At 68.8% G+C, this 55161-nt stretch carries 60 protein-coding genes and 1 other RNA gene (1 of these 61 only partly in view); 26 read left to right on the top strand and 35 right to left on the bottom strand.

The features are described 5' to 3' along the window. The 3 genes from ACGFI6_RS13745 to ACGFI6_RS13735 all read right to left on the bottom strand — a co-directional run. Positions 1-14: the 5' end (the start) of a glycoside hydrolase family 127 protein gene (locus ACGFI6_RS13745; RefSeq protein ID WP_393118243.1), read on the bottom strand. Its footprint begins 1867 nt before the window's first position; the window shows 14 of its 1881 coding nt (coding positions 1-14); it begins with the start codon at positions 12-14; the stop codon falls past the left edge of the window. 169 nt (positions 15-183) lie between these two features. Further along, the gene (locus ACGFI6_RS13740) at positions 184-2700 is read right to left on the bottom strand and encodes a polynucleotide kinase-phosphatase (RefSeq protein WP_393118242.1); all 2517 of its coding nucleotides are present in this window, start codon (positions 2698-2700) and stop codon (positions 184-186) included. Then, positions 2700-4100 (bottom strand): 3' terminal RNA ribose 2'-O-methyltransferase Hen1, encoded by a 1401-nt coding sequence (locus ACGFI6_RS13735; protein ID WP_393118240.1) that lies wholly within the window; start codon positions 4098-4100, stop codon positions 2700-2702. The genes ACGFI6_RS13740 and ACGFI6_RS13735 overlap by 1 nt, the downstream gene beginning before the upstream one ends. Before the next feature lie 221 nt (positions 4101-4321). Here ACGFI6_RS13735 and ACGFI6_RS13730 point away from each other — a divergent pair, with 221 nt between their 5' ends. After that, positions 4322-4657 carry a hypothetical protein gene (locus ACGFI6_RS13730; protein ID WP_393118238.1) on the top strand — a complete coding sequence of 112 codons (336 nt, stop codon included), beginning with the start codon at positions 4322-4324 and terminating at the stop codon, positions 4655-4657. 40 nt (positions 4658-4697) lie between these two features. On the opposite strand, the gene folE is transcribed toward ACGFI6_RS13730, so the two are convergent. Continuing rightward, positions 4698-5309, bottom strand: coding sequence for a GTP cyclohydrolase I FolE (folE, locus tag ACGFI6_RS13725; RefSeq protein ID WP_393118236.1), 612 nt, complete (start codon positions 5307-5309; stop codon positions 4698-4700). 75 nt (positions 5310-5384) lie between these two features. Between folE and ACGFI6_RS13720 the strand changes: the two genes are divergently transcribed. Both ACGFI6_RS13720 and ybaK read left to right on the top strand, forming a co-directional pair. Beyond that, a complete protein-coding gene (locus tag ACGFI6_RS13720; RefSeq protein WP_393118234.1) occupies positions 5385-6071 on the top strand; it encodes a helix-turn-helix transcriptional regulator in 687 nt (228 codons plus the stop codon). Further along, positions 6064-6552 (top strand): Cys-tRNA(Pro) deacylase, encoded by a 489-nt coding sequence (gene ybaK / locus ACGFI6_RS13715; protein WP_393118232.1) that lies wholly within the window; start codon positions 6064-6066, stop codon positions 6550-6552. Before ACGFI6_RS13720 ends, ybaK begins: the two co-directional genes overlap by 8 nt. Here ybaK and ACGFI6_RS13710 read toward each other — a convergent pair. Genes ACGFI6_RS13710 through ACGFI6_RS13695 form a run of 4 tightly spaced genes read right to left on the bottom strand, consistent with a single transcriptional unit; the run spans position 6539 to position 11264 of the window. Next, complete coding sequence (locus tag ACGFI6_RS13710) at positions 6539-8395, bottom strand: glycoside hydrolase family 32 protein (RefSeq protein WP_393118230.1); 1857 nt, start codon at positions 8393-8395, stop codon at positions 6539-6541. The two genes, ybaK and ACGFI6_RS13710, sit on opposite strands and share 14 nt — an antisense overlap. Before the next feature lie 47 nt (positions 8396-8442). Next, entirely contained in the window at positions 8443-9267 is an 825-nt protein-coding gene (locus ACGFI6_RS13705) for an ATP-binding cassette domain-containing protein (RefSeq protein WP_393118229.1), read from the bottom strand. Continuing rightward, complete coding sequence (locus ACGFI6_RS13700; protein WP_393118227.1) at positions 9264-10250, bottom strand: ABC transporter permease; 987 nt, start codon at positions 10248-10250, stop codon at positions 9264-9266. Before ACGFI6_RS13700 ends, ACGFI6_RS13705 begins: the two co-directional genes overlap by 4 nt. 3 nt (positions 10251-10253) lie before the next feature. Beyond that, a complete protein-coding gene (locus ACGFI6_RS13695; RefSeq protein WP_393118225.1) occupies positions 10254-11264 on the bottom strand; it encodes a substrate-binding domain-containing protein in 1011 nt (336 codons plus the stop codon). Positions 11265-11413: 149 nt separating this feature from the next. Here ACGFI6_RS13695 and ACGFI6_RS13690 point away from each other — a divergent pair, with 149 nt between their 5' ends. Further along, positions 11414-12424 (top strand): LacI family DNA-binding transcriptional regulator, encoded by a 1011-nt coding sequence (locus ACGFI6_RS13690; RefSeq protein WP_393118223.1) that lies wholly within the window; start codon positions 11414-11416, stop codon positions 12422-12424. A 70-nt stretch (positions 12425-12494) separates the two neighbouring features. Here ACGFI6_RS13690 and ACGFI6_RS13685 read toward each other — a convergent pair whose 3' ends face one another. Further along, positions 12495-13574 (bottom strand): 3-deoxy-7-phosphoheptulonate synthase, encoded by a 1080-nt coding sequence (locus ACGFI6_RS13685; protein WP_393118221.1) that lies wholly within the window; start codon positions 13572-13574, stop codon positions 12495-12497. A 210-nt stretch (positions 13575-13784) separates the two neighbouring features. Between ACGFI6_RS13685 and ACGFI6_RS13680 the strand changes: the two genes are divergently transcribed. From ACGFI6_RS13680 to ACGFI6_RS13665, 4 genes are all read left to right on the top strand, one after another. Beyond that, on the top strand, positions 13785-14300 hold the full coding sequence (locus ACGFI6_RS13680) for a GNAT family N-acetyltransferase (protein WP_393118220.1): 516 nt from the start codon (positions 13785-13787) through the stop codon (positions 14298-14300). 62 nt (positions 14301-14362) lie between these two features. Next, positions 14363-14701, top strand: coding sequence for a hypothetical protein (locus ACGFI6_RS13675; RefSeq protein ID WP_393118218.1), 339 nt, complete (start codon positions 14363-14365; stop codon positions 14699-14701). Between the two features lie 10 nt (positions 14702-14711). Then, entirely contained in the window at positions 14712-15248 is a 537-nt protein-coding gene (locus tag ACGFI6_RS13670) for a histidine phosphatase family protein (RefSeq protein WP_393118216.1), read from the top strand. A 273-nt stretch (positions 15249-15521) separates the two neighbouring features. Continuing rightward, complete coding sequence (locus ACGFI6_RS13665) at positions 15522-15812, top strand: WhiB family transcriptional regulator (RefSeq protein ID WP_393118214.1); 291 nt, start codon at positions 15522-15524, stop codon at positions 15810-15812. A gap of 48 nt (positions 15813-15860) precedes the next feature. On the opposite strand, the gene ACGFI6_RS13660 is transcribed toward ACGFI6_RS13665, so the two are convergent. The 6 genes from ACGFI6_RS13660 to ACGFI6_RS13635 are packed head-to-tail and all read right to left on the bottom strand — an operon-like array spanning position 15861 to position 20072. Then, a complete protein-coding gene (locus tag ACGFI6_RS13660; protein WP_393118213.1) occupies positions 15861-16238 on the bottom strand; it encodes a PLD nuclease N-terminal domain-containing protein in 378 nt (125 codons plus the stop codon). 36 nt (positions 16239-16274) lie between these two features. Continuing rightward, positions 16275-17159, bottom strand: coding sequence for an ABC transporter permease (locus ACGFI6_RS13655; RefSeq protein WP_393118211.1), 885 nt, complete (start codon positions 17157-17159; stop codon positions 16275-16277). Next, positions 17146-17928, bottom strand: a complete 783-nt coding sequence (locus ACGFI6_RS13650) for an ABC transporter ATP-binding protein (protein WP_393118209.1) — start codon at positions 17926-17928, stop codon at positions 17146-17148. The genes ACGFI6_RS13655 and ACGFI6_RS13650 overlap by 14 nt, the downstream gene beginning before the upstream one ends. A gap of 15 nt (positions 17929-17943) precedes the next feature. After that, positions 17944-19008 (bottom strand): ABC transporter substrate-binding protein, encoded by a 1065-nt coding sequence (locus ACGFI6_RS13645; protein ID WP_393118207.1) that lies wholly within the window; start codon positions 19006-19008, stop codon positions 17944-17946. 27 nt (positions 19009-19035) lie between these two features. Continuing rightward, the gene (locus ACGFI6_RS13640) at positions 19036-19929 is read right to left on the bottom strand and encodes a sulfite exporter TauE/SafE family protein (RefSeq protein WP_393118205.1); all 894 of its coding nucleotides are present in this window, start codon (positions 19927-19929) and stop codon (positions 19036-19038) included. Between the two features lie 44 nt (positions 19930-19973). Next, on the bottom strand, positions 19974-20072 hold the full coding sequence (locus ACGFI6_RS13635; RefSeq protein WP_393118204.1) for a putative leader peptide: 99 nt from the start codon (positions 20070-20072) through the stop codon (positions 19974-19976). A gap of 125 nt (positions 20073-20197) precedes the next feature. Between ACGFI6_RS13635 and ACGFI6_RS13630 the strand changes: the two genes are divergently transcribed. Next, positions 20198-22786, top strand: a complete 2589-nt coding sequence (locus ACGFI6_RS13630; RefSeq protein ID WP_393118202.1) for a family 78 glycoside hydrolase catalytic domain — start codon at positions 20198-20200, stop codon at positions 22784-22786. On the opposite strand, the gene trmB is transcribed toward ACGFI6_RS13630, so the two are convergent. From trmB to ACGFI6_RS13610, 4 genes are all read right to left on the bottom strand, one after another. After that, the gene (gene trmB, locus ACGFI6_RS13625) at positions 22767-23477 is read right to left on the bottom strand and encodes a tRNA (guanosine(46)-N7)-methyltransferase TrmB (protein WP_393118200.1); all 711 of its coding nucleotides are present in this window, start codon (positions 23475-23477) and stop codon (positions 22767-22769) included. The genes ACGFI6_RS13630 and trmB overlap by 20 nt on opposite strands. A 10-nt stretch (positions 23478-23487) precedes the next feature. Further along, a complete protein-coding gene (locus ACGFI6_RS13620) occupies positions 23488-23934 on the bottom strand; it encodes an SRPBCC family protein (RefSeq protein ID WP_393118198.1) in 447 nt (148 codons plus the stop codon). Continuing rightward, complete coding sequence (locus tag ACGFI6_RS13615) at positions 23931-24245, bottom strand: ArsR/SmtB family transcription factor (RefSeq protein WP_393118196.1); 315 nt, start codon at positions 24243-24245, stop codon at positions 23931-23933. Before ACGFI6_RS13615 ends, ACGFI6_RS13620 begins: the two co-directional genes overlap by 4 nt. A 157-nt stretch (positions 24246-24402) precedes the next feature. Beyond that, complete coding sequence (locus ACGFI6_RS13610) at positions 24403-27324, bottom strand: bifunctional [glutamine synthetase] adenylyltransferase/[glutamine synthetase]-adenylyl-L-tyrosine phosphorylase (RefSeq protein ID WP_393119727.1); 2922 nt, start codon at positions 27322-27324, stop codon at positions 24403-24405. 253 nt (positions 27325-27577) lie between these two features. On the opposite strand from ACGFI6_RS13610, the gene ACGFI6_RS13605 reads away from it, so the two are divergent. Together ACGFI6_RS13605 and ACGFI6_RS13600 are read left to right on the top strand one after the other, a co-directional pair. After that, on the top strand, positions 27578-28105 hold the full coding sequence (locus ACGFI6_RS13605) for a hypothetical protein (protein ID WP_393118195.1): 528 nt from the start codon (positions 27578-27580) through the stop codon (positions 28103-28105). A gap of 77 nt (positions 28106-28182) precedes the next feature. Next, the gene (locus tag ACGFI6_RS13600; protein WP_393118193.1) at positions 28183-28470 is read left to right on the top strand and encodes a YiaA/YiaB family inner membrane protein; all 288 of its coding nucleotides are present in this window, start codon (positions 28183-28185) and stop codon (positions 28468-28470) included. Here the strand turns inward: ACGFI6_RS13600 and glnA are convergent, their stop codons facing one another. Next, on the bottom strand, positions 28471-29811 hold the full coding sequence (gene glnA / locus ACGFI6_RS13595) for a type I glutamate--ammonia ligase (protein WP_393118191.1): 1341 nt from the start codon (positions 29809-29811) through the stop codon (positions 28471-28473). Between the two features lie 118 nt (positions 29812-29929). Here glnA and ACGFI6_RS13590 point away from each other — a divergent pair, with 118 nt between their 5' ends. Next, positions 29930-30331, top strand: a complete 402-nt coding sequence (locus tag ACGFI6_RS13590; RefSeq protein WP_393119725.1) for a hypothetical protein — start codon at positions 29930-29932, stop codon at positions 30329-30331. Here the strand turns inward: ACGFI6_RS13590 and ACGFI6_RS13585 are convergent. Both ACGFI6_RS13585 and ACGFI6_RS13580 read right to left on the bottom strand, forming a co-directional pair. After that, entirely contained in the window at positions 30257-31183 is a 927-nt protein-coding gene (locus ACGFI6_RS13585; RefSeq protein ID WP_393118189.1) for a hypothetical protein, read from the bottom strand. The two genes, ACGFI6_RS13590 and ACGFI6_RS13585, sit on opposite strands and share 75 nt — an antisense overlap. After that, on the bottom strand, positions 31180-31653 hold the full coding sequence (locus ACGFI6_RS13580) for a hypothetical protein (protein ID WP_393118187.1): 474 nt from the start codon (positions 31651-31653) through the stop codon (positions 31180-31182). Before ACGFI6_RS13580 ends, ACGFI6_RS13585 begins: the two co-directional genes overlap by 4 nt. Positions 31654-31709: 56 nt before the next feature. On the opposite strand from ACGFI6_RS13580, the gene ACGFI6_RS13575 reads away from it, so the two are divergent. The 6 genes from ACGFI6_RS13575 (at position 31710) to panB (ending at position 39018) form a co-directional block, all read left to right on the top strand. After that, entirely contained in the window at positions 31710-32375 is a 666-nt protein-coding gene (locus tag ACGFI6_RS13575; protein ID WP_393118185.1) for a peptidoglycan recognition family protein, read from the top strand. 82 nt (positions 32376-32457) lie between these two features. Continuing rightward, positions 32458-33105: a dihydrofolate reductase family protein gene (locus tag ACGFI6_RS13570; RefSeq protein WP_393118183.1), complete on the top strand. Its 648-nt coding sequence runs from the start codon at positions 32458-32460 to the stop codon at positions 33103-33105. 41 nt (positions 33106-33146) lie between these two features. Beyond that, positions 33147-33791, top strand: a complete 645-nt coding sequence (locus tag ACGFI6_RS13565) for a GNAT family N-acetyltransferase (protein WP_393118181.1) — start codon at positions 33147-33149, stop codon at positions 33789-33791. After that, on the top strand, positions 33788-34309 hold the full coding sequence (locus ACGFI6_RS13560) for an AAA family ATPase (RefSeq protein WP_393118179.1): 522 nt from the start codon (positions 33788-33790) through the stop codon (positions 34307-34309). Before ACGFI6_RS13565 ends, ACGFI6_RS13560 begins: the two co-directional genes overlap by 4 nt. A 51-nt stretch (positions 34310-34360) precedes the next feature. Then, positions 34361-36133, top strand: coding sequence for an NAD+ synthase (locus ACGFI6_RS13555; protein ID WP_393118177.1), 1773 nt, complete (start codon positions 34361-34363; stop codon positions 36131-36133). A 149-nt stretch (positions 36134-36282) separates the two neighbouring features. Beyond that, positions 36283-39018 carry a 3-methyl-2-oxobutanoate hydroxymethyltransferase gene (gene panB / locus ACGFI6_RS13550; RefSeq protein WP_393118175.1) on the top strand — a complete coding sequence of 912 codons (2736 nt, stop codon included), beginning with the start codon at positions 36283-36285 and terminating at the stop codon, positions 39016-39018. Here the strand turns inward: panB and ACGFI6_RS13545 are convergent. Genes ACGFI6_RS13545 through ACGFI6_RS13515 form a run of 7 tightly spaced genes read right to left on the bottom strand, consistent with a single transcriptional unit; the run spans position 39015 to position 45762 of the window. Continuing rightward, entirely contained in the window at positions 39015-40268 is a 1254-nt protein-coding gene (locus tag ACGFI6_RS13545; protein ID WP_393118173.1) for a hypothetical protein, read from the bottom strand. The two genes, panB and ACGFI6_RS13545, sit on opposite strands and share 4 nt — an antisense overlap. Positions 40269-40287: 19 nt before the next feature. Beyond that, the gene (locus ACGFI6_RS13540; RefSeq protein ID WP_393118171.1) at positions 40288-41121 is read right to left on the bottom strand and encodes a carbohydrate ABC transporter permease; all 834 of its coding nucleotides are present in this window, start codon (positions 41119-41121) and stop codon (positions 40288-40290) included. Then, positions 41118-42014 carry a carbohydrate ABC transporter permease gene (locus ACGFI6_RS13535; RefSeq protein WP_393118169.1) on the bottom strand — a complete coding sequence of 299 codons (897 nt, stop codon included), beginning with the start codon at positions 42012-42014 and terminating at the stop codon, positions 41118-41120. Before ACGFI6_RS13535 ends, ACGFI6_RS13540 begins: the two co-directional genes overlap by 4 nt. Before the next feature lie 4 nt (positions 42015-42018). Next, complete coding sequence (locus ACGFI6_RS13530) at positions 42019-43263, bottom strand: ABC transporter substrate-binding protein (protein WP_393118167.1); 1245 nt, start codon at positions 43261-43263, stop codon at positions 42019-42021. Beyond that, on the bottom strand, positions 43260-44444 hold the full coding sequence (locus ACGFI6_RS13525; protein ID WP_393118165.1) for a trehalase family glycosidase: 1185 nt from the start codon (positions 44442-44444) through the stop codon (positions 43260-43262). Before ACGFI6_RS13525 ends, ACGFI6_RS13530 begins: the two co-directional genes overlap by 4 nt. After that, on the bottom strand, positions 44441-45010 hold the full coding sequence (locus ACGFI6_RS13520) for an SGNH/GDSL hydrolase family protein (protein WP_393118163.1): 570 nt from the start codon (positions 45008-45010) through the stop codon (positions 44441-44443). The genes ACGFI6_RS13525 and ACGFI6_RS13520 overlap by 4 nt, the downstream gene beginning before the upstream one ends. Then, entirely contained in the window at positions 45004-45762 is a 759-nt protein-coding gene (locus tag ACGFI6_RS13515; protein ID WP_393118161.1) for a phytanoyl-CoA dioxygenase family protein, read from the bottom strand. The genes ACGFI6_RS13520 and ACGFI6_RS13515 overlap by 7 nt, the downstream gene beginning before the upstream one ends. A 103-nt stretch (positions 45763-45865) precedes the next feature. Here ACGFI6_RS13515 and ACGFI6_RS13510 point away from each other — a divergent pair, with 103 nt between their 5' ends. Beyond that, positions 45866-46711, top strand: a complete 846-nt coding sequence (locus tag ACGFI6_RS13510) for an AraC family transcriptional regulator (RefSeq protein WP_393118159.1) — start codon at positions 45866-45868, stop codon at positions 46709-46711. A 24-nt stretch (positions 46712-46735) separates the two neighbouring features. On the opposite strand, the gene ACGFI6_RS13505 is transcribed toward ACGFI6_RS13510, so the two are convergent. Beyond that, positions 46736-47635 (bottom strand): aldo/keto reductase, encoded by a 900-nt coding sequence (locus ACGFI6_RS13505; RefSeq protein ID WP_393118157.1) that lies wholly within the window; start codon positions 47633-47635, stop codon positions 46736-46738. Between the two features lie 89 nt (positions 47636-47724). Here ACGFI6_RS13505 and ACGFI6_RS13500 point away from each other — a divergent pair, with 89 nt between their 5' ends. Next, positions 47725-48213, top strand: a complete 489-nt coding sequence (locus ACGFI6_RS13500) for an NUDIX hydrolase (protein WP_393118155.1) — start codon at positions 47725-47727, stop codon at positions 48211-48213. Between the two features lies 1 nt (position 48214). Here ACGFI6_RS13500 and ACGFI6_RS13495 read toward each other — a convergent pair whose 3' ends face one another. After that, on the bottom strand, positions 48215-48391 hold the full coding sequence (locus ACGFI6_RS13495) for a hypothetical protein (RefSeq protein WP_393119763.1): 177 nt from the start codon (positions 48389-48391) through the stop codon (positions 48215-48217). 63 nt (positions 48392-48454) lie between these two features. Next, positions 48455-49213, bottom strand: coding sequence for a helical backbone metal receptor (locus ACGFI6_RS13490; RefSeq protein WP_393118153.1), 759 nt, complete (start codon positions 49211-49213; stop codon positions 48455-48457). 284 nt (positions 49214-49497) lie between these two features. Here ACGFI6_RS13490 and ACGFI6_RS13485 point away from each other — a divergent pair, with 284 nt between their 5' ends. Beyond that, a complete protein-coding gene (locus ACGFI6_RS13485) occupies positions 49498-50169 on the top strand; it encodes a histone H1-like repetitive region-containing protein (protein ID WP_393118152.1) in 672 nt (223 codons plus the stop codon). Positions 50170-50233: 64 nt separating this feature from the next. Here ACGFI6_RS13485 and ACGFI6_RS13480 read toward each other — a convergent pair whose 3' ends face one another. Continuing rightward, positions 50234-50422, bottom strand: coding sequence for a hypothetical protein (locus tag ACGFI6_RS13480; RefSeq protein ID WP_393118150.1), 189 nt, complete (start codon positions 50420-50422; stop codon positions 50234-50236). 53 nt (positions 50423-50475) lie between these two features. On the opposite strand from ACGFI6_RS13480, the gene map reads away from it, so the two are divergent. Both map and ACGFI6_RS13470 read left to right on the top strand, forming a co-directional pair. Then, entirely contained in the window at positions 50476-51324 is an 849-nt protein-coding gene (gene map, locus ACGFI6_RS13475) for a type I methionyl aminopeptidase (RefSeq protein WP_393118148.1), read from the top strand. Next, the gene (locus tag ACGFI6_RS13470) at positions 51321-51704 is read left to right on the top strand and encodes a GNAT family N-acetyltransferase (RefSeq protein WP_393118146.1); all 384 of its coding nucleotides are present in this window, start codon (positions 51321-51323) and stop codon (positions 51702-51704) included. The genes map and ACGFI6_RS13470 overlap by 4 nt, the downstream gene beginning before the upstream one ends. On the opposite strand, the gene ACGFI6_RS13465 is transcribed toward ACGFI6_RS13470, so the two are convergent. Beyond that, on the bottom strand, positions 51692-52147 hold the full coding sequence (locus tag ACGFI6_RS13465) for a GNAT family N-acetyltransferase (RefSeq protein ID WP_393118144.1): 456 nt from the start codon (positions 52145-52147) through the stop codon (positions 51692-51694). The genes ACGFI6_RS13470 and ACGFI6_RS13465 overlap by 13 nt on opposite strands. After that, complete coding sequence (locus tag ACGFI6_RS13460; protein WP_393118142.1) at positions 52144-53646, bottom strand: S10 family peptidase; 1503 nt, start codon at positions 53644-53646, stop codon at positions 52144-52146. Before ACGFI6_RS13460 ends, ACGFI6_RS13465 begins: the two co-directional genes overlap by 4 nt. A 44-nt stretch (positions 53647-53690) precedes the next feature. Between ACGFI6_RS13460 and ACGFI6_RS13455 the strand changes: the two genes are divergently transcribed. The 3 genes from ACGFI6_RS13455 to ACGFI6_RS13445 all read left to right on the top strand — a co-directional run bounded on the left by ACGFI6_RS13455 (position 53691) and on the right by ACGFI6_RS13445 (position 54959). Then, positions 53691-54059: a DUF952 domain-containing protein gene (locus tag ACGFI6_RS13455; protein WP_393118140.1), complete on the top strand. Its 369-nt coding sequence runs from the start codon at positions 53691-53693 to the stop codon at positions 54057-54059. A 10-nt stretch (positions 54060-54069) separates the two neighbouring features. Beyond that, an RNA gene (gene rnpB, locus ACGFI6_RS13450) (RNase P RNA component class A) lies at positions 54070-54482 on the top strand. 144 nt (positions 54483-54626) lie between these two features. Next, positions 54627-54959, top strand: coding sequence for a hypothetical protein (locus tag ACGFI6_RS13445; protein ID WP_393118138.1), 333 nt, complete (start codon positions 54627-54629; stop codon positions 54957-54959). The last annotated feature ends 202 nt before the right edge of the window (positions 54960-55161 follow it).

Raw genomic sequence — 55161 nt, 5'->3', positions numbered from 1 at the left:
GTACCGTGTGACATTGCACAGACCATAAGTGCAATGTCACACCTTGCCAACCCCCAACGAAAGACGTTTACACGCCGGAAACCAACCGCCGGTCGACTCTCCGGAACTTTTTGGTCACCGGCTGCAAGTTTGTTTCCGGAGTACCGGTCGAAGTCGCGGGGCGCGGGGTGCCCACAGCCGCAGTCAGAGGCGTGGGTCGATCGGTTCCGATTCGAGGGCGAGTACGGCGAAAACGCATTCGTGGATGCGCCACAGTGGTTCGCCGCGGGCGGCGCGTTGCAGGGACTCCAGGCCGAGGGCGTACTCGCGGAGGGCGAGCGAACGTTTGTGGCCGAGGTTGCGGTCGCGCAGCCGGGTGAAGTTCGCCGGCTCGGTGTAGTCGGGTCCGTAGATGAGCCGCAGGTACTCCTGCCCGCGCACCTTCAGCCCCGGCTGCGCGAGCCCCTTCGCGGTCCGCGTCAGGTTCGCCGCCGGCTTGACCACCATGCCTTCACCCCCGGCACCGGTCAGCTCCTCCCACCACGCAATCCCCGCGTCCCAGCAGTCAGCGTCTACGAACAGCCGGCGCGTCGGCGTGATCAGGTCGGGGCCCGCGGTAACCATCCGGTCCGCGATCCCGAGGTGCCACACGTGCGGCCGTTCCTCATAGGTCGCGCCTTCCGAAGCGAGTACCTGGAACGGCGCGAGCCGCACACCGTCGAGCCCGTCGGTCGGCCAGCAGTACCGCCGGTACGCCGCCGTGAACCGGTCCGCGTTCGTCGTACGCCGTTCCGCCGACGCCAGCAGATCCGCCACATCCAGCCCGGCCGCTGCGGCCGTACGCAGCGCAGCAGTTGCAGCAGGCAACGACGTACGAGCGGCTGCCCCGACCGCAGCGTACTGGTTGCGAAGCAGGTCCTCGGCCTTCGCGCTCCACGGCAGCAGCTCCGCATCCAGCAGCAGCCAGGACGTACCCAGCTCGTCGAACACACCTGCATTCGAGGCGACATCGCGCAGCCGGAGCAGCAGCTCATCGGTCAGTTCAGCACCGAAGAACGACCGCCCGGTACGGGTGTGGATCGCGCCACGCCCGGCCAGGCCGAAGCGCTTCTCGGCCACGTCGTCGTCCCGCGTCAGCAGCACGACCGCCCGCGAACCCATGTGCTTCTCCTCGCACACGAGCTCGGTCACGCCTTGCCCGCGGTACGTCTCGAACGCCTGCCGCGGGTGCTCCAGCAGCCCCGGCTCCGGCGAGGTCGACACCGGGCTCATCGTCGGCGGCAGGTACAGCAGGAACCGGGGATCGATCGCGAACCGGCTTATCACCTCAAGCGCCGCACCGGCCTGCTCGGCCCGTACGCTCAGCCGGCCGTGCGTCTCGGTCTCGATCACCCGTCGGCCGGTGACGTCGGTCAGTTCGAGTACGTCAGGTTCGCGCGCCGGCGCTGCCGGTACGTGAAGGGGCTTCGCCGGAGCGTAGTACTCCTCGGCCGCCTGCACCGAGACCAGCTCACGCTCCGGGTAGCGCAGCGCGGTCAGCGCACCGCCGAACACACAACCGGTGTCGAGACAGATCGTGTTGTTGATCCACTCCGGCTCCGGCGTCGGCGTGTGGCCGTACACGACCGTCGCGCGACCGCGGTAGTCGTTCGCCCACGGGTAACGCACCGGCAGCCCGAACTCGTCGGTCTCCCCCGTCGTCTCGCCGTACAGGCAGAACGAGCGGACGCGACCCGACGTACGGCCGTGCATCCGCTCGACCAGGCCGGCGTGCGAGACGACCAGCTTGCCGCCGTCGAAGACGTAGTGCGAGATCAGCCCGTCGATGAACGTCATGACCTCGTCGCGGAACTCGTCAGGCTCGAGCGCCAACTGCTCCAGCGTGGTCTCGAGGCCGTGGCTGATCTTCACGTTCTTCCCGCGCAGCGCCCGGAGCAGCTTGTCCTCGTGGTTGCCGGGCACGCAGTACGCGTTGCCTGCCGCAACCATTCCCATCACGAGCCGCAGTACGCCCGGAGAGTCCGGACCGCGGTCGACAAGGTCGCCGACGAAGACCGCGCGCCGATCCGGGTGCACGGCGTCGACCGGGCGGCCCGCCTCGTCACGCGTCAGCGTGTAGCCGAGATCGGTGAGCAGCCGCTCGAGCTCCGGGCGGCAACCGTGGATGTCACCAATGACGTCGAACGGCCCGGTCTGATCCGTGAGGTCGTTGTAGAGCCGAGTGCGTTCGATGCTCACGGCATCGATCTCCTCGACGCTGTTCAGCACGTGCACGGTACGGAAGCCTTCACGCTTCAGACTGCGCAGCCCACGCTTGAGCTGCGAACGCTGGCGCACGACGACCTTGGACCCGAACTGCCGGTCGGCGCGCTGCTCGTTCCGCTCGACGCACACCCGCTCCGGCGGGTCCAGGACGATCGCGACGGGGAGCACGTCGTACTCGCGGGCCAGGTTCACGAGCTCCTTGCGAGCGTCCGGCTGCACGTTGGTCGCGTCGATCACCGTCAGCCGCCCGGCCGCGAGCCGCTTCCCGGCGATGAAGTTGAGCACCTCGAAGGCGTCCTTGGTGGCCGCCTGGTCGTTCTCGTCGTCGGAGACCAGACCGCGGCAGAAGTCGCTCGAGATCACCTCGGTCGGCCGGAAGTGCCGGCGCGCGAACGTCGACTTGCCGGAACCGCTCGCACCGACGAGTACCACGAGACAGAGGTTCGGGATCTCCATCAGGCCGTCGCCTCCCGCCGGAACAGGGCGAGCTGGGTCGGCGGACCCACCTCGGGATCGTCCGGACCGACCGGCCGGAACTCGACCGTGTATCCGTAGCGGCCGGCCACCTGCGTCGCCCAGCCCCGGAACTCGGCGCGGGTCCACTCGAAGCGGTGGTCAGGGTGCCGGAAGTCTCCGGCCGGGAGGGACGGGAAGCGCACGTTGTACTCACTGTTCGGGGTGGTGAAGACAGCCGCGGCAGGGTGCGCGGCGCGGAAGACCGAGTCCGCCAGGGCCGGCAGCCGCGGCGGGTCGACGTGTTCGACGACCTCCATCAGGACGACGGCGTCGAGGCCGGCGAGACGCTCGTCGGCGTACGTCACCGAAGACTGCAGGAACTTGAGCCGGTCGCGCTGGCGGTCCGGCAGGTCGTCGTAGTGCAGCCGCCGTTTCGCACGGAGCAGCGACCGGACCGACACATCAGTGGCGATCAACTCCCCCACGAACGGGTCCTTCAGCAGCTCGCCGACCAGGGCGCCCTCACCGCAGCCGATGTCCGCGATCCGGCGCGCGCCGAGCTCCTGCAGTACGCCGGCCACCGCCGCGCGGCGCTCCACGGCCAGCGAGACCGAGCCCTCTTCGGTCGACTCCTCCGCGAGCTCGGCACCGTCCACCTCGGTCAGCCGCTCCAGGGCGGCATCGGAGAGGTAGCGCCGGTGCGCGAGGTAGCGGCGCGAGATCAGATCCTTCTCCGGGTGCGCGGCCAGCCACCCTTCACCGGCCCGTACGAGCTTGTCGACCTCGTCGGATCCGACCCAGTAGTGCTTCGCGTCGTCGAGGACCGGGAGCATCACGTACAGGTGGTTGAGCGCGTCCGCCAGCCGCAGTTCGCCGGTCAGCCGCAGGTCGACGTACCGCGAGTCGCCCCAAGCGGGGATCTCCGGGTCGAGCGGGACCGGGCGGGCGTCGACAGTCCAGCCGAGCGGCGCGAACACCCGCTCGGCCAGGTCGGCGCCTCCACGGCAGGGCAGCGCCGGGACGTGCACCTCGAGCGGGATCGGGCGCGCGGCGAGGTCCGGGCGGGCGTCGCAGCGGCCGTTCATCGCCGTACGGAAGAGTTTGCCGAGCGCGACGGCGAGCAGGCTGGACGCGGCGTACGGGCGGTCGTTCACGTACTGGCCGAGCGTGAAACCCTCGGTCGCCTTGCCCCGGCCGGCCTTCACCAGCCCGATCGGATCGATCTCCAGCAGTACCGCGGCCGTGCAGCGCTCGGCGCTCGCCTCCGGGTAGAACACATGGGCCGATCCCCCGGTGACGTCGATCGCCTGCGGTCGCGCCGGGTTCTTGTGCAACAGGAACCCGAAATCGCTCGCAGGGGCGTCTACTCCGGCCAGATCGGTACCAAGCGTAAGGAACACCCGACGTATTCGATCATGGGCCAAGGATCGAGACACGCGGATTAGGGTCTGGCGTGTTCGGGGAGATGGTTCTAGCTTGAGAACAGAAGATGAGTCGCTACGGACCGTTCTTCCCCGCTGACGCTCAGTACACGTCCCCGGTTTGTGGCGAGAGCCCACCCACGCCAGCACTACGGGGAAAGGATCATGGCCGCTCTTTCACGCATCCCGGGGTGCCGCCGGTGAAACCCCAGACGTTCGAACTCGTCCGTTACACCGACATCAGTGGAGTTTCCGGGACCGGCGTCGTCGCCGAAGGCTGCGTGTTCACCGACGGCTCGGTCGCACTGCGCTGGCACGGCGCGAACCCGTCGACGGCCGTCTGGCCGGACCTGGACTCGATCCTCGCCGTCCACGGCCACTGCGGCGCGACCGTCGTGCGCTGGCTGGACGTCTCCGAGATGGAGCCCGTCCCGGGGACCGACCTGCTGCCGGGCGAACTCACCCACATCCTCGCCACCGGCAGGCGCACCCACTCCACCACTCACAACGGCACACCGGCCGCCGCCTCGGCCTGACCCACGCCGGCCGCGAACCCTGCAGCCCGAACCCTGCAGCTCAGGGGGTGAGGCCGGTCAGGGCAAAGAACTCCGCGCGGGAACTGGGGCTGTTGCGGAGCGTGCCGTGCAGCGCCGACGTGACCGTACGGGAGCCGACGGCCCGGACGCCGCGCAACGACATGCACTGGTGCTCGGCCTCGATCACGACCCCGACGCCCTTCGGGTCCAGATGATCCTGCAGCCAGTCGGCGACCTGCTTGGTCAGCCGCTCCTGCACCTGGAAGTCCCGGGCGAACAACTCCACCACGCGGGCCAGCTTCGACAGGCCGAGGATCCGGTCGCCGGGCAGGTACCCGACGTGGGCCACGCCCTGGAACGGCAGCAGGTGGTGCTCGCACAGCGACTGCACCGGGATGTCCTTGGCCAGGACGAGCTCGTCGTACCCCTCGTCGTTGGGGAACGTGGTCAGCTCGAACTCCCGCGGGGTGAGCATCTCCGCGTACGCGTTCGCGACCCGCCGCGGGGTGTCCGCGAGGTGGGCGCTCTGTGGATCCCGTCCCAGAGCCTTCAGCAGGTCCGCGACGGCCCGCTCCGCGGCGGGGAGATCGATCTCCTCGCGGCGGGCGACGATATGCAAGGGGACGGACTCGAGGTCGGCCGAGATCGCCATGCGCACACTCCCTGAGGTATCAGCGGACCAACATCATACTGTTCTACCAACCAAAGTTGTCGATAGAATCATCCCGTGGACAGTTCCTGGGACGCTTCCGTACAGGCCGTCGCCGTGCTGGAGGAGCCGACCCGCCGCCGGCTGTACGAGTACGTCGCCGGCCAGGAGGCCCCGGTCAGCCGGGACGACGCCGCGGCCGCGCTCGGGATCCCGCGGACCACGGTTGCGTTCCACCTCGACAAACTCACCGACGAGGGGTTGCTGGACACCTGCTACGAGCGACGGAGCGGGCGGACCGGCCCCGGTGCGGGGCGTCCGGCGAAGCTTTATCACCGGTCGGATCGTGAGATCGAGATCACCCTCCCCGAGCGCCAGTACGCGGTCGCGGGCCAGCTGCTCGCCGCGGCGATCCAGGACTCCGAGACCGAGGACATCAGTCCGCGCGAGGCGGTCAACCGGCGTGCGGCCGAATACGGTGAGGCCCTCGGCCGTACGGCACGCGCCCGCCACGAGGACGCCGACGAACTGCTGGTCGAGGTGCTGGAAGCGCTGGGGTTCGAGCCGCGCGTGCTGGCGGACGGGATCGCGCTGGCCAACTGCCCGTTCCGCCGGCTGGCGAAGGAGCACCCGCAGCTGGTCTGCGGCATGAACCTGCACCTCGTCGCCGGTCTCCTGACGAGCCTGGACACCCCGCTCCGCGCGGAGCTCGCCCCCGCACCCGGCCACTGCTGCGTGCGTCTCGTACAGTCGAGCCGTGGCTAAGGCGAAGCAGGGGCTGGGGACGCCGGCGACGGTGGCGCTGACGAAGGCGAAGGTCGCGTTCACGACGCATGCGTACGAGCACGACCCGGCCGCGAAGTCGTACGGGCTGGAGGCCGCCGAGGCACTCGGACTCGCACCGGAGCAGGTGTTCAAGACGCTGCTCGTCGAGGTGGACGGCAAGCTCGCCGTCGGTGTCGTACCGGTCGGGAAGCAGCTCGATCTGAAGGCGATCGCGGCCGCGGCCGGCGGGAAGAAGGCGGTGCTGGCCGACCCGGCCGCCGCCGAACGCAGCACCGGGTACGTCGTCGGCGGCATCAGCCCGATCGGCCAGAAGCGCGCACTGCCCACGGTCGTCGACAGCACCGCAGCCGACCACCCGACCGTCTACGTGTCGGGCGGCCGGCGCGGTCTCGACATCGGACTGTCCCCCGCCGATCTGATCTCCGTGACAAGGGCCAGTACGGCCGCTATCGCTCGCTGACCCTCACGTTCTGCGCCACCGCCGTTCCGTTGTAGACGTTCATCCCGAACTGCCCCGCCGCGATCGTGTCGTCGGTCGCGTCGATCACCTGCTGTCCGTCGATCGACACCTTGATGCTCGCACCGTCCGCCACCACCTCGAAGTGGTACGCGTGCCCGCGCTCCACCTTGAACGGGTGGGTCGCGATGTCGCGGCCCGGGCGCCACAGCTTCACGACGTTCGCGCCGGCGTCGACGTTGACCGTGTAGTGCTGCGACGCGTCCTTGTTCGCCCGGAAGGTCAGCGCCGCGGCGACGCCGTCGACGAGCTTGACGTCGCCTGCCATGGTGAAGTCCGACCCGGTCGCCTTGCTCAGGTAGAACCCGTCGCCCGCCGACTGCCCTTGCTTGCCGCCGGCAACGTCCGACCAGGTGCCGCGTGCCGGGTACCACTCGCCTGCCACGTTCGTCGAGAGCGTCGGCTCGGCGCCGTGCCTCCAGATCGACGCCAGCTGATGCACCGTCAGCGACTCGACCTGCACCCGGCCGTCGGCGACCAGATCGATCCCGTCACCACCCGGCAGGCTGTCGAAGTTCACGTTGTAGCTCTGGTACACCTCGCCGTCGTTCCCGAACACGTCGAGCTGACCGCGGTCGACGAGCAGGTGCAGCTTGATCTTCCCGTCGACCGGCTTCAGCGGTACGCCGTTCAAGGTCTGTGCCTTCGCGTCGTACACCACCTTGCGGTCGAACCACCCGTCCGGACTGGTGTGCAGCCGGAGGCTGAACCGCGACGCCTTCCGGACGTCGAGCGTTGTCTCGAGCTCGTACGTGTCACCGCCCGGCAGCGGATGGTGCCCGTTGTCGACGACGAGGTTCTTCCAGCTCTGCGTGCCCTGGCGGAGCGTGGCCAGCTCCGGGATCGGCGCGCTGACGACCCGCACACCGTCCGGCGTGTGCCGGAGCTTCAAGTCGACCGGGAACGACGCGTTGCCGGTCCAGATCGAGCCCTGGTTCTCGCCCTGCCAGGCCATCGACACGACCCGGTCGGGGTCCGGCAGGTTCGAGAAGTTCAGCGCCGCGTAGTACCCGGCGCCGGCGTGCGTCGTGGTCTGGTTGATCTTCTGCGGCGCGGTCCAGTCGGTGCGGAACGCCGTACCGTCCCAGTCGCCGACCTCGTACTCGCCGCTGCCGCTGTGCAGGACCCACCGGTACCCGCCGTCGATCGGCATCCGGATCAGGTTCGGGCACTCGAACAGCCAGTCCGCGGCGTATCGCGAGGCGAAGGTCCAGTCGAGCAGGTTGCCCGACGTGTAGAAGTCGACGCCATTGCCACCCTCGTCCGACCACACGACCATCCCCCAGTGCTTCGACACCGGGTCCCAGAACACCTTCGGGTCGCGGCTGGTTCCACCGGGGGTGACGACCTTCTTGCCGTCCGCGTACGTCTTGAACGTGTTGCCGCCGTCCAGGCTGTAGAAGACGGTCACGCCGTTCGTACCCGAGTAGACGACGATCGGGTCGTCGTCGCCGTCCTTCAGGCCGCTCACGTTGCCGGTGTCGACCACGCCGCCGCCGGACCACAGGTCGCCGGGGTGGACGTGCGGGTCGAGCGCGATCGGGCGTTGCGTCCAGTGCACGAGGTCCGTACTGGTCGCGTGCCCCCAGTGCATCGTGTCCCAGACCAGGCTGAACGGATTGTGCTGGTAGTACAGGTGGTACACGCCGCGGTAGTACAGCGGCGCATTCACATCGTTCATCCAGCCGCTGCGGGTGCTGAAGTGGAACTGCCCGCGGTTGTCCTCCTGGTAGTTCGTCGCCTGGTACGGAAAGTCCGGATAGTTCTTCGGTACGTCGGCTTGCACTCCGAGAACCCCTATCAGTGAAAGTGTCGCTACCAAGGCCTTGATCATCATCGGTCCCCCAGGTCCGGTGGCGCATCTGCGTCGCCCGGACGCAGTGCTCCGGTCATCAGCGACACCACTTGGCTCATCGACGCATCGGCCGGGCTGACCACCGCGGCACGGCGACCGAGCCGGTGCACGTGGATCCGGTCGGCGATCTCGAACACCTGCGGCATGTCGTGGCTGATCAGTACGACCGGCAGCCCCCGGTCGCGGATCCGCCGGATCAGGTCGAGCACCTGCCGCGACTCCTTCACGCCGAGCGCCGCGGTCGGCTCGTCCATGATCACGAGCCGGCTGCCGAACATCGCCGCCCGCGCGACCGCCACTGCCTGCCGCTGACCACCGGACAGCGTCTCGATCAGCTGACCGATGTGCTGAACGGTCTCGATGCCGAGCGCGTCCAGTTGCTCCTGGGCCCGCTGCCGCATCGTGGATCGGTCGAGCAGCCGGAACACGCTGCCGAGCGGTCCGGTCCGGCGGATCTCGCGACCGAGGAACAGGTTGGTCGCGATGTCCATCGCCGGCGCGAGCGCGAGCGTCTGGTGGACGGTCTCGATCCCGGCGTGGCGGGCGTCGAGCGGTGAGTGGAAATGGGTCACGCGGCCGTCGAGGAGGATCGTGCCGGCGTCCGGGATCAGGGCGCCGGACAGCGCCTTGATCAGGCTGGACTTGCCGGCTCCGTTGTCGCCGACGACCGCGAGCACCTCACCCGCGTACAGGTCGAAGTCGGCGCCGTCGATCGCGGTCACCCGTCCGTACCGCTTCACGAGACCGCGCGCTTGCAGTGCCGGGCTGTCCAGAGCCGGGCCGTCCAGGGCTGGTTCGGTCATCGTGACCTCCTGCGGACGATCTGGTCGAAGGCGACCGCGGCGATCACCAGTACGCCGGTGGCGACGTCCTGGTACAGGCTGTCGATGCCGGCCTGGGTCAGACCGCTGCGCAGGACGGCGACGATCAGCGCGCCGACGACCGTGCCGAGGACGCCGCCGCGGCCGCCGAACAGGCTGGTGCCGCCGATCACGACCGCGGTGATGCTGTCCAGGTTGCCGGTCTGGAAGGCGTTCGGGTCCGCGTTCGGGATTCGGCCGAGCGCCTGCCAGGCCGCGAACGCGTAGATCACCCCGGCGATCAGGTAGACGCTGAACCGGGTCCGGCCGACGTGGATCCCGGTCAGCCGGGCAGCCTCAGGATCGTTGCCCAGGGCATACACATGCCGGCCCCAGGCGGTCCGGGTGAGCGCATACCAGGTGATCGCGAACATCACCACCGCCAGCGTCATCCCGTGCGTGACCTTCAACTGCCCGAACAGGTAGCCGCCCTCCCCCAGTACGCCGAGCAGGTCGTCGGTGACCGGGAACGAGTTGCCGCCCGAGTACAAGCGGCCGGCGGCGAGTACGACGGTCAGCATGCCGAGCGTCACGATGAACGGTGGCAGGTTCAGCAGCGTCACGAGACCGCCGGAGATCGCTCCCAGCCCGGCACACACCACAAACGCCACCACCAGGGCGACCCCGGCCGGACTGCCTTCACTCACCAACCGGGCCAGCGCCATCGTGCCGAGCACCATCACCGCGGCATTCGCCAGATCGATCCCACCGGTCAGCACGATCAACGTCTGCCCCAAGGCCAACGTTGCCACCACCAACGACTGCTGGATGACCAGCGAGATGTTGTCGACGGTGAGGAACGTACTGGTGGTCACCGAGAACACGAGCACCGCGAGGATCAAGGCACCGAGCGGACCCAGCGCGGGGTTGTGCAGCAGGGCTTCCGCCGAACGGCTCCGTACGGAGGTGGTTTGCGCGAGGCTCATCGCTCACCCCCAGCAGTTCTGGGCGCCCCAGGTGGTGTCCTTGGAGTCCAGGCCCGGGACCGGCTTGTCGGTGATCAACTGCGCGCCGGTGTCGACGAAACCGGTCGGCTTCTTGCCGTTCTTGGCGTAGTCGACGACCGCGTCCACGCCCTGTTCGGCCATCTTCTTCGGGAACTGCATGACCGTCGCCAGGTACTTGCCGGCCTTCACGTCGGCGACGCCCTGGCAGCCACCGTCGATGGAGCCCACGGCAACCTTTCCGGCCAGGCCCTTCGCGGTCAGGGCCGCCACCGCACCGCGGGCGGCCGGCTCGTTCAGCGTGTAGACGGCGTTCACCGACGCGTCGCGCTGCAGCAGGTTCTCCATCGCGGCCTGGGCCTTGTTCTGGTCGCCGTTGGTCGGAGCCGCTCCGATGATCGCGGGATCGCCGTCCTTGAGTCCCATCCCCTGCAGGAATCCGCGGTGCCGCTGCTCGTCGACCGCGCCGCCCGGCGTACCGTCCATCATCAGGACCTTCGGCGGCGTCGATCCGAGCGTGGCCTTGACGTACTTGCCCTGCAGTTCGCCCGCGGTGACGTTGTTCGTGGCGTACGTCGCGTCGACGGCGTCCTTCGGGTCGGTCTCGGTGTCCAGGGCGATCACCAGAACGCCCTTCTCCTTGGCCTGTTTGAGCGCACCGAGGATGCCGGTCGAGTTGCTCGGCGTGATCATGATGCCCTTCACACCCTGCTGCACGAGGTTCTCGATCGCGGCCACCTGGCCCTCGTTGTCACCGTCGAACTTGCCCGCGACCGCGATCAGGTCGGCACCCTTCTCGGTCGCGTGCGCCTTGGCGGAGTCGCGGAGCTTGACGAAGTACGGGTTGGTGTCGGTCTTGGTGACCAGGCCGATCTTGATCGGGCCGCTGTCGCCACCATCACCGCCGGCGCTGTCACCGCCGGACTTGGTCTTCGTACAGGCCGCCGTACCGACGAGCGATGCGGCCAGCAGGATCACGGGAACGGTTCTTCTCACGGGGCTGCCCTCCCGAACGGAAGCGGGTAGGCCCGGGCCACAGACCCGGGCGGGGGTCTGAGGAGCGAAGCTAGACCGCTGCGCCCGGCTGTGACGTGGTTTGCGCAAAGCCTTGCGCAAAGCGACACAGAGCGACGAACATACGACGGATGGTCACGATGACCGAGGTCGCCCACGCCGCCGGCGTATCGGTGAGTACGGTCTCCCACGTCGTGAACGGGACCCGCCTGGTCGCACCGGAGACCCGCGAGCGGGTGCAGCACGCGATGCGGATCCTCGGCTACCAGCACCATCCGACCGCGCGCTCCCTCGCCGCCGGCTCGAACCAGACCATCGGGCTCGCGATCACAGCCGCCTCCAACCCGTACTGGGTCGAGCTCATCCAGGGCATCGACGGTGAAGCCACCCGGGCCGGCCTGAATCTGCTGATTGTCGACACTCGCGACGACGCCCGGCACGAGGCGACCGCGGTCGCGAACCTGATCGCCCATCACATCGAGGGCCTGGTGATCGCCCCCGCGGTCGGCTGGCGCGACGTCACGCTGCCGCTGCTCCGCGACCATCCGATCCCGTACGTCGTGGTGGACCGGATCGACCCGGAACTGCGGGTGGACCAGGTCGGCGTCGAGAACGAGGCGGCGACCGCGGCGGTGATCGACCACCTGATCTCGCTCGGCCACTCCCGGATCGGCATGCTGACCGGAATCGAAGGATTGTCGACAAGCAGCGAGCGACTCCGCGGGTACCACGTGGCGCACCGGCGGGCCGGGCTCGCTGTCGACCCGGCGCTGGTGGTTGATGGATTGTCGACAAGCGACGGCGGCCGGAAGGCCGCGTGGGAGCTGCTCGAACTCCGCAAGCCGCCGACCGCGGTGTTTGCCGCGAACAACAACATGACGATCGGCGCGCTCGCGGCCTTCCGCGCCGCGGGAGTGAAGGTGCCGCGAGACCTGGCAGTGGCAGCGTTCGACGATTTCGCCTGGGCCGATCTGTTCAGCCCCGGGCTGACCACGGTTGCCCAGCCATCGGCGGCAATCGGCGCCCGCGCGGTACAACTGCTTCTCCGCCGGATGAACGACCCCGGCGCACCGCCGCAGACGAGCCGGCTGCCGGCCGAGGTCATGCACCGCGAGTCCTGCGGCTGCACCACCCCCCGCTGACCTCCGATTCCGCAACGGCCGAAGATCTGTGGCCAGGAGGCCTCACATCTTCGGACGTTGCGGAGAACAGCTATCCGCGTCGGGCGAGTGCTGCAGTGCGGAGGTTCTCGAGGACCTCCTCGGTGGTCTCCCAGCCCAGGCAGGCATCGGTGATCGACTGGCCGTAGGTCAGCTCCCGGGTCGGGTCGAGGTCCTGGCGGCCCTCCTGCAGGAACGACTCGAGCATCACGCCGACGATCGCCCGGTTGCCGGCCGCAACCTGCGCGCCGATCTCCTCGGCGACGACCGGCTGCCGACGGTGGTCCTTGCGGCTGTTGCCGTGGCTCGCATCGACGACGACGCGCTCGGGCAGCCCGCCCTTCCGCAGCAGCTCGACCGCGCCGGCGACGGACTCCGCGTCGTAGTTCGGCCCGGCGTCCGAGCCGCGCAGTACGAGGTGGCAGTCCGGATTGCCGCGGGTGTGCAGGATCGCCGGAGCGCCGTCGTGGTCGATACCGGTGAAGACGTGCGGTACGGCAGCCGCCTTGATCGCATCGACAGCGGTGGCGATCGAACCATCCGGCCGGTTCTTCATCCCGATCGGCATCGACAACCCGGACGACAGCTGCCGGTGCACCTGGCTCTCGACCGTACGGGCGCCGATCGCACCCCACCCGACGGTGTCGGCGATGTACTGCGGGGTGATCGGGTCGAGGAACTCGCACCCGACCGGGAGGCCGAGCCCGGTGACCTGGACGAGGAGCTGCCGGGCGATCCGCAGCCCGCGGTTCACGTCACCGGAGCCGTCCAGGCCAGGGTCGTTGATCAGGCCCTTCCAGCCGAGCGTCGAGCGCGGCTTCTCGAAGTACACCCGCATGACCACGAGCAGGCCGTCGGACAGCCGCTCCGCAACCGGGCGGAGGCGTTCGGCGTACTCGAGCGCCGCGTCGGCGTCGTGGACCGAGCAGGGGCCGACCACAACGAGCAGCCGGTCGTCGACGCCGTTCAGGACGTCGGCCACCGCCTGACGACCGTCGGCCACGGTGCGGGCGAGCTCGTCACCGAGCGGGTACTCGTCGTGCAGTGCCTGCGGGGTGACCAACGGGACGGTCTTCTCGATGCGTCGATCGACGACGCGAGTCTGTTCGCCCGGTTTCGGCAGCGTGTTCATGAGGTGGGGACCTTTCCGCCGGTCCGCTCGCGTTGCAGCGCAGGCAGCCGGCTGGGGGTACGAGAAAAGGCAAGGACGATTGTCCTTGCCTTCGGGCCGGCTCTGGTGTCTGCGGGTGGGCGTCAGCGATCGGCTGAGTCGCCCGGCACCAAGGCCGGCCACTCAAAAAATCGCCAATAGCTGCGCTTCACATTGGCGAGAATACCATCCATGAACATTCGTACCGCCCATCGGGACGAGCTCCCGCTGCTGCAGGACCTCGAACTCGCCGCCGGCGTGCTCTTCCGCAACATCGGGATGACGGACGTCGCGGAGCATCCGCCGCCCGCACTGGAGGTCTTCGAACGCTACCGCGCGGACGGCCAGTTGTGGGTGTCGGTCGACGAGGCGGACCGCCCGACCGGGTTCGTGTTCGTCGACCTGGTGGACGGTGGCGTGCACATCGAGCAGATCAGCGTGCACCCGGACCATCAGGGTCACGGCATCGGACGTCAGCTGATCTCGTGCGTCGACGCGTGGGCGGCACGGCAAGGCGTCGGGGTGGTCACGTTGAGCACGTTCCGGAGCGTGCCGTGGAACGGGCCCTACTACATGCGCCTCGGATTCACGGAGTTGCCCCGGGACGCGGCGACGCCCGGCCTGGAGAAACTGCTGGCCGCCGAGACCGCACTCGGGCTGGACCCGGCCGAGCGGATCTTCATGACGCGGAAAGTTGCCGTCCAGTAACCGCGAGCGTCCGGCTTCGTTGACTGCTGCAAGACAACCGAGACTTTCGGGGAGTGCAGCAGGTGGTGAGGCCACGAACCTTCGAGCTGGTTCGGTATCGGGATCCCAGCGGTGTGTCGGGCACCGGCGTGGTGGCGGAAGGGTGTGAGTTCACCGACGGTTCGGTGGCCCTGCGCTGGCGCGGCGACAACCCGGCGACAGCCGTCTGGCCGAACGTCGAGTCGATCCTGGCCGTGCACGGCCATCACGGCGCGACCGAGATCCGCTGGACCGACTCGTCCCCGCGACCACCCGGCAACCTGTTCGACGAACTGCACCAGGTGCGCCCGCCGGCCGCACTCACCGACCCGCCGCCGCCCGGCCACTCGCGTGGATGGGCCGGGGCCCGGCACCTGAGGTAGAACCGTGGCCGTGACACAGATCTATCTCGTCCGGCACGGTGAACCGGACTACGAGCCGATCGATTCCCGGGGCTGGCCGGGAATGGCGGCCGACTCCGCCCCGCTCACCGCCCTCGGCTGCAAACAGGCCGAGGAGCTCGCGGACCTGCTCAGCGGGATCCGCGCGACATACCTGGTCAGCTCCCCGTTCACCCGGGCGCTGCACAGCGCCGCGATCATCGGCCACCGGCTCGCCCTCGGCGTCAAGGTCGACCACGACCTGCGCGACTGGCTGCCGGACCACACCGGGCAGTGGCGCGGTGTCGCCGACGTGCATGCGGCGCAGGCCGAGTTCGAGGCGTACGACGGCGAGTGGCCGGACGGCATCCAGCGCGCCTGGGAGCCGCTGTCCCGGGTCCGGGAGCGGGCCCGCGCCGCGCTCGCCCGGCACACCGCGAGCACCGACGGGCCGGTCCTGGTGATCACCCACGCGACCGTCATCCGGGCCCTGACCGGCGAGCGGAACACCGCGCACGGCGCCCACGAGTACTACCGGCTGACACCCTGAAATCCGCCCCGGAACGGCGCTTCAAATGCCGCCTGGGCATCTGCACGTGCAGACGAACTTGCACCGTTAAAGTGACTCATGTCACACGATCTGGTGACGTGAACACGCTTTCCGCCTGAAAACCGGTGATCACGGGCCGCGACGGCCCTGTGCCGGCTCGCTGCGATAACGATGCGCCCGAACTTCGAGACAACAAGGGTTGAACTACGTAAGAGATGAGCATAGTTTTCACCGAGCGCCCGTCCGCGCTTACGGTGAGTCAAGGAGGTTGCCATGTCGAGAGGGATGCCTCGCCTGCCCCGCCCGCTCATGGATCTGTGGGACTGGCAGTCGCAAGCGGCCTGCCGGGACGTCAATCCCGAGCTCTTCTTCTCGCCCGAATCGGAGCGTGGCGTTCGCAAACGCGCCCGCGAGATGGTGGCCAAGTCGCTCTGCGGCACCTGCCCCGTCCAGCCCGAGTGCCGGCAGCACGCGCTGTCGGTCGGTGAGCCGTACGGCGTCTGGGGCGGCACCACGGAGTCCGAGCGCGACACACCGCTTCCCGAGCACCGCAAGTCGGCGTAGGAGCTGCTGCGCCGCTGCCACCGAGGACGTGCAGGGCCTGAGCGAAACTCAGGCCTTACCGTCGTCCGTGCCGTCGTCGCTGTCCCTGGGCTTGTCCTGGGGGTCTTCAGGCTCCGGCGGCTTCATGGTGGTGCGCGGGTCCCGGTAGCGGTCCAAAGACTTGAGGAAGTCCGGATCGTCGTCGGGTGCTGTCGGGCGCGCGACCGGCGGCCCAGCGGGCCGGCGGACGACGGGCTCCTGACGGCTGCCCTGGGCGCGCGACATCAGCAGCCAGACGATCGGCCCGGCGAACGGGACGAACACGATCAGGACGATCCACAGCAGCTTGGGCAGATGTGGCACGTCCTCGTCGGGTGTCTGGATGCACGAGAACAGCGCATACACGGTCAGGGCCAGGCTGATCAGGAACGGCAGGAATCGGACCACGCTCCAACAGTACGGCGCCTGGTGTCTCAGCGCGTGTCAGCGGGCGGAAGTGGTGAGTCCTCGTGCCCGGAGCACGCTGTTCTCCAGTGGGCGGAACACAAGCAGCTCGATGCCGACCCCGACCACGAAGATCAGCACGATGCCGGCGAACACCATCGAGATGTCGGACAGCGACATCCCGTTGTGCAGGAACTGCCCGAGACCTTCACCGAGCTCCGGCGAGGTCGCGATCAGCTCGGCCGCCATCAGCGACCGCCACGAGAACGCCCAGCCCTGCTTGAGCCCACCGAGGAACCCGGGCAGCGCCGCCGGCAGCAGGATGTACCGGATCCCGCTGAGCCGTCCCGCGCCGAGCGCCTTGCCGACCCGCGGCAGGATCGGCGGCACCTGGTCGAGCCCGGACACCAGCCCGTTCGCGATCGAAGGCACCGCGCCAAGCAGGACGACCCAGTAGATCGCGCGGTCGTTCAGCCCGAACCAGAGGATCGCGGCCGGCACCCATGCCACCGACGGCAGGCTCTGCAGGCCGGACACGAGCGGCCCGATCCCCCGGCGTACGACCTGCAGATTCGCGATCGCGAGCCCGAGCGGTACGGCGATCAGCAGGGAGATCGCGAAGCCGATGACCGCGCGGTGCACCGACACCCAGAACAGCTCGAGGATCTTGCCGCTGGTCACCAGCTCCCAGATCTGCCCCCACACATCGACCGGCGCGGGCAGCTTGAACTCGGGCCAGAACGCGGCCGCCCACAACACCTGCCAGATCGCCACCAGGACGACAATCGCGCCGATCGGCGGCAGCGCGGCCGCGACGATCCGCCGCAGCAGCGACCCTTCGGGCGCGTGCACCGGGGTGTCGAGCGCGTCCAGGCCTGCCTCGACCGAGCCGTCCCGGCTGTCCTGCAGGTCAAGCGGCGGCATGGCTGCTGATCACCTTCCGCAGGGCGGTGTTGATCTCGTCGGCGGTGTCGTTCGGGTTCGGGGCGTCCTCGACATCCCATTGCCGTACGACCCGGCCGGGGCGCGACGAGAGCAGTACGACCCGTTGCCCGAGCCGGACCGCCTCGCGGACGTCGTGCGTGACGAACAGGATCGCCGTACCGGTCGCGCGCCAGATCCGCAGCAGCTCGCCCTGGAGCACGTCACGCGTGATCGCATCCAGCGCGGAGAACGGCTCGTCCATCAACAGCAGCGACGGCTTGCCCACCTCGGCGCTGTCGGTCGTGGAGGCCAGCGCGCGAGCGAGCGCGACTCGTTGCCGCATGCCACCGGACAGTTCGTGCGGGCGCTTGTCCCCGACACCCGCGAGCCGCACCAGTTCGAGCAGCTCGGCAGCCTTCGCCCGTCGCTGTGCCTTCGGTACGCCGGCCATCCGCAACGGCAGCTCGACGTTGCCGGCCGCCGTCAGCCACGGCATCAGCGCGGCCTCCTGGAAGACGACCGCCGGGCGCGACGCGTTCAGCTCGATCCGGCCGGCGGTCGGCCGGTCGAGGCCGGCGACCAGGTTCAGCAGCGTGGTCTTGCCGCATCCGGACGCGCCGAGCAGGCAGACGAACTCACCGGCCCGCACCTCGAGGTCGACGCCGTCCAGCGCGACCACCGACTTCCGGCCGCTGCCGAACGCCTTGCCTACTTGGTGAAACCGCACCGGATCGAGCTGATCCGCGGGCGCGTCCACAGTCTGAGTCACCTCGTCTCCCCCCTGCTATTTGGCGTCGAGGCCGGCGGCGTCGACCGCCGGCTTGCCCGCCTTGGCGAGTACGTCGTTGAGCGGGCCGAGGTCCGCGAAACCGGCCACCGCTGGAGCGTCCTTGGCGATCCCCGCGGTGACCTGATCCTTGGCCAGCTGCGGGAACGACGCCGCGATCGGGTCGGCAGTGCTCTGGATGTTCTTGAAGGCCCGGTCGATCACGGCAGGCTGCAGCGCCTTGCCGGTCGCTTCTTTCAGCTGCTGGTTCACCACGGCCTTCGCGTCCGCGGCGTTCGTCGTACTGAAGTCGATCGAAGCGACCAGACCGGACAGCAGCGCCTTCACGGTCTCGGGGTGCTCCTGCAGGAACTGGGTGCGGACGATCAGCACCGTCGTCGGGAACTTCCCGTCCGGCCACAGCGACGCCTCGTCGAGCAGGACCTTCGCGCCGGCGTCGAGCACCAGCCGCGACGACCACGGCTCCGGCAGCCAGGCCGCGTCCACATCGCCCTTCTTGAAGGCGTCGAGCGTCTGCGCGTTCTCCAGGTTGGTCACCTTGACCTTGCCGGTCAGGTTCTGCTGCGCGAGCCACTTCTTCAGCGACACGTCCTGGGTATTGCCGAGCTGCGGCGTGACGACGGTCTTGCCGACCAGGTCGGCCGGCTTGGTGATCGTCGGCTTCACCACCAGCTGCGCACCGCCGGAGGTCGTCCCGGCGATCAGGCGGACCGCTTCGCCGTTCGACTTCGCGTACGCGTTGATCGCGGGGCCGGAGCCGATGAACGAGGCGTCCAGCGAACCGCCGAGCAGTGCGCCGACCGCCTCCGGACCGGCGTTGAACTTGGTCGGCACCAGCTTGGTGCTGCCGAGCTCCTTGGTGAACAGCCCCTTGCCGAGGCCGATCAGCGCGGCGGCGTGGGTGACGTTCGGGAAGTAGCCGAGTCGCAGCTCGGCGGCGGCGCCCTTGTCGTTCGAGGCCGCGGCGGGCTGGTCGCCGCCGCCGGCCCGGGAGCACCCGGCGGCAGCGAGGGACAGGGCCAGGGCGGCAGCGAGCAGGCGGAACGGACGGATGATGCTCACAGGGTGACCTTTGTTCGAAAGGAAAAGTCAGGACGCGGGCTCGAGCTCGCGGGTCTCGACCTGCACCGCGCGGCGGGCCGAGGTGCGCAGGCCGTACGCGACCAGTGCCGCCCATCCGAGGACGAGCGCGGCGTAGACGACGTACCGCAAGCCGGCGGTGACGTCGAGACCGTGCAGGACGGTGCGGGCGTTGGTGAGGACCAGGACCAGGCCGACCCCGACGCCAAGCCAGCGGGTGGCGAGCCGGGAGACCAGCCAGGCGGCGAGCGGGGCGGCGACGACGCCACCGATCAGGAGCGCGGCGACGATGCCGAACGGCAAGTGCTCCCGGCCGAGGCCGAAGAGGAAGCCGATGCTGGCGGCGACGGAGACCAGGAACTCGGCGGCGTTCACCGAGCCGACCGCGCGGCGCGGCGCGAGCTTCCCGCTGGTGAGCAGCGCGGAGTTCGCGACCGGGCCCCAGCCGCCACCGCCGGTGGCGTCGATGAAGCCGGCCACCAGACCGAGCGGCCCGAGGAACCTCCCGGCCGGGCGGCCCTCGATCACCGCCCGGACCTTCCCGGTGCCGAACCGGACCAGGATGTAGACGCCGAGCAGGAGCAGCAGACCGGCCACCCAGAGCGAGGCGGACTCGGTCGACAGGCTGGACAGGAAGGTCGCGCCGGCGAACGCCCCGACCGCACCGGGGGCGCCGATCAGCGCGACCACCCGCCAGTCGACGTTCCCGAACCGCCAGTGCGACAGACCGGACGCGAGCGTGGTGCCGACCTCGGCGAGGTGCACCGACGCGGACGCGACGGCCGGGGTGATCCCGGTGATCAGCAGTGCGGTACTGGCGGTGACGCCGTACGCCATGCCGAGGGTGCCGTCGACGAGCTGCGCGACCGAGCCGAGCAACGCGATCAGGACGAGGCGACGCATAGAGGTACTCCTACGGGTCGGGAAGGAGACGGACGAACGGACGGTTAGACCGTCGGCCGACAACCCGCGGAGTTCACGCGCAGCAGATCGACATGGCGGCGCCGGGTGAGGACCTCACCGGGGGCGTTCGCGACGATCTGCATAGAACTATGAAAGCGGACAAAGTCAGGCAATCTGCTCTGGTTTCGCGATGTGAGACGAGAAATCGAATGCCGGATTCGGTCAGAGGGGTTGAATGCCGGGCGGCCCGGCTCCTACGGTCGTCAGCGTGCTGATTCCTCGCTCCCTCAAGACCGAGTACGCCGTGGAACCCCTGGGCGTCGACGTACCGCGGTCACGGTTCAGCTGGGTCGCCGTCGCGCCCGGCTACGGCGCCACCCAATCGGCGTACCAGGTGCTCGTCGCCTCCGCGCCGGACCTGCTGACGCCGGAGAACGCCGACGTCTGGGACTCCGGCAAGGTCGAGTCTGCGCGGACCTTCGGGATCGAGTACGACGGGCCGGCGGCGGCCCGTACGCGGTACCACTGGACCGTCCGGCTCTGGGACGGGGACGACCGACCTGGCGAATGGGCCGAGCCGACCTGGCTCGAGACGGCGCTGCTCGACGAAGGGTTCGGCACCGCGCAGTGGATCGGCGGCGAGACCGCGAGCGCTCCGCTCCTGCGCCAGGGCTTCGCCGTGGCCGGGACCGTACGGCGTGCGCGCCTGTACGCGAGCGGCCTCGGCTACGCGGACCTGCGGCTGAACGGGCAGGCTGTCAGCGACGCCGTCCTCGACCCCGGCTTCACCGCGTACGACCACACTGTTCTGTACACGACCCACGACGTGACCGCGCTGCTGCAGGCCGGCGACAACGTGGTGGGCGCGGAACTCGGCCGCGGCTTCTTCGGGCTGACCTCGGTGAACGTCTGGCGCTGGCACGACACGCCCTGGACCGCCGACCCGCGCCTGATCGCGCGGCTGGTGATCGAGTACGACGACGGCCGCGTGACCGAGGTCGTCACCGACGAGTCATGGCGGATCACCGGCGGCCCGACCCTGTCGGACTCGCTGTACCTCGGAGAGACCTACGACGCCCGCCGCGCACTCCCCGGCTGGGACACGGCCGGCTTCGACGACTCGTCCTGGTCGGCGGCGTCGGTCGTAGAGGCGCCGAAGGGGAAGCTGGTCGCGCAGGCCCACGAGCCGATCCGGGTGATCGAGACCGTCGACCCGGTCGAGGTCACTGAGGCCCGGCCGGGCGTGTGGATCGCGGACTTCGGGCGGACCGTCGCGGGCTGGACGAGCCTGAGCGTGACCGCGGACGCCGGGACCACGATCAGCCTCACGCACGGCGAGACGGTTGCTGATGGCAACGTGGCGGCGTGGAACGTGCACGTCGACGGCGACCGGATCCAGCGCGACGAGTACATCGCGGCCGGGACCGGCGTGGAGACGTGGGAGCCGCGCTTCTCGTACAAGGGCTTCCGGTACGTACAGATTGAGGGCGCGCAGGCGGACGTACGGATGCGGGTCGTGAACTCGGACGTCGCGTCGGCGACCCGGTTCACCTCGTCCGAGCCGGCGTACGAGCAGTTCGAGCACGCGATGCGGCGGACGATTCTGAGCAACCTGCACGGGATCCCGACCGACACGCCGTACTTCGAGAAGAACGGCTGGACCGGCGACGCCCAGGTCGGGACGCCGACGATGCTCGCGACACTCGATCTGGCGCGGTTCTTCACCAAGTGGCTCGGCGACATCCGCGACAGCCAGGCCGATACCGGGCAGCTGCCGGTGATCGTGCCGACCAGCGGCTGGGGTTTCACGGACCTCTCCCCCGCGACCGAGTGGCCGACCGTCTACCCGTTCCTGCTCCGCGAGATGTACCGCTGGTACGGCGACAATCGCCTGCTGCGCGAGCACTGGGATTCGCTCACGCGCTACCTCGCGTGGGAGCTGGACCGGGTCGAGGACGGGTTGTCGGTCAGCGTGCTCGGCGACTGGCTGCCGCCCGGTTTCGGCAGCGGCCCGGCGCCGGAGGACCGGCGGCTCACCGGTACGGCGTACCTCTACCGGGCGCTGATGGTGGCCGCCGAGGTCGGCGAGGTGATTGGCCAGCCCAACGACTACCGGAAGGCCGCCGCCGAACTCGCGGACGGGCTGAACCGGGCGTTCCTGGACCGCTCCGCCGGTCGCTATCGCTCGGACGACGACCCGGACTACCGGCAGACCTCGAACGCAGTACCGCTGGCGTTCGGGATCGTCCCGGAGGAGCTCGCCCACCAGGTGGCAGCCGGGCTTGCCGCCGACGTCGAGGCCCGCGGCTTCCACCTGAATACGGGCTGCCTCGGCGTCGGCGTACTCCTACCGGTGCTGACCGCGTACGGATACGGCGACGTGGCAACAAAGGTCGCCCGGCAGCGCAGCTACCCGAGCTGGGGGTACTGGTTCGACCTCGGCGCGGACACCATGTGGGAGAAGTGGGAAGACGACTCGCGGTCGCGCAACCACTACTTCCAGGGCACGGTCGTGCAGTGGATCTTCGAGAACGTCGCCGGCCTGCGGGTGGTCGACGCGGGCGCCGAGCGGATCGTGGTCCGGCCGGACGCGCGCGACGAGGTGGACTCGGCGAGCATCCGTACCGAGACGATCCGCGGGCGCGTGTCGGTGACGTGGCACAAGACCGGACGGGTGCTGTCGCTGGACGTGCAGGTCCCGGTCGGTACGACGGCCGAGGTGCACGTACCGTCGGCGCGCGCGTCGGACGTGGATGCCGTACCGCAGTCGTTCGCGGGCTCAGCGACGTACGACGAGGGCTACACCGTCTACACGGTCGGCGCCGGGCACTGGGCCTTCACGAGCCGGTCAGCGTGACCTTGGTGTAGAGGAGGTCGCGGACGTCACGGCCTTCGGCCTGGGCGCGCGACTCGAACTTGGTGACCGGGCGCCATTCGGGCCGCGGCGCCCAGCCGTCATAGGAGTTCAGCAGCGCCGGTTCGGCCTCGCAGACCTCGAGCATCCGCTCCGCGTAGTCCTGCCAGTCCGTTGCCAGGTGCAACGTTCCGCCGGGCTGCAGGCGGGACGCCACCAGCTTGACGACCGGCGGCGTGACGAGCCGGCGCTTGTGGTGCCGCTTCTTCGGCCAGGGGTCCGGGAAGTAGATCCGGACGCCGGACAGCCCGCCCGGCGCGACGTGGTCGCGCAGGAAGTCCACCGCGTCGCCCTGCAGCAGCCGGACGTTGTCGAGGTCGTACTTCTCCACCCACAATATCAGCTGACCGAGCCCGGCCGGGTAGACCTCCGCGGCCACGTGATTGACCTCGGGCGCGGCAACGGCGAGCTGCGCAGTCGCCTCGCCCATCCCGGAACCGATCTCCAGCACGGTCGGCGCGTCCCGGCCGAACCACTCGGCCAGATCGATCGTGCCGGCCGGCAGTTCCTCCTGGGTCCGCCCCAGCTCCGCCCAGTGGGATCGCCAGACCCGTTGCTGTCCCGCCGTCATCCGGACACTGCGCCGGACGGTGCTGAAGACGCCAACCTGCCGGACCTGATCTGTTGCTCCCACCAGGTGGATTTTAGGCGAACTCGATCTCCAGGGTGTGCCCGGTCTCCAGGTAGGTCTTCAGGTTGGCGAGGATCGGGCCCCAGCCGTTCCGCCAGCCCTCGACGGTGTCCGCAGCGATCTCGTCGTGCACGACCTGCAGTTTCACCACGTTCTTCCCGGCCGGTTCGAGGGTGAACGTGACCCGGCCGGGAGTGTCGTTGGCGCGGTCCTCGAGGAACTCGTTCTTGAACGTGTACGCCAGCGTCTTCGGCTCGTCGTACACGAGCACCTCGCCGGAGTCCGTCAAGCTGTCGTCGGCGCTGTCGTAGAACCGCACCGGCGCACCGACCGTCCAGTCGGACTCGATCCGGCGGCCGAACCAGTACAGGTTCGTGAATGCGCCCGAGGTGAGCGCTGCCCACAGTTTCTCCGGCGTGGTTTCGATGTAGGTCACGTGGATCATGGCCGGTTTAATCATGGCTTCTCCTCCAGGGCCGCCTTCAGCGCGCTGAGGGCGCGGAGCTTGTCGCGCTCGTAGTTGCTCAGCCAGCGCTCGGCGATCTCGTTGATCGGTACCGGGTTCAGGTAGTGGAACTTGTGGCGTCCGCGCTTGACCGTGACCACGAGGTTCGCGTCCTCGAGGATCCGGACGTGCTTGGTCACGCCCTGCCGGGTCAGCTCGGGCAGCAGGTCGCAGAGCTCCTGCAGGGTCTGCCCGTTCCGCTCCCGGAGCGCGTCCAGCAACCGCCGCCGGCCCTCGTCGGCCAGCGCCTTGAACACCAACTCCACCACCCCGACAATAGGCAACCAAAAAGTTGCCTGTCAAGCTCGGGTACCGAAGAACGGGTGGTGGTTGGTTGTGGCGCGCCGGTGCAGGTCGGCCTAGGCGGGGTGACCTGCGGCCAGCGGCCGACGGACGGGAGGACTACCCGTTCTTCGGTACGGGTCAGTCGTCCCAGAAGAGGTGAGCGACCGTGTTGTGGGCGCGGCGGGTGGTGCGCAGGTAGTCGTCGGAGAAGCGGCCGGACTCACCCGTCGGGTAGCCGCAGATGTGCGCCACCGCCTCCAGGTCGCGCGGGTCCCGCGGCAGCGAATCGCCGGGACGGCCGCGGACGAGCATGATCGCGTTGCGGATCCGGCTGGCCAGCTCCCAGGCCGCGCTGAGCGTGTCGGCCTCGGACGGGTCGACGAGATGGGCCTCGACGCCGGCCCGGAGGGCGCCGAGCGTCCGCGTCGTCCGAAGGCTCGGAACGCGGTGCGCCGCGCGCAGTTGCAGCAGTTGGACGGTCCACTCGATGTCGGCCAGGCCGCCGCGGCCGAGCTTGGTGTGCGTCGCCGGGTCGGCGCCGCGCGGCAGCCGTTCGGCGTCGACGCGGGCCTTGATCCGGCGGATCTCCATCACCTCCCGCTCGCTGATCCCGTTCTCCGGGTAGCGCAGCGGGTCGATCAGCTCGCGGAACGACTGGCACAGGTCGGCGTCCCCGCACAACGGGTCGGCGCGGAGCAGCGCCTGCGCTTCCCAGACAGCCGACCAGCGGGCGTAGTACGAGGCGTACGACGCGAGCGTACGGACGAGGGGTCCTTGCCGGCCCTCCGGGCGCAGGTCCGCGTCGATCGCGACCGCGGGATCCGCCCCGGGCAGTGCGAGCAGCCGGCGGAGCTCGGTCGCGGCCTGCGTCGCGAAGTCGGTCGCCTGCTTCTCGTCGGCGCCCGGCAGCGGGTCGTGCACGAACATCACGTCCGCGTCGCTGCCGTATCCGAGCTCGTGCCCGCCGAACCGGCCCATCGCCACGATCGCGATCCGGGTCGGCTCCGGTTCACCGGCCGGGACCAGGCGCTGCGCGACCGTCCGCCGTGCAACCTCGAGGGCGGTCGTGAGCGTGCCGATCGAGACGTTCGTCAGCGCCTCGCCGACCGCCTCCACGTCGACCAGGCCGGACAGGTCGGCGGCGGCGATCCGGAACAGCTCACGCCGGCGAACCGCACGGATCGCGGCGACCGAGGCCTCCGGTGCATCCTGCCGACGGGCAGCCGCGGACATCTCGGACAGCAGCCCCTCCTGCGTACGAGGGGCGAGCTCGCGTTCGTCGGCGAGCATCGCGGTCGCTTCCGGAGCGCGTTGGAGCAGGTCGACCGCGTACCGGCCGCTGGTCAGCAGGTGCGCGAGCCGCTCCGCCGAGGCTCCCTCGTCGCGGAGCTGGCGGAGGTACCAGGGCGTGGAGCCGAGCGCGTCGGAGATCGTACGGAACGCGAGCAGGCCGGCGTCCGGCGCAGGCGACTCGGCGAACCAGCCGAGCATCGCCGGGAGCAGTGCCTTCTGGATCGAGGACCGCCGCGAGACGCCGCCGGACAGGGCCTCGATGTGCCGCAGTGCCGACGCGGGGTCGACGTACCCGAGCGCGGTGAGGCGTTGCTTGGCCGCCTCGGGCGTCAGGCGTACCTCGTCGCCCGGGATCCGCGCGACGGCAGCGAGCAGCGGGCGGTAGAACAGCTTCTCGTGCAGGCGCCGGACCTCGAGGGCGTGCTTCTTCCACGCCGCGGTCAGGTCCGTCACCGGGTTCTTCGTGAAGCCGAGCGAACGCCCGAGCCGGCGCAGGTCGGCCTCGTCGTCCGGGACCTGATGCGTACGCCGGAGGCGGTACAGCTGGATGCGGTGCTCCATCGACCGCAGGAAGCGGTACGCATCGGCGAGGACGGCGCCGTCCGTACGGCCGACATACCCGCTCGTGGTGAGGGCCTCGAGCGCGACCAGCGTCGTGCCGCTCCGAACCGATTCGTCGCTGCGGCCGTGGACGAGCTGCAGGAGCTGGACGGCGAACTCGACGTCGCGCAGGCCACCGGGGCCGAGCTTGAGCTGCCGGTCGACGTCCGCGGCGGGGATGTGGTCGATGACGCGCCGGCGCATCGCCTGGACGTCGTCGACGAAGCCCTCCCGATCCGCGGCCGACCAGGTCAGCAGGCCGATCTGCTCGGTGTAGCGGGCGCCGAGCTCGGCATCGCCCGCGACCGGACGGGCCTTGAGCAGCGCCTGGAACTCCCACGTCTTGGCCCATCGCTGGTAGTAGGCCAAGTGGCTGTCGAGGGTCCGTACGAGCGGACCGGACTTGCCCTCCGGGCGCAGCGCGGCGTCGACGGGCCAGAGCGTGCCCTCCCCGGTGTGCTCGGAGCAGATCCGCATCGCGGCCGCGGCGAGCTGGGTCGCGGTCTTCAGGGCCGGCAGCTCCGGCTCACCGTCGAGCGGCTCCGCGACGAACAGGACGTCGACATCGCTGACATAGTTGAGCTCCCGGCCACCACACTTGCCCATGGCAATGATTGCGAGGCGGCAGCCGGCGGCGCCGGGATGCGCGGCGAAGTAGTCGTTGCGGGCGATGTGCAGCGCGGTCTCGAGCGCTCCCCCGGCGAGGTCCGCGAGCACGGCGGCCACCTCGTCGACGGGCAGGCCCTCGGCGAGATCGCGGGCCGCGAGCCGGAGCAGCAGCCGGCGGTACTCGATCCGCAGCGCGTCCGTCGGGTTGTCCGCGTCGATCGCGGTCGCGAGCCGGGCCGCGACATCGTCCACGGACGGGCGCGTACCGGCGAGCGCCGGGTCAGCCAGGTCGTACCAGTGCCGGGGATGGACACCGAGGTGCCGGCCGAGTGCCTCGCTCGCGCCGAGGACGTAGACGAGCCGGCGGCGAAAGTCCGCGTCCAGCTCGAGCGTCCGGGCGAACGCCGACAGGTCGTGCCCGTGCCGGTGCAGCGCCTCGGCCATCGTGCAGAGGCTGAGCAGGGCCAGATCCGGATCGGCCGACTCCGAGAGCGTGACGATCAGCTGTTCGGTCGCCAGCGGGCTGTGCGAGTCGAGCACATCCAGGTTCTCGAGCATGCCGACGGCGCGCTGCGGGTCCTCGAACCCGAGCCGGACCAGCCGTCCCTCCCACGACCCTCTCCGACCCTCAGCCACCCCCGCAGGCTATCCAATGGCCTACTTTGTGCACCCACCGGCCATTTCCGGCCGCGCCGGATGAGCGGTGGGTGCCCAAGGTCGCGACTGGATCTCGGACTTGTTGCGGGGGATGCGCGGGGAATACACGGTGTCGTGTGGCGGATTCTCTCTGTAGTCGGCATGATGACTGTTCATGGTGATGATGACGGGGTCGATCGCCGTGCGCGGCACGGTGCTCTGGTTGACACCCCAGCAGGGCGGACGCGTCTCCGGGCCGCCGGAGCCGGACTACGACTACGACTACACCGCGACGGCGTTCCTCCCGCCGCGGACGGCGGAGGACGGGCAGGCGGGAATCGCGCTGCACCGGTTCGCGCCCGGTGCGTGGCGGACGCCGGCCGAGGGCATTCTCGTACCGGCGCAAGGTAACCGCGCCCAGCAGGTCATCCCCGGCTGCATCGTGATCATCACCGAGGGCGTACGCCCGGTCGGCCTGCTGACCGTCGACGAGGTCCAGGCCCTCGCTCCGGACGGCACCCCAGTCCCCGCCCCCGCCGCCGCCGCACAGCCAACCGCGCCCACTCCACCGCCCGAGCCAGCCACCGACGAACCGGTTGCCGACGGCCTCGCCGAGCCCCCGTACCGGCACTCGACCGCAGCCGCCCGCTGGGCCTCGAAACACGCCTCGGACGACGCCCCCTCGCAACCTGCCGGAGTCTGAGCTCCCGGCGCATTGGATCCGCGGATCGAGTAGTTCCCCTCATGCCCGACCCGCCCCGCCCGATCCAGGATTCCGGTATGACCAAACGGATCCAGCCCCAGCAGACCTCGGCGTTCTACGCCCAGGCAGTCGTGTCCTTCGGCCTGTCCATCACCGCGATGGCGCTCGCCCTCGTGTACCTGCCCGCCCAGCCGTGGGTCCGGGCGTTCCTCTCGATCGGCCTGCTGTACGTCGTCACCTCGACGGTCGTGCTGTGCAAGGTGGTGCGGGACCGGCAGGAGATCACCGAGGTCAGCAGCCGGGTCGATCAGGCGCGGCTGGACAAGCTGCTCACCGAGCACGACCCGTTCCGGGTCGAGGGGTGACTACAGGACGGGCAGGAGTTTGTTGAGTTCGAAGGGGGTTACCTGGCGGCGGTAGTCGAGCCATTCGGCGCGCTTGTTGCGGAGGAAGAAGTCGAAGACGTGTTCGCCGAGCGTCTCGGCGACGAGTTCGCTGTCCTCCATCGCGCTGATCGCCTCGGCGAGGCTGCCGGGCAGCGGCTTGATACCGAGTGCCTTGCGCTCGCGGGCGGTCAGCGACCAGATGTCCTCCTCGACCTCGGCCGGCAAGTCGTACCCCTCCTCGATGCCCTTCAGCCCGGCCGCGAGCATCAGCGCGAACGCCAGGTACGGGTTCGCCGCCGAGTCCAGCGAGCGGAACTCGACGCGCGACGACTGCCCCTTGTGCGGCTTGTACATCGGCACCCGGACCAGCGCGGAGCGGTTGTTGTGGCCCCAGGAGACGAACGACGGCGCCTCGTCCCCGACCGCGAGCCGTTTGTACGAGTTCACCCACTGGTTGGTCACCGCGGTGATCTCGCCCGCGTGCTGCAACAGGCCGGCGATGAACGCGCGCCCGGTCTTGGACAGCTGGTACCGCGCGCCGCCCTCGAAGAACGCGTTCCGGTCGCCCTCGAACAGCGACATGTGGGTGTGCATCCCGGACCCGGGCTGCTCCGACAACGGCTTCGGCATGAAGGAGGCGTAGATGCCCTGCGAGAGCGCCACCTCCTTCACCACGACGCGGAACGTCATGATGTTGTCGGCGGTCGAGAGCGCGTCGGCGTACCGCAGGTCGATCTCCTGCTGCCCCGGACCGCCCTCGTGGTGGCTGAACTCGACCGAGATGCCCATCGACTCGAGCATCGTGATCGCCTCGCGGCGGAAGTCGTTGCCGATCCCCTGCGGGGTGTGGTCGAAGTACCCCGAGGAGTCCACCGGCTCCGGCGTCGTACCGGGCGCGCCGGTGAGCGACTTGAACAGGTAGAACTCGATCTCCGGATGGGTGTAGAACGTGAACCCGAGGTCGGCGGCCTTCGACAGCGTCCGCTTCAGTACGTGCCGCGGGTCGGCGAACGAGGCCGAACCGTCCGGCATGTTGATGTCGCAGAACATCCGCGCGGTGCCCATCGTCTCGCCGCGCCACGGCAGGATCTGGAACGTCGACGGGTCCGGCTTGGCCAGCATGTCCGCCTCGGTCACCCGCGCGAATCCCTCGATCGCCGACCCGTCGAACCCGAGGCCCTCGGCGAACGCGTTCTCCAGCTCCGCGGGCGCCACCGCGACCGACTTCAGGAACCCGAGGACGTCGGTGAACCAGAGCCGCACGAAGCGTACGTCGCGCTCTTCCAGCGCGCGCAGCACGAACTCCTGCTGCTTGTCCATCAGTCCACCTCTCGCCCGAATCCGGAAACTCTCACAGTGTGCCTTGCTGTTGTTAAGCAGACGTTACGTCGCGGCAGGACAACGCTCCCGATCAGGGCCTAGCGTGTCCTGCGTGCAGATGATCTTTCACGCCGCCCTGATCGTGGCCGGCGTGCTCTGCGTCAGTGACCTGATCGTCAGCACCGCGCATTACGTCCAGTCGCTGCGGCGGAAGCGACCGGCCGAGCGGGACGTGCTCGGGCGGCGCTGGCTCCCGGTGCCCGAGCTCGGGTTCGGCATGTGCGCGTTCTGCTGCCCGGGCCTGGTCACGCTCGGCCTCACGCACCACGACGCCACCAACCTGCCGACCCGGGAGATCCTGCTCGCCGCCCTGGTCTTCGGGTACGCCGGCGCGGTGCTGTCCCGCGTCGTCCGGACCCCGGGCCCCGGCGGGCGCCGGTTCAAGCTACGCGCCGGCCTGCTGCTCGGCCTGCCGGCCGTGTTCGGGCTCGTCTTCGGCCTGTCGGGCATCCCGGTCTGAACGGTCCGAACGGTCTGAACGCCGCGCCCGGTACCAGGGAACGATCCGCTCCAGCGGCGCGAACGCGAGCCAGCAGACCACCGTCGGCAGGAAGTGGATCAGCAGGATCGCTGTGTTCGCCGCATGGAACCCGACGAAGAACAGGGCCCCGAGCAGTTGCCACCGGCCCTTGAGCCAGAGGATCACCGGCGAGCAGAACTCGCCGATGATGCCGACCCACTGCATGATGTGCAGCATCCACGGATAGTTCAGCAGCCACTCCCCGACCGGGTGCGGCCGCCGCACGATCGCCCAGGTGAGTACGGCGCTGCCGGGCCAGGTGAGCGCCCATCCGGCACTGCGCAGTTTCGCGATGGAGGACAGGAAGTACGTCGCGATCACGGAGATCTGGATACACCGGATCGCCCAGCCGGCCGCCTCCGTACGGGTCTGGTCGCCGTATGCGGCAAGGCCCCGGCCGGCCACCTTGACCGTCGGGAGGACCCACAGTGCGATCACCAGCGCGAGGTGGTCGTGATCGACCTTGCCGTCGCTCATCCCGATCAGCACCCACCACGTGAACGCGGGCGCCACGATCCAGCCGGCCACCCGCGGGAAGTAGTTCGTCGCCGCGACCAGGCACGCGACGATCAGCACGAAGTACAGGGCGGTCGTGTTGGCGACGGACGGTTTCGGGAGGTCGAAAATGCGGGCCAGCAGCAACGGCTGGTACAGCCCGGGGTGCTCGCCCTTGTCGCGGGTGTCGCGAACGAACGCGTGCATGTCGAGGATGACGAACAGGTACAGGATCGTCCGCAGCCAGGCGATCCGCGCCACCGCGATCGCCGGGGTGAACCAGTTCGCGACCTTCATCGGCCCGCCTCCCAGGTCGCGAGCACCTGCGAGGTCGGCGGTCCTTCGACCCGGCCCTTCACCAGCTGGGTCGTGTCGCGGATCAGCTCGAGCTTCACGTACTTCGGCTTGTCCGGGTGTTTGCGCGCCCACCCGTCCGCGACCTGCTGCAGCAACGACGGATCCTTCTGGATCTCCCCTGCCCGCGCCTCGATCTCGGCGCGCGCGACCCCGGCGCCTTCGATGTTCAGTGGTACCTCGACCGTCGTACCGGCGTCGGTGACCGCGCTGATCCGGGTGTAGTCGATCTTGGCGTCGTCGGGCACCGACATCGCGTACTGCGACATCGGCCCGAACGGCCAGGCGTCGTCGGAGGCCCGCACCGATCCGTTGATCAGCAGACCGATCCCGACGACCGCCACCGCGACCCGTACCCATTTGCCGGCCGGCCGCACGCGCACCACGTCCGGGGCCTCCTGACTCTGTGTCACCACGTCATTAGATCATTCCGGTTTGGGGGCAAGAATTGTAGGGAATTTTCTGTAACATGACCGCCCCAGAAAATATCCAACGTACCCGGGTCTCCCGGCGTACGCTGCTCGGCGCTTCCGCCGGTGGCGTACTGCTCGGCGGACTCGGCCTGCCGACAGCAGCGCACGCCGCCCCGGCGCCGCGCTGCTACACGCGCACCGAATGGTCGGCGCGCCCGCCCAAGTCCGCCACCCAGGTGATCGGCAAGCCCGACCACATCGTCATCCACCACACCGCGAGCCCGAACGTCACCGACTACTCGCTGGCCGCGGCGTACAAGGTCCAGCACTGGATCCAGGACCTGCACATGGACACCAACGGCTGGATCGACATGGGCAACCAGCTCACGATCAGCCGCGGCGGCTTCCTGATGGAGGGCCGCAGCAAGTCGTTGTCCGCGATCGGCAACGGGCAGAACGTGATGGGCGCCCAGACCGCGAACGAGAACAGCCACACGATCGGCATCGAGCACGAGGGCATCTACGTCACCGAGAACGTCACCACCGCATTGTTCGACATGTCGGTACTGACGTGTGCGTGGCTGTGCACGAAGTACGCCCTCGATCCGCACGCCGCGATCGTCGGGCACCGCGACTACAACACCACGCAGTGCCCGGGTGACGTGTTCTACGCGCGCCTTCCGGAGCTGCGCGACCGGGTGGCTGCGGTTCTGTTCGGCTGATCTCTTCGGCTGATGTCAAAGCGGCGCTGACGGCTCCGACCCTTGGGTGACAGCAGCTTTCACTCAGGCAAGGAGCAATGCCATGTCGCAGGTACGTGTTCACAACTTCGCGATCTCCCTGGACGGGTTCGGCACCGGAGAAGGCCAGTCCAGGGAGACGCCGTTCGGCCATGCCGGCGAACGTCTCCACGACTGGCTGGTCGGCACGCGGTTCTTCAAGGAGATGAGCGGCCAGTCCGGCGGCACCCAGGGTGTCGACAACGCGTTCGCCGAGCAGCACGAGCGCGGCATCGGCGCGGAGATCATGGGCGCCAACAAGTTCGGTCCGCCCGGGTGGCAGGACGACGACGACTGGGCCGGCTGGTGGGGCCCGAACCCGGTCTACCACAGCCCGGTGTTCGTACTCACGCACCGGCCGCGGCCGTCGATCGAGATGGAAGGCGGTACGACGTACCACTTCCTCGACGCCCCGCCGGCCGACGCACTGCGCCAGGTCCGCGAGGTCGTCGGCGACGCCGACATCCGGCTCGGTGGTGGCGCGACGGTGATCCGTGACTTCCTGGCCGCGGGGCTCGTCGATTACCTGCACCTGGCGGTGGTGCCGATCGTGCTCGGCCGTGGTGTCCGGTTGTGGGACGGTCAGGAGTCGCTCGAGGACAGCTTCGACATCGAGGCCGTCTCGACCCCCGGCGCCGTCACGCACCTGAGCTGCACCCGGAAGAACAGCTGAAGTCCCTGACGGGTGAACCTTCGCCGTTGTTCGATGGACCGATGCACGACGAAGCCCTGAATCGTTGGCAGCGTGGATGGTCCGCGTCCCGCGGATGGAACGACTGGCAATGCGTCGACGACGTCACCGTGGTCCGCGTCGGTGAGCCGCAGCGCCGGGTCGAGTACGTCGCCACACAGCAGCACGCGGCCGCCGCCGCGCATCTCGCGCTGACCGACTGCAACCCGGCCGGTACGTCGTGGCTGCTGATCGCGACCGACGACCCGGCACGCACCTCCGCCGAGCTGAGGCCACTCGAGTACGTGCGGACCGAGTGGCTGATGTCGATCTCCCTGCCCCACCACGCTCTCCGCCCGGTGCCGGCGCCGTACACCGCCGAGATCACCGGCAGCCCGTCGCTGATCGACGTCCGGATGTACGGGTACGGCGAACTCGCGGCGGAGGGACGGATGGCGGTGCTGCACACCGGTGCCGTCGCCGACATGGTCCAGACCCAACCGGCCCATCGCCGTCGCGGCCTGGCGAGCGCCGTGATGACCACCCTCGCCACCACCGCCGTCTCCCACAACGTCAGCACCGCGCATCTTTCGGCCTCTCCGGAGGGCCGGCCGCTCTACAAGTCCCTCGGCTGGCGCACCGTTACTCCGTTGCTGGTCGCGCGGACCTCGCTACCGTCGTCAAGGTGAAACAACTCATCGCGTTCACCGGACTGCCCGGCACCGGCAAGTCGACGCTGGCCGACGCGCTCGCCACCGAAACCGGGGTGCCGGCTTTCGCCGGCGACTGGTTGCTCGGAGCCCTCGCTCCGCATGGCGTCCTCACCGGACTCGACCGGCCGGTCTTCCTTGCCTTGTCCTACGACCTGCTCGGGACGTTGCTGCGCCGCCAGTTGATGCTTGGGCAGTCCGCGATCGTCGACTGCCTGGTCAACGAGGAAATCGCGCAGCGGTGGGAGAAACTCGCCGCCGGGTACGGCGCGGAACTGCGGATCGTCGAGTGCGTCTGCAGTGTCGAGGACGAGCACCGGCGGCGGCTCGAGGGACGGCTGCGCGGCATCCCTGGATGGCACGAGGTGGGGTGGGCGCACGTAGAACGGATGCGGAGTGAGTACCCCCAGTTGACGCGCGAGCATCTGGTCGTGGACGCGATGAATGCTCCGGCCGCGAACCTCGAGCTGGTCCGGACCTACATTCGGCCTTCGTAAGAGTTGGTGATGGACGTGGGGTCCGGGCTCCGGACCCAGTAATGTGCTCTCGTGCCTCAGCTTCGGGTTGCTCTCGCTCAGGTCGATGTGACCGTCGGTGACATCGACGGGAACACCGACAAGATCGTCGCGTGGACGCGGAACGCGGTCGAGCAAGGTGCGCACGTGGTCGCGTTCCCGGAGCTCGCGCTGACCGGCTACCCGGTGGAGGACCTGGCGCTGCGGGCGTCGTTCGTGGACGCTTCGCAGGCCCGGATCACGAGCCTCGCGCGGCGGCTGGCCGACGAGGGTCTCGGCGACATCGTCGTCGTCTGCGGCTACCTCGATCGGGCCGGCGGTACGGCGATGGGCATCGACCGGCTCGGCCGGCCGAAGGGCTCCCCGACCAACGCTGCCGCCGTGATCCACCAAGGTCGCGTGGTCACCAGCGCCGTCAAGCACCACCTTCCGAACTACGGCGTCTTCGACGAGTTCCGGCACTTCGTGCCCGGCAGCACGTTGCAGGTCGTCCGGATCCACGGCATCGACGTGGCTCTGGTGATCTGCGAGGACCTCTGGCAGGACGGCGGCCCGGTCGCCGTCACCCGCGAGGCCGGCGCCGGCCTGCTGCTGGTCGTCAACAGTTCGCCGTACGAGGCCAACAAGGACGACGTCCGCGGAGATCTGGTCCGCCGGCGTGCCAGCGAGGCCGGCTGCGCGCTCGCGTACGTGAACCTGGTCGGCGGGCAGGACGAGCTGGTCTTCGACGGCGACTCGCTGATCGCCGATGCCGAGGGCAAGGTCTTCGCCCGCGCGCCGCAGTTCGAGCAGGGCAGCATGATCGTCGACCTCGAACTCCCTGCCGCAGCAGGAACTCCGTCCGGTACGCACGGGGGCATCGAGATCGTGCACACGGTGCTCCACGACGACGCGCTCCCGACGTACGAGCCGATGCCGCCGAGCATCGCGCCGCGGTTGTCCGACGAGGCCGAGATGTACGGCGCGATCGTCACCGGGCTGCGCGACTACGTCCAGAAGAACGGCTTCAAAACGGTTCTGCTCGGGCTGTCCGGCGGTATCGACTCGTCGCTGGTCGCCGCGATCGCCTGCGACGCGGTCGGCGCCGAGCACGTGTTCGGCATCTCGAACCCGAGTGTCTACTCCAGCGACCACTCCAAGGACGACGCCGCCGAGCTCGCCGCGCGGACCGGTCTGAACTACCGCGTCGTACCGATCCAGCCGATGGTGCAGCCGTTCCTGGACACCCTCGGCCTCACCGGGCTGTCCGAGGAGAACCTGCAGGCGCGGGTCCGGGCGGTGATCTGGATGGGCCTGTCGAACTCTGACGGCCACCTGGTGCTTGCCTGCGGCAACAAGTCCGAGCTGTCCGTCGGGTACTCGACGATCTACGGCGACGCGGTCGGCGGGTACGCCCCGCTGAAGGACCTGCCGAAGACGCTCGTCTGGCGGCTCGCCGAGTGGCGCAACGCGGACGCGAAGGCGCGCGGCCAGCAGCCGCCGATCCCGGAGAACTCGATCGCGAAGCCCCCGTCCGCAGAGCTCCGGCCCGGGCAGCAGGACACCGACTCGCTGCCGCCGTACGACCTGCTCGACGACATGCTGGACGACTACGTCGAGCAGGACCGCGGCAGCGCGGAACTGGTCGCGGCCGGATTCGACACCGAACTGGTCACCAAGGTGATCCAGCTCGTCGACAAAGCGGAGTACAAGCGCCGGCAGTACCCACCGGGCCCGAAGCTGACCCACAAGGCCTTCGGCCGGGACCGCCGGTTGCCGATCACCAATGCATGGCGTGAGGACGCACGGAAGGCAGCCGAGCACTGAGCGACTCCTGGCGGTACCGCCCATCCCAAGACCCCGAGTGGGGCTCCGAGGAGCCCTACGACCGCTCCGGCCTGCCCAACCGGGATGTGAGCGATCGCTCACCCACGGGCGGTGGCGCTCACCCTCCGCAACGGTGGGACGATGACGGCATGGTTGACAACTTCCTGTCGGCCGGTACCCAGGGCGACGACGAGGAGCCGCGCCCGCCGTACGGGACCGGACCGAAGAACCGGGCAACCGAGGAGCACCGCCGCTCGGACTACGACAGCGACACCTGGCGGGACCGGGGATCGAACCTCGGCCTCGACCCGTCTCCATCGCTGCCGAACGCACCACGGACCTACGAGCGCGGCCCCGTGCCGCAACAGCCGTACGTCCCGAAGTCCCCGTACCTGCCGAGCGCACCGCCGCCACCAGCCCAGCCGGCCCGGAACGAGTACTACGACGCGCCGCGCGAGGACCCGTACGGCAGCGAGGAACACAACCCGTTCCGCCCGGCACCACAGCAGCCTTCACACGGCGCGCAGGCACCGTCGTCCCCGCAGGCGCCGTCGTCTCCGCAGGCGCCGTCGTCTCCGCAGCATCCGCAGGCGCCGTCGCCCTCGCAGCATCCGCAGGCACACCGGTCTTCGCCTGCGCAGCCTCCTCGGACTCCGCAGTCTCCGCCGAGCCCGCCGTCGCCGCAGTCCGCGCCGCCATCGCAGTCTGCCCCGCCGTCGCAGTCCTCCGCGTCCTCACAGCCGCCGCTGTCTTCGGGGTCTTCACAGACTTCGGCGCCTTCGCCGTCGACCCCGCCTTCGCAGTCTTCGGCGTCTTCGCAGCAGGGGCGGCCGAGTCCGTTCGGTCCTGGCTCGTCGACCGGCAACGGCACACCGCCCCAGCCACCGCGCCAGTCCCCCGGCAACACGCCTCCCCCACGCCCGCCCGCACCCCCCAGCACCAACTGGACCGGCCCGGCCCCACAGCCCACACCTCCGCCAGCCGGCAACGGCCACTACCCCAGCGGCCCAGCCGGCAACAACGGCCTGAGCAACGGCAACGGGCTGAGCAACGGTTCGAGTAACGGGCTGAGCAGCAACGGGCTGGGCCATGGTTCGAGCAACGGGCTGGGGCACGGGTCGAGCAACGGGTTCAGCAGCAACGACCACGGTTCGAGCAACGGTTTGAGCAATGGGCTGAGCGGCGACGGCCACGGTTCGAGCAATGGGTTGAGCAACGGGTTGAGTCATGGCTTCGACGCTCAGCAGCCGCCCAGGCCACCGCAGCGCCTCCAGCCGCCGGACGCCCCACGGGCCCAGGACACCCACGCCCAGGACAACCACGGCCAAGAACCGCCCCGCCGCTACGAACCGGGCCCGGGCCCCGAGCCGATCTGGGGCCACGACCCGGCAACCCGCCCCCACCCTGAGCAGACCCAGCCCCGCGACACCTACCGCCAGTACGAGTCCGACGCGCAGCGCGCACCCCAGCCGGCCAACGACGTACAGCCCGAGACCGACGCGCGGGGTGATGGGGCTGAGGAGACTCAGGCGCAGGAGATTCGCCTTCGGGGTGACGTGCGGGCTCCGCAGCCGGAGCAGCGGGACAACGGGTATTTGATGGATCCGAGTGCGGAGTACGAGAGCGACTCGCCGGTGGAAGAACCACCGAGCGACCAGCCGCGGGCGATCGCACGACCGGTCGGTGCTCGGCGACGCGCCGGTGTTCAGCAAGACGCACCGAGCCAGGTCTCCCAGGACCAGATCCCCTCCCACCGTGCCGCACGCCGCGCGTACGCGTCCCCGCCCAACACCCCCGACGCGACAACACCGGGCGAGCCCCCGAACGCAGACAATCCGTCAGCTCAAACTCCATCCAACCCAGAGGCCGCCAACACCTCACCAAGCCAAACCACTCCGGCAAACAACCAGCCGGCTGGCGTCCCCGCGGGGACCGTCGGCGCACCCGGTGCAACCGCGAATGGCCCTGGGGTGGCCGGAGCGACTGGAGCCGGTGCGAGTGCGACTGGTGCCGGTGCAGCTGGTGTCGGTGCGGCTGGTGCCGGGGAGGTTTCGCCTTATGGGGGTGGGCGGGCGGCGAGTGGGAAGCGGCCGCGCAAGTACCGGGTGCATCATCTGCGCGACTTCAAGAGTCGTGGTGAGAAGTGGGCGATGCTGACGGCGTACGACCAGTACACCGCCGAGATCTTCGACCAGGCCGGGATTCCGGTGCTGCTTGTCGGTGACTCCGCCGCGAACAACGTGTACGGGTACGACACCACCCTGCGCGTCACCGTCGACGAGCTCATCCCGCTCGCCCGCGCGGTGGCGAACGCTGCCGAGCACGCGCTGGTGGTCGCGGACCTTCCGTTCGGGTCGTACCAGGCCTCGCCGGAGCAGGCGTTTCACACGGCCGTACGGTTCATGAAAGAAGCCGGCGTACACGCGGTGAAGGTCGAAGGCGGCCGCACCGTCGTGCCGATGGTCGAGAAGCTGACCCAGTCCGGTATCCCGGTGATGGCGCACATCGGCTTCACGCCGCAGAGCGAGCACAGCATCGGCGGGTACCGCGTGCAGGGCCGTGGCGATCAGGCGGCCGGCCTGATCGACGACGCCGGCGCACTGGCCGCGGCGGGAGCGTTCGCGATCGTGCTCGAGATGGTTCCGGGCGACGTGGCGGCCGAGATCACCAAGCGGGTACCGATCCCGACGATCGGCATCGGCGCGGGCCGCGACACCGACGCACAGGTCCTGGTGTGGCAGGACATGGCAGGTCTGCGGTCCGGCACGATGCCGCGCTTCGTCAAGCAGTACGCCGATCTGCGCGGCATCCTGACCAACGCCGTCACGACGTACGCAGCCGAGGTCGCGAACGGCGCCTTCCCCGGCGACGAGCACACCTTCTAGGACGCGGCGCCCTCGGCGGAGACGTCGAGGGCGAGCGCGGCCGTCCAGCTGAACGAACGCGCCCCGTGCGCCGCCCCCGTGAACGGATCGACGTACTCGGCGAACCCGGTCGCCTCGGCCAGTCCCACCAGGTCCGCGGCCAGCGCCTCGGCGTACCCGAGCTGCCCGAGTTGCGCCAGCCCGCGATGGATCAGCCAGGCCGTGTTGAACCAGCTCGGTCCGCGCCAGTACCGCCCCGGGCCGAAGTCGTCCGCGGTCAGGTCGTAGCTCGGCACGAGCCGCGTCTCACCGAGCCGGAACCGCGGACCGAGCGCCGTTTCCAGCAGTTCATCGGCGACCGGCAGACCGGGAACGGCCAACGGTACGAGACCGGCCACAGTCGCGGCGCCGATGATCTCGCCGGAGACGACGTCCCGGGACCTGAACAGACCATCCACGAAGAGCCGCTCGACGAGCGCCCCGGTCAACTCCTCCGCGTACTGCCGGTGCGGCGCCGGGTCGCGACCGATCCGCGCCGCGATGTCCGCGAGCGCGTGTTCGGAACAGATCAGCAACGCGTTGAAGCACGGATCCTCGACAGCGAACGCATGCGGTGTCGCCCGGTCGTCGTAACCATGATCCCGGTACGTCGCCGCGAGCCCGACGTACCGCCCGTAATCGAGGTCCGTCGGCCGGTCGGTCACCGCGGCATGATCGGTGTCGCGCCGGACGAACGACCCGGCCGGCGCGGGCGTGACCCGTGCGAGCGGCCCGTCCCACGCCGGACTGTTGTCCATGCCCGACTCCCACGGGTGCACGATCGCCACCAGTCCGCCAGGGCCGAGCGTACGGCGGTCGCGTAGGTAGCCGTGCCACGCGGCCAGCCCGGGGTAGACCCGCTCGAGGAATCCGACATCAGCCGGATCCGCTTGGTACGTGAGCCAGGCAGCCAGCGCATGGATGGGCGGCTGCACGATCCCCGACGTCTCGGTGCCGCTGGCAGCGTGGGCCTGCCAGAAGTGCGGGCCCGGGAAGTATGCGTCACGGGGAACGTCCGGCGAGAACGCGATGTGCGGGATCCGGCCGTCCGCCCATTGCGCCTGCAGGAGCGATTCCAGTTCGGTACGGGCCCGGTCGGCCGCCACGTGCCGCAGACCGATCGCGATGAACGCGGAGTCCCAGCTCCACTGGTGCGGGTAGAGCGACCGTGACGGGACCGTCGACCGGCCGGTCCAGTTCTGGTCGAGTACGGCGGCTGCGTCGGCTCTCATCGGATTCCTCGGGCTGGGGTCAGTACTGGCCGAGTGCCAGTCCCTTGGCGAAGTAGCGCTGCGAGACCAGGAACAACAGGGCCGTCGGCAACGATACGAGGATCGCGGCCGCCAGGACCACCGTGTAGCTGGCGCCGCCGCCCTCGGTCGACTGCAGACCGGTCAGCACCGGCATCACCGGACGAGTCGTGCCGCTCTGGGTCAGGATCAGTCCGAGCAGGAGGTCGTTCCACACCCAGGTCGCCTGCAGGATGAACACGACCGCCAGTGCGCTCGACGACATCGGCAGGTAGATCCTGGTGAAGATCCGGACCGTCTTCGCGCCGTCCACGACGGCGGCCTCGAAGACCGACTCCGCGATGCCGGCGAAGAAGTTGCGCATCACGAAGGCGGAGAACGGCAGGCACACGATCGAGTAGATCAGCACCATCCCGCCGAGCGAGTCGTAGAGGCCCAGCCGCGAGTAGCTGTCGAACAACGGGATCACCAGCATCTGCAGCGGGAACACCGAGCCGCAGTAGATGACGAAGAACCAGAGGAACCCGTGCCGCAGCTTCAGCACGATCACCGCGAACCCGACGGTCGCGCCGAGGACGACAGCGATCGCCGGCGAGACCACGCTGTAGATCGCGGTGTTCGCCAACGCGCGCGGGATGTCCGTCCCGGTCGCCACCGAGCTCAGGTTGTCCCAGAGAGCTCCCAGCGACCCCGGCCGCCACAGCGTCGATCCGGAGTAGTTCTGGACCGTCTTCCCGGCGTTCGCGAGCAGGAGGTAGACCGGGACGAGCCACAGCGCGCCCATCAGCGCGAGCACTGTCACGCGGATCGCGATCCCCGTACGCGACGGCGTCATTTGCCACCTCCGAGGCTGCTGCTGCTCAGGCTGAGCTGGCGGCGCAGGTAGATGATCGAGGCGCCGACGGTCACGATGCTGAGGAAGATCGCCACCGCGGACCCGAGTCCGTAGTCGCTGTTCACGAACGTGTCGCGGTACATGGTCAGGGCGAGCGTCTCCGACGACCGGGCCGGCCCACCCTGCGTCATCGCCTGGACGATGTCGAAGGTCTTCAGACCGTTGACAATCGACAATCCGACGACCACGGTCGTCGACGGTCGCAGCAGCGGCCAGGTGATGTTCTTGAACAGCCGGAACCCGGTGGCGCCGTCGATCCGGGCGGCCTCCAGCGGCTCCTTCGGGATTGACTGCAATCCGACTGTGAACAACAGCGCGTTGACGCCGACGCCCTGCCAGGCGGCGGCGATCACCATCACGACCGTGTTCAGCGGCGAGTCCTGCAACCAGCGCAACTCGGTGCCCGGCAGGTTCAGGAACTCCAGGGCCTGGGTGAGCGCTCCGCCCGATCCCAGCATGAAGCTCCAGATCACACCGACCGCCACACCGGACAGCGCGTACGGCACCAGGAACGGCAGCCGCAACCAGCCGCTCCCCCGGAACCCGTACGCCAGTACGGCGACGAGCAGCCCGAGTCCGACCGGCAGCACGAGCGTTCCGACGACCCAGATCGCCGTGTTCTTCAGCGCGCCGAGGAACGCCGTGTCCGAGAACATCTTGGCGAAGTTGTGCAGGCCGACAAGCTCCGGCCTACCCAGACCGTTGTACTTCGTGAAGCTCAGGTAGAACGTGTACAGCACCGGCACGTAGAAGACCAGCAGCACCAGGGCCAGGCTGGGGAGGAGGAAGCCCCGAGCCTGGGTCTGGTACGACGTTGCGCCCGACCGCTTCACCTGGCTATCGCCCGGCCCAGTACTCGTCGGCGGCCGCCTGGATCGCCTTCAGGTACGGCATCGGGTCGCCGCGGTTGGTCAGGAACGCGCTGAACTGCTCCAGCGCGACCGTCCGGATCGGCACCGGCGCCGCCTCGTAGTACCGGTTGTAGTACTCGTACTTGCCGGCGGCAAGCGTCGTCTTGAGCGTCTTCATCTGCGGCGTCGGCGCCTCGGCCTTGGTGTTGAACGGCAGGTTGCCCTGCTGCTTCACCCACGGCTGCTGGCCCTGCGGCGACATCCACCACTGGGAGAACTTCAGGCCGAGGCTCTTCTGCTTCGAACTCGCGCCGACACAGACCGGTGCGGTCTCGAGCGCGATCGGCGTGCTCGCCCCCGGCTTGACCGCCGGGATCACGAACATGTCGACGTCCTTGCCCATCGTCATCCCCGCCAGCGCGGCGTCGGCGGTGAACCAGGTGCCCTCGGGCGCCATCGCGATCTTGCCCTCACGCATCAGGTCGCGGGCGAAGTCGGTCTGGCCGGGGTCGTTGAAGTACCCCTTCTTCTGCAGGTCGAGCCAGTTGTTCATCACCGCGACCACGCGCGGGTCGGTGTACTTCGCCTTGCCCGTGGACAGGTCGTTGTACAGCTGCAGGTCGGTGCCGGCGAGCAACGTCTGGAACCACACGAACGAGAAGTTCTTGGTCTGGTTCCAGAACGGGGTCACGCCGTGCTGCTTGAGGACGGCGGCGACCTGCATCAGCTGGGCCCAGGTGGTCGGCACCTGGATCTTGTACTTGGTGAAGATCGCCTTGTTGTAGAACATCACCCAGTCGTCGACGCTGATCGGCGTGCAGTACTGCTTGCCGTCCACGGTGTACAACTGCCGGACGGAGTCGGTCACGTACCCCTTGTCGACCGCCTCGGTCCACAGGTCCGTCGTCTCCGCGATGACACCCTGCTCCGCGAGCTCGTCGAGCGCGGTGCTGACCTCCCAGGTGAACAGCCCCGGGCTCTCCTTGGTACGGAACGACTGCCGGATGAACGCCCGGTACGGATCGCCCGAGTACTGCGTGCTCTTCAGGCCGATCCCGATGTCTTGCTGCGACACCTTGGAGAACGCAGCGAAGTTCCACGGCTTGTTGTGCGCGAAGGCCAGCTCACCAGTGCCGGCACCCGCATCCTTCGAGCCGCCACCACAGGCGGTGGCGACCAGGGCCGTGGCCAGCACGATCGCTGCCCCAGCCATCACTTTGCGCGCTTTCATCGTTCGATCACTCCTTCACTTCTGGGACACAGGGCGATCACCAGACCGGTCCAGGTCTGCGGGGCGGCGCCGAGGCCGGCGCCGTTCTCGGGGTTCCAGTACTCGGCCCACCCGCTCTGCAGAGCGCCGTCGACCGACTCTGTCACCAGTCGCGTCGCGACGCCGTCGAACTGCCAGCGACGCGCCGCGAGCCAGAACAGGTAGTTCAGCGGTGGCCACGCGGGCCCCCGCCAGTACGTCTGCGGGTCGTACGCCACGTTGCTCCGGGCAACGTTCGCGGGGCCGTACGGCGCCCCGAACCGAACCGGGTCGCCGAGCTGCCGCAGCGCCGCCTCGGCCTTGCCGCGGTCCGCGGTCACCAACGCCGGCATCGCCGCGTCGCTCGTCGGGAACCGCGCGGACGGGCCGCCGCCGACGATCGGCAGGTCGGACCACAGCTGTTCGCGCTCGTCCCACAGGTGGAAGTCGATCGCCTCGCTCAACTGCTCGGCCCGGGCCGTGAGCTCCGCATCGCCGAGCAGGTCGCCCAACTCGGCGAGGTTGAACGCGACGTACGCGTTGAAGGCAGCCGGGCAGACGACGAAGGACGACGACCACTTGGCACTGCCGTCGGCCGCGAACGTGATGTCGTGGACACGCGCCTTGTTCCACGCGGTCCGCGCCGGCCTGCTGTAGTCGTCCGGCGTCCGGCCCGGCGCGCCGAAGTCGTCCCAGCGCGGGCTGTGGTCGTTGCCGCCTTCCCACGGGTGCACGATGTAGATCAGGCCCTCGTCGGTACGCCGGCTGTTCCACAACCAGTCGAGTCCACGCCGGGCCCGGTCGAGGGTCTGCTCCGACGGAGCGAAGCCGAGCGAGTTCAGCACCTTGGCCGCGTGGCCGAACATCGGCGGCTGCGTGATCGACGACGTGTGCTCGAGCGGTCCCAGCCACGAGTCGGCGCGGCGGCCGCCGTACCGCATGTGCGGAACCAGCCCGCTCGCCAGCTGGCCGGCCAGCGTCGCGTCGAGTTCGCGAACGGCGCGGTCGTCGCCAAGGTGTGCCCAGATGATCGCGTGGAAGCAGGAATCCCACAGCCACAGGTGCGGGTACGTCGCCGGGTTCGGGACGCAGTACCCGCGGGCGTCGTCCCAGTGGCTCTCGAGGAGCTGCCGTACCTCGCGCTCGAGCTCGCGTTCGGTCATCGGGCGCTCCTGGTGATCGCGTCGACCAGGCAGTCCGCAAGCACGGAATGACCGCGGTCGTTCGGATGAACGTTGTCGTCGGCAAGCATTGTGGTGGCGTCCCAGCCCTTGACCGGCACCGTCCGGGCGCCGGGCGGGAAGTGCTCCACGGCGGTCCGCAGGATCGCGTTGTATTCGTCGACGATCGCGTCGGACGCCTTGTCGTACGGCGGGTGACCGGAGTAGTCCTCGACGTACGGCTGCTCGATCGCCAGCAGTACGGCCTGCGGCTCGGCCTTGTGCAGCGCGTGGAGGATGATCTCCAGCGCCTCGGCGTACCGGCGCCGTCCGTCCGGATTCGCCCCGTGCAGCCGGGCGTCGTTGAAGCCGGTCATCAGGACGAACACGTCCGCGGGCCGCGGTGGGCGGGCGACCACGAGCCGTGCCGTCTCCGTACTCAGGCTGCCGCTCTCCGCCTGGTTGTCGAGCCGGATCCCCAGCTCGCGCGTGGCCAGCTCGACGAAACCTTCGCTGTGCTGTCGCGCCCCGGTCCCGTACACCCACGAATGCCCGTACGCGCTCAGCACGCCGCACCATCGACCGGGGGAAAGTGCCGGCCAGGACGAAAGGGCGGCGGCTCGAGATAGCTGTTGACGCCCGGGACGATCTCGCCGCGCAGGTGGTACGGCGAGGCCTCTTCCGGCCGGGTGATCCGGGTACTGGTCGGGATGTAGCGGATCGTCAGCGCACGGCGCCAGCGGTCCGACCTGTTCGGCCGGGAGCTGTGCAGGATGTTCGGGTGGTGCACCTCGACATCGCCGGGGCGCATGACGAGATCCACTGCCGCGGTCTCGTCGACCTCGGCGTCGATACGGCTGCGCAGTACGGTGTCAGGGTCGGTCTCGCGCATCTTCTCCAGCTTCGATCGGTGCGATCCGGGCACGACCCGCAGGCATCCGTTGTCGGGATCTGAGTCGGTGAGGGCGAGCCAGAGGGTGACGACGCTCATCGGCTCCAGCGGCCAGAACGCCCCGTCCTGGTGCCACTCGACGCCCTTGCCGGCGCGCGGCGGCTTGCACAGGTAGTGCGTGGCGAACAGCGCGATGTCCGGCCCGACGAACAGTTGTGCCAGGTCGAGCAGGCGGTGGTCGGCGACGAGCCGGATCCAGAACGGATCGTCCCTGGCGAGCCGGTGCCCGAGCTGCTCGGGGGTCAGCTCGGGGTGCCGGGCGAGCAGCCAGTCGACGTGCGCGTTGGCCGCCTCGACAGCGCCCGGATCGAGCACGCCCGGCACCACGACATAGCCGTCGTCGGCGTACCGGCGGGTCGTCGTTGGCATCGCGGTCTCCTTCTGGCAACACTTCCTGCAATCAACGCTATATGCTCGAATGTGACGCTTCTTCCTGCTGAGGGACTCAAAATTGCTCTCAAGTGATGTTGCTGTGACCGTGCTGCGGCTTCAGGACTACGTCGCGCCGGGCGACACCTACTACATCGGCCGCCGGACGGAGGCGGTCCGGTTCGTCGGCCGGCTGCACACGCACGACGACTTCGCCGAGCTGTCCTGGATCGAGCACGGCGAACTGGTGCATGTCGTGGACGGCACCAGCCGGCTGCTCGAGGCGGGCGACCTGGTGTTCATCCGGCCCGACGACGTGCACCTGTTCCGGAAGGTCCCGGGCCGGAAGTTCGCGCAGGTCGCCGTCTCGTTCCCGAGCGAAACGCTGCGGGCACTGGAAGCGAGGTACTTCGCCGACACGGACTGGGCCTGGTCGGACGGCGGGCTCCCGATCACGCACCGGCTCGACAGCGTGCAACTACAACGCCTCACCGAGCTGACATCCGTACTGCTCGCCGGCCCGGCCGGGCGGTTGCAGCTCGAGCGTTTCCTGCTCGAGATCCTCTGCGACGTCGTCGACCGGCCGTCCGGCACCAGCCTGCCCGCGTGGCTGAACGACGCGATCACCACGATCGCCGACGACCCGACCGCCCTCACCGTCGGCGTGACCGCACTGGCCGACGCGGCCGGACGCAGCCGCGAACACATCAACCGAGTCATTCAGGCCGGCACCGGACAGACAGCGACGGCGCTGATCAACCAACTCCGGCTGAACCGGGCCGCGGCGCTGCTACGGATGACGGACCGCCCGATCGCCGCAGTCGCCGCAGACTGCGGCTTCCCGTCACTCAGCCACTTCTACCGGCTCTTCAACGAACGCTTCAAGGCGACGCCTCGCCACTACCGCATGGTCTCCACCGTCTCCGGCCAACGACCGGTCACGCGCTAGCTCCAGGACGCTAGATCCAGGACGCTAGATCCAGGGCAGGGCGGAGCGTTCCGTCCAGTACTCCTCGGGTTGCTGGTTGAACTCCGCGAGCGGCCCGTCGGTCTTGTACGCGAGGTTGCTGGCGAGTTGTGCGGCCGTGGTGGCTCCGCTGAGGACCACGTCCGCCCACGGTTGCGCCGCCGCGGCACCGATCGCGAGTGCGTCGGGAGCGACACCGTGCTGTTGCGCGAACTCGTTGAACGGCGTCTCGCCGGCGCGGGCCGTCAGGCGTCCGTTGGCGACCGCTTCCTTGACGACGACGAACCACCCGGCATCGTGCGCCTCGGCGAGCGCGGGACCGGCTGACGTCTCCAGTACGTTCCACGTCGCCTGGACTGCGGAGAACGGCGTACCGGACGTCAACGCCTTGCCCAGTGTCTCTGCCTGTCGCGGTCCGCTCGTGGAGAGGCCGACGCGGACACCGGTGGCGGCCAGCTCGCGCAGCCGGTCGAGCAAGCGCTTGTCCTCGAGAGCGGGGCTGTCGGAGGTGAGACTGTGCACGAGGTAGAAGTCCGGCGGCCCGCCGAGTGCGCGCAACGTCTCGGGCCACTGCCGTTCGAAGGTCGCGAGGCTGTGGTCCTTCACCTCGTGCGTCGCGGCGTCGTCGCGCCAGTCCGCGACATACGTATAGCCCCACTTCGATCCGACGGTCAGCTGACTGCGGCGTTCGGGGGTCAGCCACTCGCCGAGGAACTCCTCGGCAAGTCCGTACGAACGCGCGGCGTCGAAGTACCGAACACCCGCCTGCCAGGCCTGCTCGAGCAGCTCATGCGTACGCGCCCGCAGGTCGTCCACCGCACGCCGCGGCGGCAGGTCCTGGTCGTGCCCGAGGTTGATGTACCCAGGACGCCCCAGCGCCGCCAGTCCGAGACCGATCGTTGCCATACCAAGATCGTAGGTGCCCGCGACAACCAGTGTGAGACGCGCCGCAGTACCCGACGTACGACGGGCTGTGTCCTTTAGCGTTTTGTGGTGTGAGCGAATCTCAGCCGGCAAAGATCCGGCGCCGTACAACGGCCCGCGTGCTGCCGGTGCGCCCGGACGGCAAGGTCCTGCTGCTGCACGGCTGGGACCCGCTGAAGCCGCAGACGACGTACTGGTTCACCATCGGCGGCGGCGTCGAAGCAGGCGAGAGCGTCGCCGACGCGGCGCGCCGCGAGCTGCTCGAAGAGGTCGGCATCGAGCTGCCGGCCGCGGACCTCGGTGCACCGTTCGCGACGAACACGATCGAGTTCGACTACAGCGGCAGCCGGATCATCCAGCACCAGACCTTCTTCGCGATCGCGGTCGACCGGGTCGACGTGACGTTCGTGAACCAGGAGGAGCTCGAGCAGCAGACGATCAGCGAGCACGGCTGGTGGTACAGCGACGACCTGGAGGCGACCGGTCTGGCCGCGCATGTCACCATCCCAGGTCTGCTCCGTCAGGCGGCGGACGCGATCACGCTGCGCCGCGCATCCTGAGTCAGCGCGCCCGTGCTTGTTTCAGCACCTTCTTCGGGACCTTCTTGTCGACCTTGTAGTGCACACGATCGAGCCGCTCGGCGCAGCCTGCCTTGGACAGGCGCATCAGGACGACCGGGCACTTCTTGCACCTCGGCTTGTCCTTGCAGCACTTCTTCTTCGCGGTCATCGACGGCACCCGGCGAGCGTAGGTGAGGCATACCTAACCAGTCCAGACGTTGCGCGCCGATCGTGGCGGACATCACGCCAGCTGTCCGCTCAGTACCGCGCGGGCCTCGACCAGGGACGGGCCGTACCAGGTGAGATGCCGGCCGGAGACGCACTTCGCCGGTTTTGTGAACGCCTCCGGTCCGTCGTCCGGAGAAAACGCATAAGGCTCGTCCGGCAGCACCACGATGTCGTACTCCGGTAAGGCGTCCAACTCGATCCGCGGATAACGTTCACCGGATTCGCTCAGTACGTTGTCGACGCCCATCCTCGACAACAGATCGCCGGCGAACGTGTCGCGGCCCAGCGCCATCCACGGCCGGCGCCAGATCGGCACCACCGCACGCCGGCGCATTCCGTCGTACGGCGCACTCCACACGGCACGTGCTTCGTGCAGCCACGGCGGCTCGGTGCCGATGATCGCGGACAGCATGCGACCGAGTGAGTCCAGTGATTCTCCGACCGTTGTCGGTGCAGTCACCCAGACCGCGATTCCGGCGTCGCGCAACGCGTCGAGATCGACTGCGCGATTCTCCTCCGCGTTCGCGACGACGACGTCCGGTGCGAGTTCCCGGATGCGTTCGAGATCAGGATTCTTGGTACCGCGAACGCGCACCACGTCGAGGTCCGCGGGCTGCGTACACCAGTCGGTCGCACCAACGATTTTGTCTGCGTCCGTGGCCGCGATCGACTCCGTCAACGACGGCACGATGCTCACCACGCGACGTACCTCGCGCGGTAGTTCGACGACGTTGCGCAGGTCGTCGTACATGCTCTTCATCTGCTCCTTCACACCTCACCGTCGCAGGACGTTGCCGATGACAACACTCGCCGATCGGGGCACTTCCGGGCTGTTTGTGCCGCGTGTCGCCAAGAAATTCTTGAGCGTCTCCGGCATGCTCGACGCGCGGCGTAATCCCTTCCATACAAGGATTTTGAGCATTTACCTGCCGGCACGCCGCCAGTTCTCCTTAACCTGCGGACGTTTCCGGTGCTTTACGTAGCGCACAAGTGTTGTCATCATCATGACGACGAGGAATCCACCGTGGTTTTCCTCAGCCGCACCAAGGAGGCAGAGTGCCAGCCAAGAAGGCAGCCGCAGGGAAGGCGACAGCCAAAAAGGCTTCTCCCGCCAAGAAGACTGTCGCGAAGAAGGCCAGCGCCGCGAAGACGACAACCGCGCGCAAGGTCAGCGCAGCAAAGAAGACAGCGACGAAGAAGGTGAGTGCGGCCAAGAAGACCGCCGCCCGGAAGACGGTGGCGAAGAAGGCCCCGGCCAAGAAGGCGCCTGCAAAGAAGGCAACGGCGAAGAAGACTGTGGCCCGCAAGACCGTGGCCAAGAAGACCACCGCCAAGAAGACGGTCGCGAAGAAGGCCCCGGCCAAGAAGGTCACGGCCCGCAAGACCGTCGCGAAGAAGGCGCCGGCGAAGCGCACGACCGCCGCCGCCAAGAAGACGACGGCGAAGAAGACGGTCGCCAAGAAGGCACCGGCCCGCAAGACCGCCGCCAAGAAGACCGCGGCGAAGAAGACCGTGGCCAAGAAGGCGCCGGCCCGCAAGGTCGCCGCCAAGAAGGCCCCGGCGAAGAAGACCGTCGCCAAGAAGGCGCCCGCGAAGCGCGTCGCCGCGAAGAAGGCGCCGGCCCGGACCGCCGCGAAGAAGACCGCGGTGAAGCGCACCGCGGCGAAGAAGGCCCCGGCCCGCAAGGCTCCGGCCCGCAAGACCGCCGCGAAGCGGGTCTCCCGCTGACGTCAGCAACAACCGAGGGGCACCACCGCATGCGGTGGTGCCCCTCGGTACGTCCGGACCAGCCTCAGTCGTCGTTCCAGTTCGGGTCGTTGTCGAAGCTCTCGTTGCGTTCCTGGACCTTCTCCAGCGCCCGCGCCGCTTCCTCCGGCGAGCTGTACGGCCCGAGCCGGTCGCCCGACTTCGCACCCTGGTACGGCTCGACCTTGCCGGTCTTGGTGTTGTAGTACCACTCGTTGCTGTGATCGTCGCTCATCTGGATGACCACCTCCCGGGAGTCTTGTCGTACGTCTCTAGAATGATCTCACCATGTCGATCCTTACTGCTGGCGTCATTTCGCCGCGCCGCGACGTACCCGCCTCCATCCCGCGCCCGGAGTACGTCGACAAGCCGGCCCCGACGCCGTACGACGGTTCGTACGTGACGTCACCGGAGCTCATCGAGAAGATGCGCGTCGCGAGCAAGCTGGCCGCGCAGGCGCTGCAGGCGGTCGGCGCCGCAGCCAAGCCAGGTGTCACGACCGACGAGCTGGACGCGGTCGGCCACGACTACCTGGTCGAGCGTGGCGCGTACCCGTCGACGCTCGGCTACCGCAACTACCCGAAGTCGTTGTGCACCTCGGTCAACGAGGTGATCTGCCACGGCATCCCCGACGACCGCCCGTTGGAGAACGGCGACATCGTCAACGTCGACATCACCGCGTTCCTGGACGGCGTGCACGGCGACACCAACGCGACGTTCCTGGTCGGCGACGTCGACGAGGAGACCCGGCTGCTCGTCGAGCGTACGCACGAGGCGCTGATCCGCGGCATCAAGGCGGTCAAGCCCGGCCGTCGCGTGAGCATCATCGGCCGCGTCATCGAGTCGTACGCGAAGCGCTTCGGGTACGGCGTCGTGCGCGACTTCACCGGCCACGGCATCTCGACGTCGTTCCACTCCGGCCTGATCATCCCGCACTACGACGACGAGCGCTTCGACGACCTGATCGAGCCCGGGATGACGTTCACCATCGAGCCGATGCTGACCCTGGGCTCGTACGAGTACGACCTCTGGGACGACGGCTGGACCGCGACCACCAAGGACAGGTCCCGGACGGCACAGTTCGAGCACACCCTTCTCGTCACCGACACCGGCGCCGAGATCCTCACCCTGCCGTGAATGTCACGCAGTACTCGCAGGGTCATCTGTCCGGCATCCTCGCGATCTGCGAGGCGGAGGACTGGCCGAGCCTGCCCGCCGACCCGGTGCGTGCGCACGCGGTGTTCACCGCTCCGGGTGTGACGACGGTCGTCGCGCTGGACGGTGAGCAGGTGATCGGCTTCGCGTACCTGCAGAGCGACGGCTACATCCAGGCGCACCTTTCACAGATGGCTGTGCATCGGGCGTACCGGCGTAAAGGGATCGGGCGGGCGCTGCTCGAGTTCGCGGCGCCGCTGACCGGGGCGCTGCGCGTCGATCTGGTGACGGACACGGCGGAGGACTTCTACTCGTCGTTCGAGCATCGAACGTTCAGCGGTTTCCGGATCTACCCTTCCTGAAATCCGGAAGCCCGGTAGAGCGTCAGCGCGGGAGTGTTGTTGTCCTCGACGCGCAGTGCGACGGTCGCGGCCGAGCAGGAGGCGAGCAGGAGCTTCGCGATCCCTCGGCGGCGGTGCGAGCGCGCGGTGAAGAGCTCGATGACGAACGGGCAGTCGGGCGTATCAGGCCACGGCGCGCGCTCGACGACGAGGAGCGCGCCGGCCAGTTCGTCGCCGTCCCACGCGAGGCGGCTCAGGTCGGGCGTGAGCACCCCGTACCCGCCCTCGAAGCTGAGGTTGATGTCCTCGAGGGCCTCCTCTTCGCTCGCCGCCGCGACACCCGGGTCGTACGCCTCGAAGTACAACCGGGCGAGCGCCGGAGCGTCCTCGACCACCGGAGGACGCAGTACGACGCCCGGGACCTGCGGCGCCGGTACTGCGGCTGCGGGGCGAATCAGGATCATCTGTTGGAGGCCGAGGTGATGAACGCGCCGAGGTCGGCGGCCTGCTGGATGCGGGACTCCTCGTGGACGTACATCATGTGGCCGGCCGGGTAGTACTTCGTCTCGATGTTGCCGGTGAGTTCCGCGGGGATCTGCAGGCGCGCGAGCGTGTGCTCGGTGGCGAAGTACGGCGTGGCACCGTCGTAGTGCCCGGATGCGACGTACACCTTCAGATGCGGGTTCACGCGCATCGCCTCGGCGAGCTTCTCCGCGACCGTGATCTGCTGGCCCTCGAACTCCTTGAACGACCAGTTCTTCGCGGCGTCCATGTTGATGATCTCGTACGGCACATCGTTCTCGTAGCCGAGCTCGACGCGCACATAGTGGTTCAGCGCGGCCGAGTACGGGCCGGTGATCGCGTTCATCGACGGGTCACGTTCGGGGGTCTCCGAGCCGTAGTCCGGGTTCCAGCCGGTGAAGCGGCCGTCGATGCGTCCGACCGTCCGGCGTTGCGCTCGGAGCAGTTCGCCGAAGAACCTCATGTGCTCGATCCGCAGGTTCACCCGGTCGATGTAGTCCTCGCTGAGTCCGGTCAGCTCGGCCAGCCGGGTGACAACCTCGGCCCGGTAGTCCGCCGGAATCCTGTTGCCCTGGGCAAGCGCATTCGGGTAGCGGCCGGCCGCGAAGCGCTCCGCGTCGGCAAGCAGTTCGTCGAGCGCACGGTCCGGGACGAGACCGTGGTAGTGCGCGATCGCTGCGTACGTCGGGAGGAACAGTGTGTACGGCAGGTCGTTGCCCGGCGTGAAGTCCAGCGTGCCGAACTCCAGTACGACCGAGATCAGCATGACTCCGTTCAGGTACATCCCGTACCGCTGCTGCAGATGCGCGGCCAGTCCCGCTGCACGCGTCGTACCGTATGACTCGCCGGCCAGGAACTTCGGCGACATCCAGCGGCCGTTCCGTGACGTCCACAGCCGGATCACCTCACCGACCGACTCCAGGTCTCGCGTGAACCCGTGGTAGTCCCCCGGCTTCTCCCCTTCTGCTGCCCGCGAGAACCCCGTCGACACCGGGTCGATGAACACCACGTCGCTGTGCTTGAGCAGCGTCTCCGCATTGTCGACAATCTCGTACGGCGGCGGCGCCAGCTCACCGACATCGCCGGACACCACGCGCCGCGGCCCGAGCAGACCGAGATGCAGCCACAGGCTCGACGACCCCGGCCCACCGTTGAACGCGAACGTCACCGGCCGCTGCTGCGCGCCGCCGTCGGGGTCGTCCAGCGTGTACGCCGTCAGGAACACCTCGGCCTTCGGCTTCAGCCCGTCGAACTTGCCGTCGGTGTACACCTCCTCGCGGAGCACGATCCGCCCGGTGGTCGCGGTGTACCGCAACTCCTGCCCATCGACGGTCAGCGTGTGCTGCGTCGTCACCAGGTCGTCGACCGGCTGCGCGGGCTTCGTCTCGTTGGCGTCGGTGCTGTCTTTGGCGTCGGTGGTGCTGCGCTCCTCGGTGGCCATGTCGAGCACCCTAATCCACGACCGTACGGGCTAGCGTTGGACTTATGGCGACGATTCTGCACATCGCGTTCGTGGAACAGTGGGAGGCGGCGGTCGAGGCCGGGTGCTACCGGTGGTCGACGCGCGGGAAGAGCCTCGACGACGGCGTGACCTTCATCCACGCCTCCCGCCCCGAACAGGTCGCGATGGTGGCCAACTTCGCGTACGACGACGTGACCGAGCCGCTGTGCCTCCTGGTCATCGACACCACCCGCCTGGTGTCCGCGCTGTGCGACGAGGATCTCGAAGGCACCGGGATCACGTTTCCGCACATCTACGGACCGCTGAACCTCGACGCGGTGGTCGACGTACGGCCGTATCTGCGGGCTCCCGACGGCCTGTGGCCGGAGGTGACCGCGGAGGCCGTATCCTGAGAGCACGGAACGGGTCGGTCGGGCGATCGCGTCGTCCTGGTTCAGCTCCGCTGGACCGGGCCGCCGAGGAAAGTCCGGACTCCACAGGGCAGCGTGGTGGGTAACGCCCACCCGGGGTAACCCGCGGGACAGTGCCACAGAGAACAGACCGCCAGCGGCTCCGATGAACCCCGTGGTTCAGAGGAGTGCGGGTGAGGGTGAAACGGTGGTGTAAGAGACCACCAGCTCCACAGGTGACTGCGGAGGCTAGGTAAACCCCACGTGGAGCAAGGCCAAGAAGGGCGGTGGGAAACCACCACCCGCGCGAGCGTTCGAGGGCGGCCCGCCCGAGCTCGCGGGTAGGCCGCTGGAGGTGCCCGGCAACGGTCACCGTAGATGGATGATCGCACTAGACAGAATCCGGCTTAAAGACCGACCCGTTCCCCTCCCCCACCCAGCCCAGCCGAGCCCCGCCCGAGCCAATCTGCACAACTCGCGCCCGGGAACTCCAACTGCTGCTGCACGAGCCGTACCTGGTCGTCGGACTCGACCACTTCTACGACATGTTCCCGTCGAACTGGGCCGGACATGCCCGCGGCCCGGGCCCCGGCTTCCGGCATGCGCGCCGCCGTACTCGCCCTCCTCGACAACGACAACAACCTGATCCTTGACGAGATGCCCGTCGACGAGACGATCATGCCCGCCTGGCGCAAAGCACTCGCCCCGTACGACGTCCGCTGGATAGCACTGGACGCACCTCTGGAAGTCATCGAACAACGCGAGTCCACCCGCCACCACGGCCGCCACCTAGGAAACGCCCGAGGCCACCACGGCTACGGCCTGGAAGGCCCCTTCGACCTAACCCTCAACACCGCCACCCAAACCCCCACCCAACGAGCCACCACCATCGCCGCTCTCTAACCGCGCTGCCGTCCCCACACAACACCACCGCCGCTTCCGCAAACCCACAGCACAAGCCCACCGGCCCAGTCCACCGCGTTCCTCCGCACGCCCCGCCGCTTTGCCGCGGGACTGTAAGAAGTTCGGTGTAACTCCCCGATCGTGGGAGTAGATCTGATGACCGAGATGATGTCTGACGTGGAGCACGCTGAGGAGTCGGAGC

The sequence above is a fragment of the Kribbella sp. NPDC048928 genome, from assembly GCF_043197975.1.
Lineage (GTDB): Bacteria > Actinomycetota > Actinomycetes > Propionibacteriales > Kribbellaceae > Kribbella.
This window is presented reverse-complemented; position numbering and strand designations above follow the sequence as displayed.

What these genes read in the sequence shown, in the direction of transcription:
- ACGFI6_RS13740 (WP_393118242.1), bottom strand. Translation starts at nt 2,700, where the DNA reads ATGGAGATCCCGAACCTCTGTCTCGTGGTACTCGTCGGTGCGAGCGGT.
- folE (WP_393118236.1), bottom strand. Translation starts at nt 5,309, where the DNA reads ATGGCGATCTCGGCCGACCTCGAGTCCGTCCCCTTGCATATCGTCGCC.
- ACGFI6_RS13705 (WP_393118229.1), bottom strand. Translation starts at nt 9,267, where the DNA reads ATGACCGAACCAGCCCTGGACGGCCCGGCTCTGGACAGCCCGGCACTG.
- ACGFI6_RS13700 (WP_393118227.1), bottom strand. Translation starts at nt 10,250, where the DNA reads ATGAGCCTCGCGCAAACCACCTCCGTACGGAGCCGTTCGGCGGAAGCC.
- ACGFI6_RS13690 (WP_393118223.1), top strand. Translation starts at nt 11,414, where the DNA reads ATGGTCACGATGACCGAGGTCGCCCACGCCGCCGGCGTATCGGTGAGT.
- ACGFI6_RS13685 (WP_393118221.1), bottom strand. Translation starts at nt 13,574, where the DNA reads ATGAACACGCTGCCGAAACCGGGCGAACAGACTCGCGTCGTCGATCGA.
- ACGFI6_RS13680 (WP_393118220.1), top strand. Translation starts at nt 13,785, where the DNA reads ATGAACATTCGTACCGCCCATCGGGACGAGCTCCCGCTGCTGCAGGAC.
- ACGFI6_RS13665 (WP_393118214.1), top strand. Translation starts at nt 15,522, where the DNA reads ATGTCGAGAGGGATGCCTCGCCTGCCCCGCCCGCTCATGGATCTGTGG.
- ACGFI6_RS13655 (WP_393118211.1), bottom strand. Translation starts at nt 17,159, where the DNA reads ATGCCGCCGCTTGACCTGCAGGACAGCCGGGACGGCTCGGTCGAGGCA.
- ACGFI6_RS13640 (WP_393118205.1), bottom strand. Translation starts at nt 19,929, where the DNA reads ATGCGTCGCCTCGTCCTGATCGCGTTGCTCGGCTCGGTCGCGCAGCTC.
- ACGFI6_RS13635 (WP_393118204.1), bottom strand. Translation starts at nt 20,072, where the DNA reads ATGCAGATCGTCGCGAACGCCCCCGGTGAGGTCCTCACCCGGCGCCGC.
- ACGFI6_RS13620 (WP_393118198.1), bottom strand. Translation starts at nt 23,934, where the DNA reads ATGATTAAACCGGCCATGATCCACGTGACCTACATCGAAACCACGCCG.
- ACGFI6_RS13610 (WP_393119727.1), bottom strand. Translation starts at nt 27,324, where the DNA reads ATGCTCGAGAACCTGGATGTGCTCGACTCGCACAGCCCGCTGGCGACC.
- ACGFI6_RS13605 (WP_393118195.1), top strand. Translation starts at nt 27,578, where the DNA reads ATGGTGATGATGACGGGGTCGATCGCCGTGCGCGGCACGGTGCTCTGG.
- ACGFI6_RS13600 (WP_393118193.1), top strand. Translation starts at nt 28,183, where the DNA reads ATGACCAAACGGATCCAGCCCCAGCAGACCTCGGCGTTCTACGCCCAG.
- glnA (WP_393118191.1), bottom strand. Translation starts at nt 29,811, where the DNA reads ATGGACAAGCAGCAGGAGTTCGTGCTGCGCGCGCTGGAAGAGCGCGAC.
- ACGFI6_RS13590 (WP_393119725.1), top strand. Translation starts at nt 29,930, where the DNA reads ATGATCTTTCACGCCGCCCTGATCGTGGCCGGCGTGCTCTGCGTCAGT.
- ACGFI6_RS13585 (WP_393118189.1), bottom strand. Translation starts at nt 31,183, where the DNA reads ATGAAGGTCGCGAACTGGTTCACCCCGGCGATCGCGGTGGCGCGGATC.
- ACGFI6_RS13575 (WP_393118185.1), top strand. Translation starts at nt 31,710, where the DNA reads ATGACCGCCCCAGAAAATATCCAACGTACCCGGGTCTCCCGGCGTACG.
- ACGFI6_RS13570 (WP_393118183.1), top strand. Translation starts at nt 32,458, where the DNA reads ATGTCGCAGGTACGTGTTCACAACTTCGCGATCTCCCTGGACGGGTTC.
- ACGFI6_RS13565 (WP_393118181.1), top strand. Translation starts at nt 33,147, where the DNA reads ATGCACGACGAAGCCCTGAATCGTTGGCAGCGTGGATGGTCCGCGTCC.
- panB (WP_393118175.1), top strand. Translation starts at nt 36,283, where the DNA reads ATGGTTGACAACTTCCTGTCGGCCGGTACCCAGGGCGACGACGAGGAG.
- ACGFI6_RS13545 (WP_393118173.1), bottom strand. Translation starts at nt 40,268, where the DNA reads ATGAGAGCCGACGCAGCCGCCGTACTCGACCAGAACTGGACCGGCCGG.
- ACGFI6_RS13540 (WP_393118171.1), bottom strand. Translation starts at nt 41,121, where the DNA reads ATGACGCCGTCGCGTACGGGGATCGCGATCCGCGTGACAGTGCTCGCG.
- ACGFI6_RS13530 (WP_393118167.1), bottom strand. Translation starts at nt 43,263, where the DNA reads ATGAAAGCGCGCAAAGTGATGGCTGGGGCAGCGATCGTGCTGGCCACG.
- ACGFI6_RS13525 (WP_393118165.1), bottom strand. Translation starts at nt 44,444, where the DNA reads ATGACCGAACGCGAGCTCGAGCGCGAGGTACGGCAGCTCCTCGAGAGC.
- ACGFI6_RS13515 (WP_393118161.1), bottom strand. Translation starts at nt 45,762, where the DNA reads ATGCCAACGACGACCCGCCGGTACGCCGACGACGGCTATGTCGTGGTG.
- ACGFI6_RS13505 (WP_393118157.1), bottom strand. Translation starts at nt 47,635, where the DNA reads ATGGCAACGATCGGTCTCGGACTGGCGGCGCTGGGGCGTCCTGGGTAC.
- ACGFI6_RS13480 (WP_393118150.1), bottom strand. Translation starts at nt 50,422, where the DNA reads ATGAGCGACGATCACAGCAACGAGTGGTACTACAACACCAAGACCGGC.
- map (WP_393118148.1), top strand. Translation starts at nt 50,476, where the DNA reads ATGTCGATCCTTACTGCTGGCGTCATTTCGCCGCGCCGCGACGTACCC.
- ACGFI6_RS13465 (WP_393118144.1), bottom strand. Translation starts at nt 52,147, where the DNA reads ATGATCCTGATTCGCCCCGCAGCCGCAGTACCGGCGCCGCAGGTCCCG.
- ACGFI6_RS13460 (WP_393118142.1), bottom strand. Translation starts at nt 53,646, where the DNA reads ATGGCCACCGAGGAGCGCAGCACCACCGACGCCAAAGACAGCACCGAC.
- ACGFI6_RS13455 (WP_393118140.1), top strand. Translation starts at nt 53,691, where the DNA reads ATGGCGACGATTCTGCACATCGCGTTCGTGGAACAGTGGGAGGCGGCG.
- ACGFI6_RS13445 (WP_393118138.1), top strand. Translation starts at nt 54,627, where the DNA reads ATGCCCGCGGCCCGGGCCCCGGCTTCCGGCATGCGCGCCGCCGTACTC.